This is a genomic window from Arthrobacter sp. 01T419, assembly GCF_056398865.1.
The window spans coordinates 284674-342148 of sequence record NZ_JBFTQF010000002.1 but is presented as its reverse complement, the minus strand read 5'-3'; the positions used below and the strand labels follow the sequence as shown (position 1 = coordinate 342148).

The following is a 57475-nucleotide window of genomic DNA, read 5'->3' as shown; positions in this document are numbered from 1 at the left end:
CGAAGGTTTCTTTCCTAGAGGAGGCGCACGTGGAGAATTTTCCCTGGATCATCATCATGCTGGTCCCGTCGCTGGGATTCTTTCTCTTTTTGATCTACGCAAACATTCGCCTTTCCCGCAGGCGAAGGGCTCGCGGACTGCCGCCCGCCCGACCCATCCCGCCCCGTTTCAGCAACGGCCGCAGAAAAAACATCACCTATATCGTCGTCGATGAGAACAAGCAGCGCGACAACTCCGAAAGCGCTCCGTAGGCCGGCGTGAGCGGCACGCGATACGGGACGCCTGCATTCCGCGCCGTGGCCCGCGCGCGGACATCCCTAGCCGGCGGACTTCGGTGTCGGGGAGGACTGTTGATTTCGTGCCCGGTGGAGGCGATACTCACGCGCGGTGATCCAGACGATGAAAATGTCGAAGGCCGTCAGGAGGACAAGGCCCCAAGAGAAGGCCACGGCGATCCGGTAGCCCTGGTAAAGGATGAAGACCAGCAGGAACGCGATCATCCACGGGTAGGCCCAGAGCTTGTCCTTGAGGACGGCCCAGACCAGGACGATTTTCACCAAGCCGTGGAGCAGTAGGTAGATGGCGCCGAACAAGGACGCCGACACCGAGAGGTTCGAGGTCATGTGCACCAGGGTGTTCGCCACAAAGTCGTTCGGGTCTTGGGCGAGTTCGTGCTGGGTGAGGAACCGGACCAAGTCTCCGATTTGCCGGGGCGTCACCAACAAGAGGAGTATCCCGCCGACCAGCTCAAGAACACCATCCAGCCCCTTCAATATGAGGCTGACACGAAATGTCCTGTCGAGCAGGGTTGTTCGGGGTGGATTCGTACCCATTTCACTTCCCTTCGGCTATCGCCGGCTAAGAGGTTCCCTCCGATAGGCTCGGCGGATGAGTGAAAATACCCCGCGGCTTGCGGGCTATCTGGACAAGCAACTGCCCGGACTTTATCAGGCCCTTTCCGGCTACGCGGAGCAGGTCASCGCCGAGGCGGACCGGACCGGGATTCCGCGTCGCACCCTGGAGTTGGTGAATTACCGGGCCTCGCAGATCAACGGCTGCGCCTTCTGCCTGGACCTGCACCACCGCCGTGCTATCGGCTATGGCGAGACCGAGCAGCGGCTTGCCTTGCTGTCCGTGTACGGCGAAGTAGCTCTCTTCAGCGAGGCCGAAAAGGTGGCGCTTGAACTGGCCGAACAGATCACGCGCATGAGCACGGCCCGTCCCACGGCCGAGTTGTTTTCCCGCGCACGTCAGGTCTATACGGAGGAGCAGATCAGCGTGCTGTGCATGGCGTGCATCGGCATCAACGCCTTCAATCGCCTGTCTATCCTGAGCGAGCACCCGGTGCGCAAAGCCCGGAGCTAGGACCCCTGCATGGAAAGGCGGGCGTAGCGGAGAATCCTCAGGATGGCAGGTGCTAGCTCGTCTTCCATCCGCAGGTACGCGTCAGCGCCTTGTTTGTAAGGGTCGGCGACGTCGTTGTCCGAGGCTTCTGCCGCCAGGACGAGGTGGCGCACGGACGATGCCCTTGCAGGCAGTTCTCGCCATTGTTGGGTGTAGTCGGAGCCCGACGGCGATGCGTCGCCGCGTTCCTCGAGGGCCGTCACCATCCGTGCGAATTCCCGGATAGTGAAGGTCCGCTTCAGCAGGGAGGCATCCAGCTGCAGAACCTCCCCCCGGTGGTGTGATGCCATGGTGAGCACCAGGTCCGATTCCCTGAGGATTTTCGAGGTGAGCTGCCGAGCGGCGAAGTCATCGGGTGTGCCGCCGTACGTGCGGATGATGTCGGCTGACAGCGGTTGGATGGGGCTGCCCACCATGGCCCTGGTGCCGGCGCTGCGGACCTCGAAGCCTCCGGGGAGAACCTGATCCAGGCCCGCTTGAAGCAACCGTTCGGCGACGGGGGAGCGGCAAATGTTGCCTGTGCAAACGGTCAGGATCCGAACGGGGTGGGGCGATTCCAACGGTATAGCTCTTTCGCTTAGGGGGCGCGTGATGCCTGTGTCCTTCAAGTTAACACGGCGGGACTCAGGGTTCGCGCAAGGTGGGGCGGCGCAGCAGAACTCGTCTAAACAGTGCCGCCAGCAGGAGCCCGACCCCGACTCCCATGGTGTTCATGAGGATGTCCTGCCAGCTTGAAAACCTATGCGGCAGAAACAGCAGCTGGCCAAGCTCCACACCCCCTGACACTGCCGTGCCGAGCGCCAAGAGCTGCCACCATCGCTTGCGCGGAAGCGTGAGAGCCAGAAGCAGACCTGCCGGCGCAAAAAGGAGTACGTTTGCGAAGGCCTCGACGAATCCGTAGTTCAACCACTCCGGAACACCACGCCGGTGAAGGAAATCCAGGAGCGCTGCGAGGTCGCTAGCCACGGGTTTGTCTACGGGAGAAGGCCAGAAAGCGATGAACGACAGAATGACCAAATAGAGCAAAAGGATCCATCGGTGCTGTCCGAGAGGGGCAACAGATTTCAAAGAAGTGCGCAGTTTCACGAGTGTCGCATCAAAGCGAATGCCGCCACGCCGAAGGAAACCACGGCCAGAAGAAGTAGGAATATGATCGGCCATGCCCGGATCGGGATGGCTGGAATTCGCGGAATCTCTGGCAATTCCACCCTGAGGCTCAGCCTCTTGCGTCGCCGCCAATGTCTCCCCATGGTCATAAATTACCGTACGCGCAAACAAGGAGGGGCTGCTCCCGGATCACCGGAAACAACCCCTCCTTTAGTTTGGTGTTTAGGCTGCGGTTTCGCTCTTTGCGCGGCGGCGTGCCACCACTACGGAGACGGTGCCTGCTGCCAGTGCGCCAGCGCCAACCAGGCCCCACAGGATCAGGCTGGAGTCAACGCCGGTGTTGGCCAGTGGCGCGCCGGTGTTGGCCAGTCCTGTCCCGCCGGTGTTGGCCAGGCCGGTGCCGGTTGCAACGACTGTTGCCGTGACTGTGTGGCCGGATTTTGCGCCAACGGCGGTTAGCACATAGGTGCCAGCTGAATTCAGCTGGACGGTGACGGAGAAAGCGCCCGCGCTGTTTGCAACAGCGCTCAGGCTAAGCGGTGCCAGCGGAAGCGCGCCGGCAACAGCCATGGTCACAGACCCTGTGCCAGGAGCTGCTGCGCCCTGGGCCGTGCTGGTTAGGGTGACCGTGATGTTGATGGTTTCGCCGGGCGTGAAGCCGGTACCTGAGAATTCAACGGTTCCGCCGACGCCAACAGTTGCGCTGGAAACGGTGCCCTGCTGGGCCGGTGCCGGGTAATCAACGGCCATTGCTGGAGCTGACGCGGCAAGTGCGATGCTGCCCGCAAGTGCGAGCACTGCAAGTGATTTCTTCAATTTTGTCCCCCTGAGACCTTGGTACGTTCTTGAGACCTGATACGTAATTCAGTGTGATGATGTGATTTCATCCACCACGAACACGTGAGCTGAAATCTGAGACCTACCCAAGACAGAAGCTACCATCCTAAGGGTGCTTACTGCAAAGTAAATCCAAAGTCGTTACAAAGGATTAACGCGCCGTCTACTCGGCGGCTACACAGCTTTCGGACTGGGTGGGGAGAACCACCTTGTCCACGGACTGAATAGTTGGAGTCACTACGATTTCCGGCTGGCTGTGCTGGACTATTTTTCCGAAGGTGAATTCAACCGTGCTGCTCTGGCCTGGTGCCAGACGCACGGTGAGGGTCCCGACAGGTCTGTCGTCATGCTGCTGTGCGCCGAAGGGGACTTTGTTCCCATCTTGGGTGGCTGTTTCGATCTGGGCCTGAGCCGGCCCGTAGGCGATCACGTTACTTTGGGCCGTGCCGCCTGGTACTCCGAAGGTTCCGCCGCCCGTGACGTAAGCCGGCAAGGAAGTGGCCGCATCTGCGGGGGCAGTGTTGGTGCTAGTGATCCGCACTTTGACCGTTCCGTAGCCACCCACGGGGCACTGGGTAACCAACTGGACCGTGCGCTTCACGTAGTAGTCCATTTTGGCGCCTGTGCCGTCGTTGAAGTAGGCGCCGAATTGGGCTGCCGGCACGCTCGGACCGGAGATTGAACCGCTGAGCGGATATTTGCTGAGAACGGATTGTTCGCTGCTGTCTGCGGACCATAGGAGAATCCTGTGTTCGCCTACGCCCTTCCCCACGCCTGTCAGAAGGCTTTTCGCCTCTCCTTTGCCCGAGGAGAGGGCGCCGAAGATTTCCTTGGCCACCGTCGCAAAGTAGGAGTCCTGCGCCGCTGGCTGCTTGATTTGGGCATAGACATCGGAGAGCAAGGTTTTCACCACGTTATTACCGGTGAGCTGGTTCGGCAGTTTGCCTGCTGTTAGTGCTAGCACTTGCGGGTCTTGAAGACTGACCGGTCCTGTGGCGTCTAGGATGTAGCCAAGGGCCACGGGATCGATCGAGATGGCACCATCAAGCCGTTCGCCTTTTTTTCGTTCCCACATCTTCAACGCTGTGGTGGCGGCGGTGGGGAAGTCTGGCGTGAAGTTGACGTCCTGCATGAACATCCCCAGACGGGAGCTGTAAATGCGTTGCTGCTCGTCGTCTACGGATATTGGCGGATTGAACACCCCAAGGTCCGTGGCGCTCGTCTCAGCGGAAAGACTTACTTTGCCTTTGTCCGTCGTTAGCACTGCTAGGGCGCCGGGAATGCCACCGGTAGCACGGGCCTCGGCGTTGTTTTGGACGAGGAGCAGATAGTGCCGTGGCTTGTCAGAGCCCAACATTGCCGGGGCCAGGCCCGCGACGTCGGAGGCTGTATCCAGTTCATCCACGGCGGAGCCAAGCTGTTGCCTTGCCTGCGCGAGAGGTCGGGCGATCTGGGGGAGCAGATTGTCGGCATTGATCTCGTTCAGGCGCTCGAACGAGACACGCACGGCGCGCGCGGCCGATGCGACGGCAGGCGCGGCTCCGCGGATTGGCTCCAAGTCCGTGCCGCTTGCGCTCGGCATCAGCTTGTCCCAATTCAGGGAATCATAGACCTTCACCAAAGGTGCAACGCCCAGATTTGCGACGTCGTCTGCCGAGCGCGCGACTTCGGTTGTCGCAGAGAAATTTGCGCCCAGCCATGGAGTCGCTGAGGCCAAGGACCATAGCGGATCGGAGGCGGCGTCCCGTGCCGAGGCAGTATGACGTCGAAGGTCCTCGACAATAGCGGCTGCGTCGGTGGGCTGATTCTGAAGAATGCTCACTTTGAGTTTGGGAATCATCTGGGTGGATGATTCAAGCTCGGTCTTGATGGTGGAGGCCTTCCCGGCCAGCCATAGGACTGCGCCTCCGGTAATCAACACAAAGGCCGCGAGGCAGATTCCTGCTGTCAACAGTCGCCGACGGCGCTTACGCGCTGCTGTATTCTGTGTTGTCCGGCGATGATCAGGTTCATCCGAGATGGTTTCGGAATGTCGGGTATCGGTCACGGTTAAGGCCTTCCCAGTCCGCGATAGTGCCAGCCGGCGGCACGCCATTTGGCAGCGTCCAGGACGTTTCGTCCGTCCAGGATCCGGAGTCCGGCGACCCCGCTGCTTACTTCGAAGGGGTCTAGCTCTCTGTATTGCTGCCATTCGGTCAGCAGCAGCAGTGTATCGGCTCCGGCCATCGCCGTATCGAGATCCGGTTCGTACTGCAGTTCAGGGAACCGTTTGGCGGCATTCTCCAGGGCCTTCGGGTCAGTGACTGTCACTACTGCTCCTTGGAGCTGAAGCTGTGCGGCGATGCTGAGGGCTGGCGAGTCGCGGACGTCGTCGCTTTCGGGTTTGAAGGCCGCACCGAGCACCGTGATGCGGTGTCCCAGAAGGCTTCCTCCGCAAAGTTCGCGAGTAAGCTCCACAACGCGTGTGCGGCGGCGCATGTTGATGGAATCCACTTCCCGCAAGAATGTTAAGGCTTGGTCGGCTCCGAGTTCGCCAGCCCTCGCCATGAAGGCCCGGATGTCTTTGGGGAGGCATCCTCCACCAAAACCAATTCCGGCATTGAGGAATTTGCGCCCGATTCTGTCATCCAGTCCGATTGCGTCGGCCAACCGGGTGACATCCGCTCCTGCTGCCTCGCAGACTTCCGCCATGGCGTTGATGAAGGAGATCTTGGTGGCTAGAAAAGAGTTGGCCGCCGCTTTGACGAGCTCGGCTGTCGGGTGGTCGGTCACCAGACGAGGGACGCCCGAGGTAAGCGGATCCGCGTAGACCTCGTCAAGAACGGAAACGGCAGCGTGATCTTCGGAACCGTCCGCGACGCCGTAGACCAAGCGGTCCGGAGAAAGAGTGTCCTTGACGGCGTGGCCTTCGCGTAGGAACTCGGGGTTCCACACCAGGTGTGCACCGGGTTCATGTTCGGTCAGAACGGCGGCCAGACGAGCGGCAGTTCCGACCGGGACGGTGGACTTTCCGACCACTACATCGCCTGGTGCCAAGTAGGGGAGGAGCGCGTCTATGGCAGCATCTACGTGGCTGAGGTCGGCACCATTTTCCCCATTCTTCTGGGGCGTGCCCACACATATGAAATGGACGCTGCTTCCCGCCGCTTCGGCCATATCGAGGGTGAAGGAGAGCCGGCCTGTTTCCCGGACCTCCCCGAGGAGTTCGTCCAAACCGGGCTCAAAGAACGGGGCGCGGGCTGCCGAAAGAGCACTGACTTTCCGTTCGTCCACGTCGATGCCAACCACTGCATGGCCAAGCTTGGCCATGCAGGCAGCGTGTACGGCACCGAGGTAACCGCAGCCGATCACTGAAATGCGCATTATTTTGCCTTCCCCCAGAGGGTCGTTCCTGCGTCAGAGGTGGTTAGTACGCGCCGTGGCCGCGGAGCACAGCCCGAGCGGTGCGTAAGAGGATGATGAGGTCCCCGGCTAGGGACCAGTTTTCCACGTAGTAGAGGTCTAACCGGATGGAGTCCTGCCAGGAGAGATTAGATCTTCCACTGACCTGCCAAAGTCCGGTCACTCCCGGCTTGACCAGAAGGCGTCGACGCACATCTTGTTCGTAGTCATCCACCTCGCTCGGCAGGGGCGGACGCGGGCCAACCAGACTCATGGATCCGGACAGGACATTGAAGAGTTGCGGAAGCTCGTCGAGGCTGTACCTGCGAAGGAAGCCTCCAGTGCGCGTGATGCGTGGATCGTTCCTGATTTTGAAGAGTAGCCCGTTCCCTTCATTCCGGTGAGCGAGCTCAGCGAGCCTCGCCTCTGCGTCGGCCACCATGGTGCGGAATTTGAACATCTTGAAGCGCGCGCCCTCAAACCCCACGCGTTCCTGCCGGAAGAGGATGGGGCCGGAACTGTCGAGCTTTACGAGCACTGCGACGGCCGCCAACAGAGGCGAAAACAGCACTACCAAACTGGCGGAGACCAGCACGTCGAAGAGACGTTTGGCGACCCGTTGCCCGGCCTCAAGCGTGGGTGTGGTGACGTGAATAAGAGGCAAACCGGCGACTTGCTGCGTGTGGATGCGTGGTCCGGCGACGTCGGTGAGAGCCGGGGCCAAAATGAGCCCTACATTCCGGTCGGCCAATTCCCAGCCGAGCTGGCGGAGGGTTCTCGGATGCAGTTGAACCCCTGCGGTGATAGCCACGGCGTCAGCTTCGCATCGCTCGATCGCATCAAGGATTGCCTGCGTTTGCGGTTCATGGCCAAGTAGCGGCAATCCTGCGCCAGCAAGTTCCTGAGAGGGTGATGAGTCGCCGGGTGTATATGCAGCAACTGGCAGGTAGCCGGCGTGCTTCTCGCGCACCAGTGTCGCCGCTAGGTGGACGATTCCACTGGGACCGCCAAGAAGCATGAGCCGGGACATGCGTCGCCCTTTTTGGCGGTGGACGCTCAGGTGTTGCCGGAGGAGCCAACGAGCCAAGAGCAGGCCGACAAGGCCGGCCGGAAGCGCGATTCCGACATAGCCCCTGGCTGTTTCCATACGAAACACGTAGGAGAAGATTGCCACAAATCCGAACAACCAAAGGGACGCAGCAGCGACGCGTTTGTACTCGTCGGGCCCGGAACCGAGGATCCGGCTTTGGCGGGTGCTCCAAGCTTCAAGCATGAGCCACCACGTGACGGACAGAAAAGTCGATAGCCAAACGTAGCTGGCATCTTGTCCAGAAACGGCAGTGCCTGAGTCGAGCCCGAACCGGATGATGTAGGCACCAGTGACCGCCCAGACAATCACCAAGGCATCAACTATTCGAAGAGTGCGCGAGGTGCGCGTCCTCCAGTTTGCCTCCTGACGCAAAGTGCCCCCTATTCCAGCGCGCCGCTCTGACTTCTCAGTTACGGATTGCAGCCCGATTTGTTCTGTACCACTCCACCGTGTCCTTGATTCCATCTTCCAGGCCGATGGAAGCAGACCATCCGGCATTGGAGAGCTTGGAAACGTCCAGCAGTTTTCTTGGCGTGCCATCCGGCTTGGAAGTATCCCATTCGATCGCACCGGAGAATCCGACGGAACTCGCCACAATCTCCGCCAATTCCTTGATGGTTACATCCATCCCCGCACCGACGTTCACCTGTTCTGGGCCGTCGTAGTTCTCCAAAAGATGAAGGCAAGCCGCAGCCATGTCGTCAACGTGCAGGAATTCCCGACGGGGCGAACCGGTGCCCCAGTTGGTGACTACAGGAGTACCAGATTTGACCGCTTCGTCGTAGCGACGAATCAGTGCCGGCAACACGTGTGAACCTTCCGGCGAGAAATTGTCGCCTGGCCCGTAGAGATTAGTGGGCATGGCCGATATCCACGGGAGCCCGTACTGCCGCCGGACAGCCTGGATCTGAATGATGCCGGCTATTTTCGCAATAGCGTATGCATCATTGGTGGGTTCTAAGTGGCCGGTGAGAAGTGAGTCCTCGCGAATCGGCTGTTTTGCAAACTTTGGATAGATGCAGGACGATCCAAGGAAGAGAAGTCGTTCGACGCCGTGCTCGCGAGCGGCGTCGAGAACGTTCACCTGGATCCGCAGATTGTCGCTAAGGAAGTCTACGGGGTGGGTGTTATTCGCGAGAATACCGCCCACCTTCGCCGCAGCCAGTACGACGTAGCGCGGCTTGGTCTGGGCAAAGAACTCGAAGGCTGCCTCCCGATTCTTGAGGTCCAGTTCAGAGGAAGTCTTGCCCGCGAGTTGGGTGAAGCCTTCGTCTTCAAGCTTGCGCCAAATAGCGGAGCCCACCAAGCCACGGTGCCCCGCCACGTAGAAGGTCGAGTTGCGGTCCAGTTTGCCCGGGGTGAAAAAGACGGACTCTGACATCAGTTCTTCCAACTATCGAGATCGACATCATCGATCCAGTTGTTGCCGGCGTGCTTCGATGCCTCGATGTCGGCGTCTACCATGATTCGTGCAAGCTCCGGGGTGTGGACGGTAGCCTTCCAGCCGAGCTTCTCTTGGGCCTTCGAAGCATCACCGACTAGAGCGTCCACTTCGGTTGGACGAAGGTAGCGTTCGTCGAAGCGCACGTGGTCTTCCCAGTTCAGGCCCGCGTGCTCAAAGGAGATTTGGAGGAAGTCGCGGACCGTGTAGTTGCCACCTGTAGCCAGAACAAAGTCGTCCGGCTCGTCGACCTGCAGCATGCGCCACATGCCCTCCACGTACTCGGCCGCGTAGCCCCAGTCGCGTATGGCGTCGAGGTTGCCCATATAGAGAGAATCCTGTTTGCCGGCCTTGATAGCGGCCACGGCCCGAGTAATCTTGCGCGTTACGAAAGTCTCTCCGCGGCGGGGCGATTCGTGGTTAAACAGGATGCCGTTGACGGCAAACATGCCATAGGCCTCACGGTAATTCTTCGTCACCCAGTAGCTGTAGACCTTAGCCGCGCCGTACGGGGACCGAGGGTAAAACGGGGTCTCTTCATTCTGCGGAGGAGGCGTGGCACCGAACATTTCTGAGGAAGACGCCTGGTAGAACTTGGTTTCAATGCCAGACATGCGGACTGCTTCGAGCAGACGGATGGAGCCGATGCCGGTGGTGTCCCCAGTGTGTTCGGGTTCGTCGAAGGACACACGAACGTGTGACTGCGCTGCGAGGTTGTAGACCTCGTCCGGTCGGATTTGGGCAAGCAGCGTCACAAGACGTGCTCCGTCGCTGAGATCTCCATAATGGAGGAAGAGCTTCGCTTTGGCCTCGTGGGGGTCCACATACAAATGGTCGATCCGTGCCGTATTGAAAGTTGACGCCCTACGGATGAGGCCGTGGACTTCGTAGCCTTTGCTGAGAAGCAGCTCAGCCAGATAGGACCCATCTTGTCCAGTGATCCCGGTGATAAGTGCGCGTTTTGCCATTGCTACCCCCATAGTTATGTCAAGTTATTGGAACGACGCCTGCCGACGATGACCTGAGTTTGCTGGATAAGCCATACTCATCCTAGTTAGAGGACGTTTGGTTCGTTCAACGGACTTTACCGTGTCGGCGAGATTGGGCGTCCGTAGGTCTCGCGGGTACCATTGCCCTAGAAACGGGGGGAGACACCAGCCAATACAGTCTGCGCAGGGGGAAATAGCCACAAGGACGACCGCGAATTTCGCCGAATTTCGCCGATTTTCGTCGCGGGTTGGGGTCCGAATGAACGAAGGATATCGGGGGATATGACGCCAGTCTCGTCAGTTTGGTCTTCGGTCTGGCCAACCAGTTCACAACCGTTCGGCCCACTGTCTCTTGTAGCTGCCCCTAGGCTCGAGGCAGCTCATGGCCTTTGCACACTTGCCAACCAGCTGACCGGGCGGTCCATCCTGCATGTGCATCTCGTCAACGCCTACACGATCGCACTCGCCGCGCGAGACGAACAATATGCTGAGCTCCTGTCGAACTGTAGTTTGAATCTTCCGGACGGCAAGCCGATTGCTGTCCTCTCCAGATTGAGAGGCGCGAGGCCCAGGCTGCACCAAGTCAGAGGCCCTCAACTCTTTCTCGATGTCTTCGATCTAGGGCGTCAATACGGAATACGACATTTCTTGCTCGGTTCCTCGCCGGAAGTGCTGAAACGGCTCCAAACCAACCTTGAAGCTACGTATCCCGGCAGCGACATAGTAGGAGTTGAGAGCCCGCCCTACAGGCCTCTTACTCGGTCAGAGTTGGACATGCAGGACCGTCGGATCAGGGAAACAGCCCCAGACATAGTGTGGGTCGGACTCGGAACACCAAAACAGGACTGGGAGGCGCAGCGGCTTGCAGTATCGATCGGAACTTTAACGATCGCAGTTGGTGCGGCTTTTGACTTCGCAGCAGGGACAGTCAAAGAGGCGCCTAGGTGGGTCCGGGCGATTGGTCTCGAATGGTTCTTCCGTTTGTGTAGCCAACCTCGGCGTCTCTGGCGGCGCTATTTTGTCGGAAATTCCATTTTCCTTGCGGTAGCAATGAAGGATATTCGGAACAGGGGTTGGAATCAACGCAAATGACTAAACATTTATCCAAACCGAGGCGAAAATTGCCCCGACTCAGCGAAGTTGAGAATGAGCCAGACGTCAACTAGTCATCCACGCCAACCAAGTTTTGCCCCTGACCTCGGTGAACGTGTTGTTAAATTCGCGCGATCGAATTTAGCAAAGGCAACCGCTTTGGTCGGCGTCCTAACGCTTGCTTGCTTAGTTATCTCGGGAGGGATATCGCTCAGTCTAGCTGCCGCTTCGTCGGTTGGTTTGGTTGGAATTCTTATATTGGCCACGGTTCGCAATCCGACCAAAATATTGTTCATCTTATTTGTAAATGCTTGCCTGCTAGTCGTGCCTAAGCGGGATATTGGAGGTGTCGACGTTTCCGCGCTGCTCTCTCTCGTTGCAGCGGGACTTTTAACCCTCAGCTTAGCCTCAGACAAACAAAAGCTTGATTCCGCAGAGGATTCTCTCTTAGAGAATAGGCGCTTCGACCCGGTGCAGTATGTCCTGATTGGTTTTGGCGTTTTGTCAATCATCTCAACGTCAATCAATTCGCAAAGCCTCGTTTCCGTAATTCCCTGGCTCAGCGGCATCAGCTTTGCTTTGCTCATTGGATATGTACCTAATTCACAACTTCCGTCTGTTTCCAGCGCTCGTCGAACCATCTTGGTTGCTGGAGCGGTCGCAACAGTTTATGATCTTTATCTGCTCGCAACTGGTAAAGCGTTGAATGTGGGAACATTTAACGCTGGGCGATTTTTGGGCTCCTTAGGCGACTACGAATTGTTGGCCGAATTTTACGGAGTCGTAATCTTGCTCGCCCTAACCGGCATATTTTTTGATAAAAATAGAGTCTGGCGACTTGCTTCGGGCGTTCTCATAGTGCCGAGTTTCTTCATAATTTTGGCGACTCAGTCAAGAGGCCCAATCATACTCCTGTGTGGCGTGATACCCGTCCTCATTCTAATTTCGATATTTTGGTTGCGTGAGTCTATCGGAAAGATTCTGATTCTGACAGGGTGCGTGGCTCTGGGTCTCGGAGCTTTCATCGGAACACTTTCTGCCACTCCTCTATTTGAACGACTCACGACAATTCAACTTAGCGAAGGAATCGATACGGCAATAAATCGGGCGGCGGTGTGGGACTACTTTACGCAGTTGCCGAAGTTTATTGATCTTGGGATCGTTGGCAATGGGTTCGATTATCCCTATGAGGAGATTGGAACTTATCCCCATAGTCTGTATCTATGGCTTCTTTGGTCCGGAGGTCCGGCTCTTCTTATTTGTTTTGTCCTGTTAGTTTTGTTACTGGTAGGAAAGTTGATCCGGGGGATCGTTCTTCGACATTCTGCTTCGCTAAGTGTCGCCGCGGTGGTTGGGTACATTCTTGTTGATGAGGTCAAGATCGAGGCTGCGCGCACGTCTCCTACGGTTGGTTTCGTGTGGGTCTTCTTGTCGCTTGCCATACTTGCTGGCCGGGAGCGGAGGAAATTGTGAAAAAGCCAAGAGATATATCCATGATTCGTGCACTAGGACACTACGGCAAGCTCCTGAAGACTTTTAGACTTGGCGGGTTCGTTTCAATTCTTGTGTTGGCCCTGAGTGGAGTTGCGGAGGCGCTCGGTTTGGCTAGCATCCTTCCATTGCTTAATCATAGTGACTCGACTTTAAGTTCCACTCTTCCGGTATTAGCGATGCTGACTTTGTTTCTTGTGATGTCAACAATGCTGAAATATTTTGGTGATGCCCTTATCAGCAGAATTACGACCTCAGTCGAAGCGAAGGCAAGACGACAGCTTATGGAAAGGCTCGTTGCCGGACCATGGCTTCAGGTGGGCAAGATGGGTCAGGGAGAGATTACGGCGGCGGTTATGTCAGAAGCAACGCAGCTTTCGAACGGGGTTTATGCCCTTCTTTCCGGCATCGGAACTGCAGTGGTTGTCGGTATTCTCTTTGCCGCATCTGCCGTGTTAACTCCGGGCTTGCTTGTCCTTGCGTTGTTGTTCATTCTTGTTTCGGCGCTGATCTTCCGCCAGAGGCTGAAGCACGTTAGACAGAACGAGAGCCAGCTATCCAGCACGACAACGGAAATCGCGGAAGATGTCTCCTCGTCTCTGGCGGATATTAAATTCCTACGAGAGTCCGGTAGCGACCACCAATGGTTGGTGCGGTCGCAAGAGAGTGCGGATCTCCTGGGACGGCTAAGGCGGCGACAAATCATGCTGCCGTCGGCAACACGAACCATGGTTGACTCGGTTGCCGCTCTGTTCTTGGCTCTAGTTGTTGGTCTCGCGCTGCTAATACTGGGAGACTTAACCTTGGGTTTGGTATTTGTAGCGCTTTTCTACCGAATAATCCCGAGGGTGCAAGCTGTTCAGAATCAGCTGAACACGGCTCTCGGACAAGTCGTTTGGATCGAGAAGTGGGATTCCCGGATTAGTAACTTGGCGGAATCGTATATTGGTTCTCCAGAAGTGCCAGTCTCTGCGGTAGAGAGTCCTGGGTCCACGGCTGATGGCCCGCCGGCCTTCGAGCTTCGCGAAGTGTCGCACTTTTTCCCCGGCAGAGAAGTTGCTGTGCTCGACGGGATTGATCTTGAAATTGGTTCTGGTGACCGCGTTGCGATTCTGGGTCCGAGTGGCTCGGGAAAGACGACGCTACTGGACATACTTTTGGGATTGTTTCCACCCACCGTGGGCAAGGTTCGGGTTAACGGCCAGAACTTGGGATGCAACGGCTGGAGGGAATTCCGCCGGGATATCGGCGTTGTTCCCCAGGACGTGCCTATACGACGCGGCACTCTGGCCGAGAACATCTACTGGGATCGCCCTGCGGATTCTTTGCTCCTTGAAGAGGTGCTTCGTATGACTCAACTTGAAGAATTCGTTGGGCAGCTGCCGTCAGGAACTGATTCGTTTATCGACTCAAAGTCGATTGGCCTGTCGGGAGGCCAACGACAGAGGGTGGGTTTAGCGCGCGCCTTGTATAGGCAGCCCTCACTTCTTGTCTTGGACGAGGCCACCAGTGCCCTAGACCTCGGCACGGAAAGAGCAATCCTCGAGGCCGTCAATGGCGTGCCTTGGCCAATGACGGTAATCGTTGTTACGCACCGCCATGCCGTTCTTGATTTCGTGGATCGAAGAATAGATCTAGTCAACGGCAAAATAAGACCCTCACACCACGACATGGAGTTAGGCTCATGATAGACGCGCTAGTTATTTGCACCCGCAATCGACCCCGGGATTTGAAGCGTTGTCTCGACTCGGTATTGGAACAACTGACAATGCCGAAGCGCCTTCTTATCGTGGACAGCAGTGATGAGCGGGACTCAGCAGAACTCAGTGAGGCTTATAAAATAGACCGTGGCCTGCCATTTCTCGAATATGTTCATACATCACCTGGACTGACACTGCAGCGAAATGCCGCGCTGGGTAGGCTGAGAGAAGAATTCGACGTGGTCCACTTCATTGATGATGACGTGGAGCTAGAGCCCGGTTACATTCAGGAGCTCATGAATGCTTTTGAGACGGATTCGTCTTTGGTAGGCGCCGGCGGTTTGATTCTGGGAGGTAACCGGAAGAAGGCAAGACTCTTCGCCCGGATTGGAGGACGGGACAGCCTAGTACCAGGCACGGTTCTGTCCACCGGCTTTAATATTGGGGCACATGAGACTCCATTTGATGTCGACGTTGATTGGCTTCCGGGGTGTTCCATGTCCTTCCGTCTCGCGATGATACATGGGCTCGCGTTTGATGAACGAAGAGTCGGGTATGCGATTGGCGAGGATGCAGACTTCGGATTGCGCGCTAGTTCGCGCGGGGCACTTAGGCACGTTCACCTAGCGAGGCTTCATCATCATCAGTCGCCCGTAAACCGCCACAAGCGGCCGTTGCTAGTGCGGATGGCTATAGCTCACCGCTGGACTTTGGCCGAGGACAATCTAGGAAGAGTCCGCCGGTCGATGGTTGTTTACGGCACGGTGATGGAGTCCTTCACGTACCTTCTCCGTTTTGCGGTTTCTCGGCTGCAGGATCGGCTGGCATGGGATTGCTTCGTGGCCTGTGTTGGTGGTCTGTCGGATATTGCTAGGAGGCGTGTCTAGTTGAAAATTGATGATGGTGTTTGTGCATACCTGACGGGTGGTTTGGGCAACCAGTTATTTGTTCTAGCAGCAGCTTGGGAGCAGGCCGAGCGTCTCGGGTGTCCGCTTTACATAGATGCGTCGAAGTACACGAAGGGAGATCCGAGGTCATTCGAGCTAGGTGCCTTGAATCTGCCGGGATCGGTTATCGCCAGTGAGTCGCCGTGGCTGGACTTAGGAAGTCGTGCTCGCAGATTCGGACTGGCGAAGCGCACAAGAAAACTTCACGTTTATCGAGAAACCTCATTTGGCTATTCTTCGGATATCAACAAGATCGTTCCCGGAACAACGATTTTTGGATACTTTCAGTCACCCCGATACTTTGAAGGTATTGCGGATCGTGTGGCGGATCTCATCATGAGCTGCGCTGCGACTGCCGAGGAGCAACGAATCATTCACGACTTGACGAGCAGAGGTTGGGCCACAATCCACGTTCGCCGTGGGGATTATTTAAGCGCCCACACGCAAGCTGTTCACGGCGTTACTTCAAGCCACTATTTCGAACGTGGTCTCGGCGTAATCAGGAGGATATCGTCGATTGATCAAGCAATAGTCTTTTCGGATGAGCCAGACGTTGCTCAGAATGAACTCGGTTACCTCGCAAATGTGGAATTCTTTACGGAGAACTCTGCCCTAACTTCCCTAAATACGATCCGAGCGATGTCGCTGGGCAGTGGAATGGTCATGAGCAATTCGTCGTTCAGCTGGTGGGCCGCTTGGCTCATGGCGAGACGAGGGCAGCACACAATAATCTCCCCGAGACCTTGGATGGCGAACGGGGAGAGCGCTGCGGATCTTCTCTGCGCTGATTGGTTGACCCTAGATGCCAGAGGAGCCACGAACCGTGCCTAAATTCGTGGAGTCTGAGGAGAATGGGCCTCGGCAAGTCTGTGTCATAGCTGTTTGCACGTTTAGGCGCCCATTATTATTGGCGGCCCTCATCGAGAAATTGAATACCCAGAATTTCCCGAAACACGAAGTCGACATCCGTATCCTCATAGTCGACAATGACATCGATCGATCGGCGGAAGCTGTCTTCAACGACGGCAGAAATGCGTTCGACAATGCACGAATTGACTATATGGCAGTGCAGCCGCAAGGGTTGGTGGTCGCTCGAAATGCTGCCCTGGACTATGCCAAGTCTCTGGACGCGGTAGTAGTGTTCATCGATGACGATGAGAGTCCTTCGGATGGTTGGCTTGGAGCACACTGGAGGATGCATCTTAATTTCCCCGATGATGTCATTGCCGGGCCGGTTGTGCCGAGATTCGAGACGGAACCGCCTTCCTGGTGTCAGGATGGTTCCTATTGGATGAGACCTACATTCGAGGACGCGAGCTTATTGCCTAAGCCAACTGGAGACGGAAATATTCTCTTTCCGAGATCTCTAGTCCGGAGTTGGCGCTATTCGCCAAAATACAACACATCTGGGGGTCAAGACACGCATCTATTACGAGGCTGGATTGAAGCGGGCAATAGGTTGCGTTGGAACGCTCGGGCCGTAGTTACAGAAATAGTGCCACCTGGGCGCCTTACATTTAGATATGCCCTCGACCGCGCCTATTTCAGTTCCTTGACTTATGTGTGGGTGGATCGGGAATTCGGCTCAAGCGCCGCGTGGACATTAGTTAGAATTGGGCGTCGGATTGCTCTAGGGACACTTGATTACGCAATTGCATTTGTAAGACATGACCCATGGTTGTGGCATCGGGCGCGTCTACATTTTTCGTCCGCTCGAGGAACGTTTCACGGCTTGAAGCTGTCTTCTTTCGACAGATACTCGGACTATCAGATCGATGCATCGTCGAAGACCTCAATCTAGGTTGACCTATTCCAGTCATCGTGCGTGAAGCGGCGCGACAACATGCACCGGAGGTCCGCCCGCGATAACCCGGTGCTTCACGGTTCGTGGTGAATGTTCTGCCGTGATGCATGTTCATGCCGCTGTTCTGGCGGCATTGCGCAACAGGATACGCGTTTTGTAGTTGTCCGGGTTGGTGGATCCCCGCTCTGTTCGTTTGATGTGTTTGATGGCTGTGTTGTTTGCTTCTACTTTCGCCGTGGTCGCACCGGTGACGATGAGGACTTCGACTTCTTTCCACCACCCGCAGATCGTGCGCCAGAGCCGATTCGTTTCCGGCTGCGCGGCTCGTTCGACCAGTCCCTGTAGGCGGTCTTTCGCCGCGGCCGCGTCGGCAATCGACCAGGTGGCAAGCAGCGCCCGAAGCTGTTCTTTGACCAGCCACGCTGCGTGCAGCTTCCCGGTGGCTTCGTCGTTAGCGAACACGGTGCTGAGCCTGTTCCGTGCCCGGTCCGAGAGTGTATCGCCGCCATGCAGGAGCAGCCGCCGATTAGCGCCCCTCCATGAACACGGAGTGCCATCAAGGCTCGAAGCTCCTGACTCTTGATGAGTGCATAGAGAACATCCATCACAGCAGGGTTACGAGCCCTTCAGCTTTCAAGACACGGAATCCGTTTCATCATGAACCACGGAGAGCCGATTAACCCTGCAGCCCTCGGAGGCGCGGCGTGGGTGCGGTTTGGCAAATCGGCGCCGGCTCTTGGATCCAGGCGATCGGTTCTCGAAGGGTAGAGCTACTCACTCACCATCTTCGCGACCAAGCCGATCGCAGATCAGACACTACTTAGATACGAAGGGCTTGTTGAATCCCTTCCAAGAACCGCGCGGCCATTTCATCGGTCGTAAATTTCCTAGTGTTGCCTCTGCATGCCTGCTGCATCGCCCGTAATTTCTCGCGGTCGTTGAGTAGCTGTACTAACTCCTTTGCGTACATGCTCACTGAATCACCGGAAACAATGCATGTCTTGCCGTCTTCTAGGTACTCGAACTCCGGTCCGTGAAAAGGCCACGTAGTCGTAAGAATTGGGCGACCGGTTGCAAAACTATCGACCGCCACTAACCCTACTCGTCCGGGCATACAAATTACCTCGGATGCCGCTATCGCGAGGGCCTTTTCATGTCCAAAAAGTGGCCCCAAGTACCTAATCCAAGGCTCAGTTTCCTCGAGTCGCTGTACATACTCTCTAAGCGGCCCGTTACCCACAACAATTAGTCGAAAATCCTCCTCCGACTCGAAAGCAAGTCGGCAGGCCTCGAATAAAAAAGGGAGCCGCTTGAACTCGTCAAGCCCTCCAATAAATATCGCGGTGTGTTGAGCGAGTCCGCGCTCTCTGCGAAAATCTTCGATTTGGGTGGGCGATATGGCGGATGTGCTATTTACGAGTTCCGATGTATCTGTTGAGTTCTGCACGACGGTCGTCTGAGCGACAGGGTAGCCTGTGGAAACGACCGAATTGCGTGATCCTTCAGTGTAAGCAAAGAACCAGTCTGCAGCGTTGGTCAGCTTGGTCATCGTGAGTCTTCTGAGCCGGGATGGTCTGGTTACGAAATCCCGTCCATGCCCCCAGAGCGCAATTTTCCTACGTTTCCTGGGACGCAGAAGAAGCCAGTAGGCATCTAAGTTGCGACGCGCTTGTTCGAGAATGACGAGGTTTGCCGAATCGATCAGAGGTTGCACTTTGCGGAAAACAATGCGAAAATTTCCGACGCCTATTTCCTTTTGAGCAATTGGAACGATAAATTCAGCCTGCGCACCGTCCTGGCGAAGGTGTTGTTCTTCGTTTGCAACGCCCGCCGCAACCTGGATGTTAATTCCGCTTTCCAGGCCTAACTGAATTAATCTAAGGAAGAAAGGAACTCGATACTGTGGCACGTATTCTTGAAGTATTACTACTCGCATGTTTGTCATGCCGCCTCTTCGCCGTTCAATTGCTGGTCTCTCCGGTCAGATCACTATTAGATTTTGGCCGTCGTTAGCGAGATCAGCGAGAATCGAAACGACTCGCGGGAAATATATTGGAGGACTGCTCAGCAGGCTCTAAGATTGTTCTGCTGAACTCGTCGTTACGTCTTTGATCGTGCCCTCGGGAAATCGCCGGTTTGGACTTCGTCGCAGCCTTTGCGGGGGCTAGTTGCGCGGCTCCGTATGAATAGGAGTAGGAGTAGGCATCCGGCCCCCTAGCGGGAACGCGGTTCAGCACGACGCCCAGGAGCTTTGATCCGACCATTTTCAAGGCGCTCAAGGACTTTTCAAGATCGCGTCTCTTTAGTTTCTGTGTTCCGATCACAACAATCACGCCGCCAACATGCTGAGAGAGCACGGCTGCGTCAGTTACCGGCAAAAGCGGTGGTGCATCAACGACGATGGTATCGAACGCATGCTCGAGCCTAAGGATAAGGTGTTTCATCTCCTCAGAGCCCAAAAGCTCGCTCGGATTAGGTGGGATTTGGCCCGAAGCCAGAACAAAAAGATTGTCCTCCCCCCACGGTTGCAGCAAATCGTTGACGTCTGAGGATCCAATTAGAGCGGTGGTTAGCCCTAGACTGCCGTCCAGCCCCAAGTACTGATGAACCATTGGTAACCGAAGATCAGCATCAATGAGACATACCGTTTGCCCCGCCTGAGCTAGTGCGATGGCGAGGTTGGTGGCGGTCGTACTCTTTCCCTCGCCGGGCACCGACGAGGTCACGAGCACAGTTTTTGCCTGACCTGTTACATTGGCGAACTGGAGGTTGGTTCGAAGCTGGCGAAAGGACTCGGCACGGGGACTCTGAGCCGGTGCTTGCGTTAGAAGCGGTTTTCGCGTCGCCGACTGATTAAAGGAAATACCTCCTAAGACAGGAGCGTCTGTAATCAGTCGCAAGTCGGCTTCGCTCCGGACTCTGCTGTCCAAAGTGCCTCGCAACATCGCGACGGCGAGGCCAGCCCCGATGCCAAAAACAATCCCGAGGAGCAGATTTATTGAGGTCTTAGGTGCGGAGGGTTGTGCGGGGACAGTTGCCGGCGTAATTATCGAGAGGCTTACTGGCGAGCCACCGCCAGTCTTCGGACGTTCAAGCCTGTCTACCGCATTTATTAGGCTGTTTGCGACAGCTTGAGCGATTGCGGCCGCTTGAGCAGGAGAGCTATCGTTCACCGATATGTTTATCAAGACCGTGTTTAGATCAGTGCTGGCCCGAACGTTCGGTGCCATTGCCCCTGCGGTAGTACTGAGGCCGAGTGACGCAATGACTGGATCGAGAACGACCGGCGTGGTCACCGTCTTTACGTAGGACTGGACCCTTGCTTGGCTGAAGGTGTTGCCTTGCTGCATCTCCTGTACAGAACCGGAGTTCTGAATCGCCACGAATAATTGTGTCTCAGACGTGTACGTGGGTTTCGACAGCATTGACGCTGCCCCCGCAACTAGGAGGCCAGCGAGGGTCGCGGCGACGACGATGATCCAACTGCGGCGCAAGATGCGCATGTAATCGTGTAGGTCCAAGCCGGGGTCCCCCTGTGTCGGATGGCTGGCACGCCACCGGAACGGCGATATCGTTGCGGTCCGCTTAAGTGTACCTGCCCTCTTCGGACGGTAATCCGACCTGGTCGCTATTGCGAGCGTGGCGGTGCATGGTCGGTTGGAACGCGCCAATCGATCCTCGTTCGGGTGATTCGCTCATGAGTGTCAAAGTACGCGGACGAGGTGGCACTATTAAACCGACGGTTTGGTGATGAACATGTATGTCAACGGTACAGGTGCTGCGGAGCGTTAATCGCATCCACAACAAGGTCAAAGGCTGAGGCCGGCCCGTTCGTTCGCGGTCGGCTTTGGATGCGGAATAACGGCCGCCATGATTCGATTTATCCATCCGAACCTTCCGGCGCCGGGATTCGGCGAGTTTTGAAGTGACCTGACTGGCAACATCAGCAACGACCAAGGAGTGGAAATTGAGAGTTGCGATTGTTCACAGCTTCTATTCATCTAGAAGTCCAAGTGGTGAAAACATTGCCGTGGTGCAACAAGCCGAGGCCCTCCGACGGGCTGGATATACAGTTGAGGTTTTCGCGCAGCGGACAGACGAGCGGGAGTTGAGCAACCTCTACCCTCTGAAGGCGGCTTGGCACGTTGCGTCAGGTAAAGGCCCCAGACCAAGCCTGGATGAATTTGCGCCGGATATTGTTCACATTCACAATCTCTTTCCCAACTATGGAAAGGCTTGGATAAGAGACTCCACCGTGCCCGTTGTTGTATCTCTTCACAATTATCGGCCGCTTTGTAGCGCAGGGATTTTCTTCCGGAAGGGCCAGACCTGCACGGAATGCGTGGACAAAAGATCAAGTCTTCCGGCAGTGCTTCACGGATGCTACCGGGGTCGGCTGCAATCTGTTCCGGTAGCCATTGGTCAGCGCTTTGAGAAGGACCGGCTCCTAACTGGCGCGGATTCGGTTATTAGTCTTAGCACTCAAATGCGCTCATTCTATGAACGGGCTGGTGTGCCGACTGAGAAGGTTCACGTCCTTCCAAATTTCCTGCCATCGGACCTCGATTTAGGGGCGGGCGTTGGTGGCGACTACTGGTTGTATGCGGGCCGCCTGTCTGAAGAGAAGGGCATTTTGCCTCTTGTTTCGGAGTGGCCAGAGGGCCACCGACTCCTGGTTGTAGGGTCGGGGGAGCTGGAGCGCGAACTAACTGAGCTGAATCGCAAGAACGTCGCGCTGGTTGGGCCCACGAATCGGGCAGGCCTGTTGGAATTGATGCGCGGGGCTATTGGACTTGTATTTCCTTCGAAATGTTATGAAGGATTTCCCATGGTTTACGTCGAAGCTTTATCTTCGGGTACTCCAGTCCTGACGTGGGAGCCATCCGTTGTGGCCTCCCTGGTCCGGGAAGAAGGAACCGGAATGATCGGCAATGATCGAGACTTAGAAACGACGCTTGGTATCGCCGCCGAGGAGTTCCCTAGCCTGCGGAACCGTTGCCGGCGCGCGTTTGATACTTCGTATACGGAGGATACCTGGATCGAACAGTTGGGACGAATCTACGCTGCGGCCGGAACAAAAGCCGGCTGACGGCCGAGACTTCGGCCTTCGCAGTCCCAGGAATTGTTGCGTGGCGCCTGTGGTGACGTCAGGTGGGTCCACGCGAGTGCCCTGAGCAACCTGGGGAGTCCGCCTCCATGTGGATCCGCATTGCTGAAGTCAGGACCGTTGGCGGTGATGGCCGGTCAATCTGTCCGGGTACTGGGAATCCGCGCGTATTCGGTAGCGATCCTTGCACCTGATCTCCTACCGCGTATCCAGATCCTCAAACACCAGGAACGTCTGAGTGTCCTGCACGCCCGGCATTGACTGCAACCGGTCGAAGATGACCCTACGCAGATGAATGTTGTCGGTGGCGCGGACCAGCAGGATGACGTCGAAATCGCCGCCCACCAAGGCAATATGCTGCACCTCTGGAATGAGCCGAAGCTCTTCCCGAAGCTCGCGCCAGGAGTGCTGCTGAACCTTGAGCGTCACGTAGGCCGATGACTTCAAGCCGGCCTTGATGGGGTCCACCAGCGCTGTGAACTTCGTAAGCACGCCTTCGCCCGTCAGACGGGAAATTCTCGAGTACGCGTGCGCCCTGCTGATATGGACGTTCTCCGCCACCTGGGTGACCGACATCCTTCCGTCCCGCGTCAGCTCGGCAATGATGTCCCTGTCCACTTGGTCCAGGGGTACCTCCACTTGATCCGCTTCGGCCTCGGCCATCGCATCTCCAATTCGTCCACAGCGTGGGCCAGTTATCCAGCTCACATTTGCAATTTGTCTTTCAGGTTAGACGTTTCCGGCAAGCTTTTCCATGATTCTGCCCAGAGCTGGATACGAAACTTCGCTAGGGAACATACTGGTGACAAATAGTGGATACAGAAGGACGGACCAATGACGATCTCCGCAGACCACGAGGCCCAGGGTCTGGCTGACGCTCGGCCGGACGACCTGGAAGCAAACGACCAAGCTTCCGAAGTGCGGCGCAAGTTCGGAATCAGCGTGGAAGACTACATGCTGCCGGCCCGCCATCAGATCCAAATGGTGGACCCTTCGGGCACGCTCAAGCCCGAAGCTGAGCAGGGCACTGAACCCGGCCACGAATATCCCATCCCCGGCGACTCCGAACTTATGGCAGCGTACGAACAGCTCGTCGTCGGGCGCCGCGTCAATGACCAGAACTCCGCCCTCGTCCGGCAGGGCCGCATGGCCGTCTACCCGTCCAGCCACGGCCAGGAGGCGTGCCAGGTGGCCGCTGCCCTGTGCCTTCGCGAAGGCGACTGGCTGTTCCCCACCTACCGTGACGCCGTCGCCGTCATGTCCCGGGGAGTTGACCCCGTGGAGACTATGACGATCTTCCGCGGTGACTGGCACGGCGGTTACGACCCCACCAAACACAAGGTTGGCATCCAGTGCACTCCGCTGACCACCCAGCTGCTGCACGCCGTCGGGGTTGCCCATGCCGCCAAGCTGCGCGGCGAGGATACCGTTGTGCTGGCGATGTGCGGTGACGGTGCCACCAGCGAAGGGGACTTCCATGAGGCACTCAACTTCGCAGCCGTCTTCCACCTTCCCGTGATTTTCTTTGTCCAGAACAACAAGTACGCCATCTCAGTGCCCCTGAGCCACCAGTCCGTGGCGCCCTCGCTGGCGCACAAGGCCGTGGGGTATGGCATGGCCGGTGAGCGTGTTGACGGCAATGACCTCGTCGCGCTACTCGCGGTGCTGGACCGCGCTGTGAAATTGGCACGCGAAGGTTCCGGCCCGCTCCTGATCGAGGCCCACACCTACCGCATGCAGGCCCACACGAACGCTGACGACGCCACCCGCTACCGGGAGGACAGTGAAGTGGCCGAATGGACTGCCAAGGATCCCATCAGCCGCATGACCTCGTATCTCACCGGCCGTGGACTGCTCGACGACGACGGTTCCAGTCGGATTGCGGCCAAGGCCGAGGAAGTTGCCGCGCAGCTTCGCGAAGGCCTGGGGGAGGACGTCCCGGTAGACCCGCAGAACCTCTTCCGCTACGTCTTCTCCACCCCCACTCCGCAGCTGAAGGAGCAGTCAGCCATGCTCGCCGATGAACTCGCCCGTGAAGCATCCAGCCAGGAGGCAGGCAAATGAGCCCCGCCGTCACCACATCCTCCGAGGCCACCGAGCGCGCGGCAACAGGCGACGTCAGCTCCGCCACCGCCAGCGCGGCAGCCAGCGCAGCAGCAGTCGCCGAAGCCTCCGGCCCCCAGACCATCACTATGGCCAAGGCACTCAACACCGCGATGGCGGACGCCATGGAAGCTGACTCGTCCGTTCTGGTGTTCGGCGAAGACGTTGGCCGCTTGGGCGGCGTCTTCCGCATCACCGATGGCCTCATGGCCACCTTCGGTGAGCAGCGGTGCTTCGACACCCCGCTTGCCGAGTCCGGCATTGTAGGCATGGCCGTGGGTATGGCCATGAACGGAATGCGTCCGGTGATCGAGATGCAGTTCGACGCCTTCGCCTACCCGGCCTTCGAACAGATCGTCAGCCACGTGGCCAAGATGCACAATCGCACCAAAGGCGCCGTCAAGCTGCCCATGGTCATCCGTGTCCCCTACGCCGGCGGGATCGGCGGCGTGGAGCACCACTGCGACTCTTCCGAGTCTTACTACGCCCATACGGCAGGCTTGAAGGTATACACCCCGGCCACCGTGGCCGACGGCTACCGCATGCTCCGCGAGGCCATCGATTCCGACGATCCCGTGATGTTCATGGAGCCCAAGAAGCTCTACTGGTCCAAAGACCAAGTGGACCTGGGCGCCCTGCGCGCCGAGCACGCCTCGAACGCTGCGACAGGATCCAGCAGCGAGGGGCGCGCCGCCGTCGCGCGTCCCGGAACTGACGCGACGCTCATCGCCTACGGCCCCTCGGTCCCGACGGCGCTAGCCGCCGCGGCTGCAGCCGCTGAAGAAGGCCGCTCCCTTGAAGTGATCGATGTCCGCTCGATTGTGCCCTTCGACGACGAAACCGTGTGCGCCTCCGTGCGCAAGACCGGCCGAGCGGTTGTCATCGCTGAGGCTCACGGCTTTGCCTCCGTGTCCTCCGAAATTGTGGCCCGCGTGCAGGAACGCTGCTTCCACTACTTGGCCGCGCCCATCCGTCGGGTCACCGGCTTCGACGTCCCGTACCCGGCTCCTAAGCTGGAGCACTACTACTTGCCAAGCGTCGACCGCATCCTCGACGCCGTTGACGACCTTCAATGGGAGAACTGACCATGAGCTCAGAAATGCAGGTGTTCCTGCTTCCGGACCTGGGGGAGGGCCTTACCGAGGCCGAACTCGTCAACTGGCTCGTGGCCGTGGGCGACGAGATCCGCGTGGACCAGCCGATCGCCGAAGTTGAGACTGCGAAGTCCATGGTTGAAGTGCCCTCGCCGTACGCGGGCATCGTCGCCGTGCTCCACGGCGAAGCCGGTCAAACGCTCGACGTCGGGAAGCCGCTGATCTCTGTGGCTCCCGTTGGTGCTTCGGTTGCGGCTGAGCCCGAGGCTTCGTCAGCTTCGGCGGACGATGCCGCTGCGGCTCCGCCTGCCGCCTCGCGTGCTCTTTCTGCCGCTCCTTCCGCAGCTGCCGAGGCGTACCGGACCGAGGAAAAGGCAGGATCCGGGAACGTGCTCATTGGCTATGGCACATCCGGGGGCGGCGAGGCTCGGCGTAGCCGGCCGCGGAAGGCTTCCGCTTCTGCTGTTGCCGTAGCGTCGGCGCCTGACTTTGGTGAGCTCTCGCTGTCCCGGACCCGGATCCCTGGGAAGCTGTCTGCCGTGATTTCCCCGTTGGTGCGCAAGATGGCTCGGGACCATGGGGTTTCGCTGGACGCCGTGCCTGGTTCGGGGGAGAGCGGGCTTATCCTGCGACGGGATGTTGAGGCTGCCATTGGTGGTGCCGTGCGCGAGACCGTGCCTGTGGAGGTGCCTGCCGTGGCAGAGACTGCCACCGGTGTCCAGGATGCGCGAACCGGCCTATCCATCGCCTCCCGTACTCCGGTCCGCGGAGTCCGCAAAGCTGTTGCTGCGAACATGACTCGCAGCCGGTCCGAGATCCCTGAGGCAACTGTCTGGGTGGACGTTGACGCAACTGCGCTGTTGGAGATGCGTGCAGAACTCAAGAAGCGGGATCCGCATGGCGCTCCTGGACTGCTTGCGTTCATCGCCCGTTTTGTCACAGCTGGGCTAAAAAGATTCCCGGAACTCAACACTCGGATCGTCACCACCGAGGACACTGCGGGCGGGGAGATGCAAGAGATCATCGCTTTCGATGGCGTCAATCTTGGCTTTGCTGCCCAGACAGACCGTGGACTCGTGGTTCCCTCAGTCCGCAACGCCCATCTGTTGAGCGCTCGCGAACTGGACGCGGAGATCCGCCGGCTCACCGCCGTCGCGCGTGACGGCAAGGCAACTCCAACTGAATTGGCCAGCGGTACCTTCACGCTGAACAACTACGGAGTATTCGGCGTTGACGGTTCAGCAGCGATCATCAACTATCCCGAGGTAGCGATGCTTGGCGTGGGCCGCATTATCGACAAGCCTTGGGTAGTGGACGGACAGCTGGCCGTCCGCAAGGTCACCGAGCTGACACTCGCGTTCGATCACAGGGTGTGCGATGGCGAGACCGCTGCCGGGTTCCTGCGGTATGTCGCGGACGCGATCGAGAACCCCGGGACGGTGCTCGCGGACTTGTAGGCCGAAATTTCCGCAGCAACGATCAGTAGTCGATCGGTGTTGGCGTTTGGGTGATTCAAATAGCAGTGGGGCCTCGCATTATGCGGGGCCCCACTTGTCGATGTTCGATTAGTGCCCGAGTTTCCCGGGCCAGCCAATATTTCTAGCCTGCTCCTGTTCGGGCTGCTGAGCGCAGCCCCCGGATTCGCTGGCCACCCTTTTGCAAACATGTAGGCGATCAAGCCGATAAGGGGAGCGAAGACGATGACAATTGCCCACGCGAGGCGGGTCAACCCGGTCAACTCCTTGTCGGTGAGAGCCAGTACAAGCACTACGATCTGAGCGATGATCAAGACCATGACCGGCAGAGCCGCAACGAGCATCAGCCCGATCGATGGCTGAAGATCAGCGGCCTTGTCTGGCCCAACTACGAATTCCTGGCCCGCATGCCACTGAGGGTGGCTGCATATCCACTCAATTTCGCGGCGATCACCACTCAATTCAAGCAAACGGCCACCTATCGGTCTTCTTCGGCCATAGCTTCGTCGTGGGGGATGCACCCCGTCCCCCCGGATGGCACGCCCGAAATGTCAGCCCCCCTGAAATACCGGGCGTGAGACTTTGCCTTTCGGCCCGGCTAAGTCTGTGGCCGGCCAAGCCGTCTTGGCCGGCCACACCATGCGCCAGGGGGACAGGCAGTCGAACTCTGCTAAGGCAAAGCGGGAGGAAGCTTTAGATTCCGACTGAAATCCGGAAACGGAGAAGGGTGGGCGGCTCTGCCAGAGCCGCCCACCCTTCAAACAGTTTCCTCCATTCGTCCCTTAGCTGATTTTCACAGCTGGGAGAGGATCGGGAACGGATGTTCCAACAGACAGTGACGTGAGCAGAACTGCAATGTTCATTACCAATGCGGCCAGGCTGACTAAGAGTGCTATGCGGTACCCGCGCTGACCGGTGCCGCGCTGACCGGCAAGAGCCCATACCAGCGCAATCACGGACAGCGCAGCCCCCAGAAGCGGTTGCAGGACTGCCAAGAGCCCGCCAATGACCCCGACAATTACGCACAGGCGGGACAACAGGACACCGCTTTCGGTACCGTTCACGTTCGTGATCATTTTGAAACTCCTGTCCTAATAGATTCCGCATCCCTGGTCGACACCGTAGGATCCGCTGGTGTAGCCAAGAACCCGAAGGCACGGCAGTTGCTCTTGGACGTTCCAGCCCCCGGCTCCGTAGACAAACTTGTGCTGCGTCCACGACCGTCCCTGGTTAGAAACGATTCCCGCGCCACCGCCAGTGCGCCCAGGGTGACTCCATCCAATCCAATAAGTCTCTGCGAAGGAACTGTCTTCCCACGCACTGGAGATGTAGCTCCCTGAGGAGCAATATCCCCCATTGAGCTGCAGTCTCCAAAGATGTGCACCCCAAAGATTTGTTCCATAGCGGTAGCCTGTCCCGACCCAGCAACCCACTGCGGAAACCTGGTACGTACTCGTTGGCGTCATCCCTTTTGCCGCAGATAGTTTCGCTGCGTCGTCAAGCGGTGTAAAAGAGGTCTCCGTCACCGTGCGGTCGACCGTGGCATAGGCCTTGAAAATTGCGCGGCCATCGTCCGATAGCCCAGCAAGATATCGCGCTGGATCAGCGGACCCAAGAAGGTCCTCCGAAATCTGCAACGCTGTCTGCTCATTGATGGTGGACTGGACGACGCGACTGGTATCGACATTTACGAGCTGATCTTCCAGCTCCCGGGGTGCCGTGTCAGTTTGCGCGATACTCGCGTAGGCCGGTGCGGCCATAATGAGGCCTGCCATCAAAGAGAGACATACAAGGGCAGGGGCAAAAATATGTAGTCTTCGCAATTGAAGCTCCTATTCATATTTTGCCCCCCCGAGCGCGACTGACGTCGTGCGCCACAGCCTACGACGTTTTCGCCATTGCCGGAAGGGATTTGCGTGCCCTGCGCCGCTCACACCCCCAACACCGCATCCTGGGCTCTGTCCGCAGCGTGAACGTGTCTTACGAACGGGTCCGGCGCCGCAACGGCCACCCACTCAACGAACTGGCCGCGGTATCGCTGACAGGCACTAGGAGCAGGCGGGCAGCAAGTCGATGAGCCCGAGCGCTGTGCCAATGAAACCGTTGGCAGCATCTACCGGGATGCTCTTCCCGCTGAGCGCGCTGACTTGATTGACAAATCTGCGGAGTTCCAATTCAGCTTTAGCGTTGTGGTTTGACGACGTTCCACTGATGTATTCTGCGGCCTTTTCGAGCGTCTTCTGCAGCGAAGTCACGACTCCCTTGTCTAGCTGGAGTGCAGCCATGTCGTCATTGATTGCAGCGATGTAACTCAGTGGATGGTAAGGGCTGAGCTGGAAGTAGGGAAAATCCGAGTACAGGGAGACGTCCCGGTGGGTGGATGGGTTGAACAGCAAAATGCTGGTCTGCGCCTGCTCCGCCGCGCGGAAAACGCTAGGACTGGAGGGCAGGCTGGTGTCGGAGAACATGGTGCGGTCGGCGTTGACCAGGACGAACTGGGCCTGGCTGAGATCCAGACCGAACAGCTTCTTGCCAGTGACGGCCGGCGCCCCAGCCGTCACGGTATAGGAGTCTTCCACGAACGTTGTGCCGTCATCATTGAACACAGTGATCCCCGAACCCGGTCCCGACATGCCGGTGCATTGATCGCCGACTTCGACAATTAACCGGTCGAGCGGTCCGTACGAGGCATCGTGGTCCATGTTCCAAACGGCCCCGACCCGGGGGCCAGGTCCGGATTGAACTGATAAATTGGGTATCTGCTTAGCTGAAGTAAGCTTGCCGCATGGCGGATTTGGTACCGCAAAGCCACGTGCGGGCGTGGACTACCCCAAGACGTTTGGGCAGTTCCAGGACTGGTTCAGCACCGATGGCGCCTGTCTGGAATACTTGGCCAAGCTGCGATGACCGGACGGTTTTGTCTGCCCGAGATGCGGAGCGGCGACTACTGGCGCACGGGTGCCGGGATCTGGATGTGCCGGGGATGTTCGCGTCGGACGTCTGCGGCGCTTCGCCGACCTCGGCTACAAGCACGAACACTTCACCCAGCTCGGATCCGACATCCCCGCACACGTCAAGTGCACGAACAGTGATCCCGCTCCACTGAAGAGCCTGGTGAGTTCCGCATTTGCGGAGTGACTTCAAGCAGATGCTCAGTTCCTGGGTACACGATCGGTCCCGTTGTCGCGCCAAGCACCGGGTAGTACTTGGCAGCCTCGGTCAGAAACTCCTCAGTCGGCGGTGACTTAGTTCCAGCGGTGTCCCCCGTGATGGGTGTCGGCGTTGTCGTGATGGGTGTCGGCGTTGTCGTGATGGGTGTCGTCGTTGGCGTCATGCGTGGTGGGTGCGGCGATGGGCGTGACTGTGATCGGTCCGGCCCCCTGACTTACACCGGATTCGTTTCCAGCTAGGACTCGATAGGTTTGTGGTGCTCCGTTGACGAGTCCTGTGGCTTGCCACGTGAGCGCAGTTTGGCCGGGTGCGGAAGGGAGCACGGCAAGCAAAGCTGTGCCTGCACCGTTTTCGACGATGTAGTAGTTCGCCGAGTGGTTGCTGGGTGCTGTCCAATTCAAGGTGACTTGTCCGTCTCCGGGCAATGCTCGTAAGTTCAACGGTGCTCCTGGGATTGCTTGTGGAGTGGCGGTCACCTGGAGCGTGCCGGTCGCGAGTCCGGACAAGCCGCTGGCTGTTCGTGTCCGGAGTTTGATGTCTCGGGGACCGGCGCTCGTGAAGGTTGTCGACACTATGGGGCTGGTTGTTGTCTGGTCGTAGCTTCCTGACGGGGTGCCCGTTCCGAAGTTCCAGTCATAGGCGACAACCGGGTCATCAGGGTTGGAGGAGGTGCCTGCTGCGCTCAGCTTGACGGGTGAACCAACAGTGGCTGAGATTGGGAGCGTTAGCCCTGCAACCGGAGCATTTCCCGCTTGAACGATAACCGATTTCAAGCTCGTGATGAAGTCGCTCGTCGTGGCCGCTTGCGTGACGGTGCCGCCCGTTGCCTGGGACAGGGCTGTCATAAATGAGACGGCGGCGGGGTCTCCTCTGAGCGGGACGCTGTAGACCTGTGCCGGATCGACCGCGAACGCCTTGGCCGTGACACTGGCGAGGGTATTTCCGGTGACCGGCTCTGGATCCTTGCCGGGTGCGTCCCCGATAACGATCACGGCTTTCTTGACACCAGCCCTCCAAGGCAGGTTAAGGGCAGTCATTACACCGGAGTACATGCTTTCCGGTGTGTCACCTCCCCCCGCGGCGATGATGCTGTTGACGCCAGTGGTGAAGCTTGTCAGGTCAGTTGTGAACGGCACGTCGAGTCTGGATTGATAGGCGCTGCCATTGGCCGGATCGTCTTTGTAGTCAACCAATGCCAGGCGGTAGCTCGACGTTGTGGTGGAGATCGTGTTGGCGAGCTGGACAACGCTGTTCTGGACGCCTGCAATTTCCCCGCCCATTGATCCGGTCGAGTCAATAACAAATACCAAGTCGATGGGCGTGGAACTGGTTGGTTTAGGCGTCGTCAGGTTCATCGCGAAGGCTAGCCGGTCGGCAGCTATCAGGGTGTCTTTGGCATCTTTGTAACTGAGATGCGTCGCCGCCGGGTTTCCGGTAACCGTAATTTCCCCATAGATCTGACTCAAGCTCCTGGCGTACGTCGTAACGTTCGCAATTGAACTAACCAGAGAATTTGCATTGCACACAGGATCGAATCCGTGACAGTAGGAGAACACGGGAGCACCAATGATGTCGCGCCATACCTTCGGCAAGCCGAAGGACGTACTGAATACGTAGGGAAATTTATCGAGGCTGGTACTGAATGTCCCTCGAGGCCCAAAAATTCCGTCATGGTAGGGATCAAAGAAGCCAATATCTGAGCCCGTGTCGGCTGCATTGAATTTCGGGTCGCCGAAGAGCGCCACTGCCGTGACCATAGCTTTCAGGTCGGGAGATATGCTTTCGAGGGCGTTTCCGACCGCCTCCGCTCCCTGAGAGTACCCAGACAGAATGAAGTGGGTGCCGGGGCAAGTCGCGTGGACCGCAGTCATCACGTCGATCGTGTCTTTGGAGCCCGCTCCGACTGAAGAATCGTAAGAGTTGAAGGCGACGTGCCCGAGCTTGGCAAGGACGTTGGCACTACTTGCTGGGTCGGGGGGGTTCATTGGGACCGCAGGATAGACGACTCCGTGGACGGACATGCTCGACCCACTTGCTATGACCTTGGCAAGGAGGTTCTGATAAACATCGAAGACCTCGTCGCCCATTCCGTAATGACCGCTGGCGTAACTAGGGACCGGGTTCTCTCCCGAGCCACGAGCACCTATGAACTCGTATGTGGGGCAGGGAATCGCTGCTTCGGCCGTTTGCGCCGGGATTGGAGCAAACGTAAGTGCAATGGTTGAAAGGGCCGATAAAACCAGAGTAATTGTCCTCGGGTGCCCGGTCATCATATTTTCCCTGTCGTTGAAATCTTGGCCCAACTATGACGTGGTCTGCCCCCAACCGCTCCGGCGAACGGCGTGAAGTAGATCAGGGGTTGAACGCAAAGAGCGTACCTACGCGGGCTGATCAGGGCATGAGTGGAAATTACTCGTCTAATTTTCTGGGGCGAGCGTTCGCTGTGTGTGACTACCTGTGCTGTTACTGCAAGGAAGGGAGCTACCTGCAAGCGCGATCGGCCCGACGGTCCCTGGCGGTCTGACGCCGAACGAGCATGGGAAGACTCCTTTCAGCCTGTCTTGTGTAGCCGCCCGCCGGGTGCACGCTAGGAAATGACCGCGGCAAACCAGGTGCGCAGCGGAACGCGGATCCGGTCAAAAATGGTTCCGGCTGTCATCGATGTCAGCCGTGAGCATCCCTGGCACATCAGAGCCCAGCACCCGTACGCCAGTACTCGCGGACGCCGCATTTGGGCAGAGAAATCCATCCGGCCAGCACAGTTTTGCTAGGTATTCCCACAGGCGTCGTCGGTATTGAGCCAGTCCTGAAATTGTCCCCAAAGGTATTGGGATGGTCCATTCCTGCGCACGGCATCCGCGGCAGGAATCGGTCATACGCCGGTCTACTTCAGCTAAGCAGATACCCAATACTGATAAACGAAGCGGACCGGAGTGTCAGGAGAAAGTACTCGTTGTTGCCGGCGTCGGGTGCCAGCCAGAGGTGGCAAGCTGATTCACATCGGAACTTTGAACACCGCCCACGTACCCCCTACTGCAGCTTGAACAAATTGTGCGTCGCTGGTCCTTCCAGCAGCTTTCCCGCGGCCGAGTAGCGCGAGCCGTGCAGGGGGCAGTCCCAGGACTTCTCGGCGTCGTTCCAGTGCAAGATGCCGCCCAGGTGCGCGCATTCCGCGGACACCCTGCACACCACGCCGTCTACCGTGCAGACCGCCGCAGGTTTCCCGTGGAAAAGCCCTGTGACGCCCGCGCCCTCGGCGGGGCTGGTTTCTTCCGTGATGGGTGGCTTCTCCTTCAGGGCAGCCTTGTCCCCGAAATTCTGCCGTTGTGTCTCGAGATTGAACGATATTGCCGACGCTGCCCCGCGGGGACCCGTGGTCCGGCGGTGGATGGTCCGTGCCCACGGGAGTTGCCCGCTTCCCGTGATGTCCGAAACCACGTCGAGCGCCGCCGCGACACCATTGGTCATGCCCCACTTGTTGTAGCCGGTGCCGAACAGGATCTTGCCCCGGCCGCGCGGGAACCTGCCAAAGAACGGCATGAGATTGGTGGCCTGGTAGTCCTGGGCCGACCACGTGTGCGTCACCTCAGCGCCCGGGTAGTGACGCTCGGCCCAGGCGAGCATCTCGTCCACATGGGCCTGCATTGACGGCGCCCGGCCGCCCGCGTGCCCGAACCCGCCCACCAAAAGCAAGCTCCCGCCGTCGGGCACTGGATAGTCCCGCAGAGAGCGGGTGGGTGGCTCGGCCGAAAGATACATTCCCGGCGGCGGGCTCATGCCGTCCGGAAGCCGAAGGGCAGCGGCATAGGAGCGATTCGGCCGCAGCTTGGCGAAGTAAAGACCACGGTTCAAGATGGGTGTCCCGGTGGCAAGAACTACGTTGCGAGCGGTGACCTCGCCCTTCCGGGTGACCACTGTCAGCGGATCGCCGTTGCGGACGTTCATGACCCGCACGCCCTCCACGATGCTCCCGCCGGCAGCCCGAACATCCTTAGATAGCGCGTCCAGCACGTCCATGGGGTTGAACTGGGCCTGCTTCGCGAGCCGCAGGGCGTCGTCGACGTCGAACGGCAGCCCCGTCTCCCGGGTGGACTTGACGTTGAGTCCGGCAGCCCGGGCCACGAAGGCTTCCGCGCGGAGCCGATCCGCGCCGGCCGGGGTGGTGGCGAACGTGTACGCATCCCGATACTGGAACGGCACACCCCGCCCCTCAAAGTACTCAAGCAGCCACTTCTGCCCCGCCCTGTTCGCGTCAACATAGGCACGGACCACGTCCACGGGATACTGGTTACGCAGCGCAGACAGGGTGGTGCCCTGCAGCAAGCTCAACTTGGCCGTGGTGTTTCCGGTATTGACCGCGCCGATATGTCGGGCTTCGAGAACCAGCACGTTGCTCCCGGTCCGCGCCAGCATGAGCGCTGTCACGAGGCCCGTGATTCCGGCTCCGACCACCACGGCGTCGTAACTGTTCCCGGGCGTGAATTCATCGGGGCTGGTAGCGACTGCGGAGTCCGTGTCCGGCCCGCGCGCGTGTAGCCACAGAGAAGTCATGACGGTCCCACTTCCCTTCAACCGGGGCACGGCCCACACCGGAGTTAGCGCGGCGGCGGCCCGGTAGTGCCAGCGAAGCAGAAGGCCACGAGAGAAGCAAGGGGTGCGCGCCGACGTCGCGGGTTGCCTGTGCCGAGTTCACGCAAAAGGGCCCTGACAGACAGGTCTGTCTTGTGGGTGTGAGAGTAGGATTGCTATCGCGATGAGTACCCCAGATGCCTCGGATGCACCCGGTTCGTCCTCCATGCCAGCCGGACAAACGACCACCCGTGATGACGCGGTGGATCGCATCTTGGACGCCGCCTACGAACTGTTCTCGCGGCGCGGGATCCGCGCTGTCGGGGTCGATCAGCTCATCGAGCGTTCAGGAGTAGCCAAGGCGACCTTCTACCGACACTTTCCGTCCAAGGACGAGCTGGTTCTTGCCTTCCTCGCGCTTCGCGACCAGATCTGGACCGTGGACTTGATCATCTCCGACGCCCGGAGCCGGGGAAACACCGCCGAGGAGCAGTTGCTCGCCATCTTCGACGTGTTCGGTGACTGGTTCCAGCGGGAGGATTTTGAGGCGTGTTCGTTCATCAACGTCCTGCTTGAAATGGGGCGTGAACATCCGCTGGGGAAAGCCAGCATCGGCTACCTCGCCAGGATCAGGGGACACATCCAGGAGTTGGCAGAGGAAGCCGGATTGCAGCGCACCGAGGAATTCGCACGCTCCTGGCACATCCTGATGAAAGGCTCCATCATCGCGGCCACAGAAGGAGACGTCCTGGCGTCCAAGCGCGCCCAGCAGATGGCCGCTTGGCTGATAGACCAACATCGAGGCCCGGACCGCCGCGTAACTTCCTGAGGCGCCTCTCTTCTGAAGCGCCAGGTCTGTCAGGTCAGGTTCAACCAGGTCCGCAGGGTCCTGCCGTGACCGCCGGGGGAGGCGAGATGCCTGGCACGCCCACCCCATTTGGCCCATTCGCGGGGCTGGACCGAGGGCCGCCCAAGGCGAAAACCCTGTCCGACGGTCACTCCCAAGCCTTTAAGAGTGGCAAGTTCGGCCTCGGTTTCGATGCGTTGGGCGGTCAGGACCGCACCGATCTTCCGCGCGAACCCGACCTCCGCCTCCACGAGTTCCTGCCGGAGGGGATCCCGGTTGAGAGCTGCAGTCAGATTCCAATCCAGCTTGATCATCTCCGGCTTGAGCCGAAGAATATGGCTGGCCCCGGGGAAGAAGGAACCGGTGTTTTCGATGGACAGGCGCATGCCGGCGCTGCGCAGCGGCGCCACCGCCGCGTCGAGCGAATCGGCCTGGTCCGGGGGAAACTTCCCGGAGACTTCAAGGATCACTCGTGCGGGCGCCACCGGAGTTTGCTCGAAAAGCACGGGAAGGCGCGGATCCAGGCAGACCGCCTCGGAAAGCTTCAACGCCACGAAAAGGTGGGGCGGCAGATCCAGCGCGGCCTTGAGCCCGGACTCCAATGCCGCGAATTCAAGATCCGTTCGGAGTCCCTTGTCCTCGGCTTCCGCGAACCAGTATTCGGCAGGGTCCCCGCTGTCGCTGACGAAGCGGGCCAAAGCCTCGGCGCCGACGACGATGCCAGTGGTGAGGTCGAAAACGGGCTGGAAGGCGGTCATCAGCATCCGGTCCCTGAGGACCGCCTCGAGCCGTGGGCTGCTGGGGCGCTGGCTGCTTGGGGCGCCTTGCGGGGTCGGGTTGTCTTGCGGGGCCGGGTCGTCTTGCGGGGCCGGGTCGTCTTGCGGGGCCGGGTCGTCTTGCGGGGCCGGGTCAGGCTGGCCTGCCTGTTCCGACCTGAGCGAAGTCAAGTGCGCCAACAGCGCCTCTTCCGGACGCCCAGGGTGGGCAGCAATGTGCTGGCGAAGTTGCTCGCGCACCGCATCCGTTGCCTGCGAAGAGTCCGACAAGACCTCATCGATGATTTCCAGGACCTGGCGGCGCAGCCCACGCAACTGCTTGACGGGCGGCTCCACAGTCTCCGGACTGGCCCGCATCCCGGCGTTGTTCAAAGACGGTTTCCGCTTCGACATGAAATTATTCCTTTGCGTTTAGCTCCGGCTGAGCCCGGGACCTGCAAACAAAAGGAATAATACAGCTAAACAAACCGGACGGCCCGGATTGAAACGAAATCTTCATTGGGATGTAACGTGCGGTGCGCACGGGAAGCAGTTACGCCCTTCCGTGTTCTGTCCCGGAATTTTCCGCGCCTGACAGAAGCGCGTAATATCCCGGAACCCACTGCGGAAGACCGTTGGCGTTCATCGGGACCACTTCGATGTTAACCGGGCCGTCCGCAATCAACTGCCAGTCCGAGTCCGAAAATACGCCATGCCGTTCCCTTGCACCGAAATGCCCGGGCCGGGGAAGGTTCTCCAAGGCGCGCCGCAGCTGCAGGGGCATGCTTTGCCGGGTGGCGCCGAGCTCGGTCAGGTAACCGAGGCTATTTCCGCGGAAGTTGGTTTCGGCCAGTAACACCCGGCCTCTGTTCCCGATGAGCTTTCGCAGGTTGGCAGCCATGGCGGCCTGCTTGCCGGGTTTCAGGACGTGGAAGACTCCGCGGACAAAGACATTGGCCGGCCCCAGCCGCTCCAACAGGAGCTCTCCGGCACCTGCCGCCGAAGCATCCAGAACCATGAAGTCGGCATTTTGGATGCCTGCTGCTTCCTTGCCCGCCATCTCGATCGCCCCCTTGGATACGTCGATCCCGAGAACTCGTGGAAACAGGCCGGCAAGCCAGCGGGTGTGCGTTCCGTTGCCACACCCGACGTCAACTACCGGGAGAGCTGGATCGAAGTGAGCTGCAATTGCGTCGGAGTACTGCGCACGCTCGGCCGAAGAGTCGGAGTCCCAAAGCACGTCTCCGGAACGGCCGGTAGTGCGGATTCCGCGCCAGTATCCTTCCCACGCGGCGTCCGGGTTTCGCGGTGCCCGGGAAGCGAGGCGGACTACTGTGGGGACAAGCAGCATCTGGTCCCAAAGCTTCGACATGCGCTAACTCTACAGATGCCGCGCGGGCTGGCGGAGTTGATACGGTATTTCCGCGGCCGGTACCGGATACCCGTAAAAGTAGCCTTGCCCGTAAAGGCAACCCATGGCCCGCAGCTGGGCCGCCTGCTCGGCGGTTTCGATGCCTTCCACGGTCGCGTTGAGCCCCGCAGCGAAAATCAGCTGCAGAATGGCCGAAACGAAGTTTTGCTGCCGGGGGTCCGATTCCATGTCCTTGATGAGGGACTGATCGACCTTCACTGTGTCTGCCGGAAGCGACCGAAGGTAGCTGATGGACGAATAGCCGGTACCGAAGTCGTCAATTTGCAGCCCGACGCCGAGCTCCCGGAGCCTGCTCAGGACTTGTTCCTGTCCGGTTCCCCGGGACATCAATACGGTCTCGGTGATCTCCAGGACCAGACGCCGCGGATCCACGTCATACCTGGCCAGTGTGTCGCTGATGTCCTCCAGCAAGTCGGTTCGAAGTAGTTCGGCGGCAGAGAGATTGATGTGCAGACAAAAGTCTGTCAGGTCCGGGTCGGTTTGGTTCCAGCGCCCCATTTGGGCGAGACCTTCATGCAGCACCCACCGTCCCAGCTCAAAGATCAAGCCGGTTTCTTCCGCGATGCCAATGAAGCTGCCCGGCATAATGGTTCCGCGGACGGGGTGATGCCATCGGAGGAGTGCTTCGATGCCGATGACGCGGCCGGAAGCCAATTCGACCACCGGCTGATACAGCAGCGCCAGTTCCCCTCCGGCAACGGCGGTGCGTAGTTCGGCGGTTATTCGCGACCGTTCCTGGACTGCGTCTAGCATCTCCGGGTGGAAGAGCTGGACATTGTTGCGGCCCCGCGCCTTTGCCTGGTACATGGCTATGTCGGCATCGCGCATCAGCGCCTCCGCCCGGTACCCCGGCTTGCCGACGCAAACGCCGATGCTCGCCATCGCCCAAACCGTTTCTATCCCGATAAACATGCTGTCCTGCAGATACTCCGATGCGCGGTACGCAATTCGAATGATCTCCTCTTCCGTGGCCGCGGTAATGAGGATGGCAAACTCATCCCCGCCCAGGCGGGCCACAGTATCCTGTGGCCTGACGGCTGAGCGGAGACGTTTGGCAACCTCCACCAGCACGGCGTCACCGGCGCTATGGCCCAGGATGTCATTGACGGCCTTGAATGAGTCCAGGTCCAGGAGCAACACGGCCGGGGCTCTTCCGCCGTCCGTGCAGGACAGGATCGCTTCCTGGATCCGCTCGGTAAGCAGCGTCCTGTTTGCAAGTCCGGTGAGGGCATCTGTCTTGGCCATCTGTTCCAGCTCAACCTGCGTTCGCCGCAGCATCGCCGTGCGTGCGGCCACCCGCTGTTCGAGCTCCGAATGAATGTGGCCCAGTTCTTCTGCGAGCAGGTTGACTCCCGTGATGACAGCATCAATGTCATCCCGATGCTCCGAAGGTTCAATGCGTGCGTCCAGATCGCCGGCAGCCAATCGGACAACCCCGTCAACCAACTGCTGCAGGCGCGGGTCCTCAACGCTCTCGCTCGAGGTCACGTAATCCCTGCCGGCAGCGGCAGGAAGCACATCCGCGGCTCACACACCCGAATTAAGCCAGTCCAGGGCCTCGCTGCGCGATGTAAAAAAACGAGTCGGGCAAGGCGGGATGTGCACTCCGAGGAAGAAGTTCGCCAGGACCCGGTCTACAGGCGACGTACCCAACAAAGCGATGCGCGAAGCGCCGCAGGGAATAGACCATATACTCCTGGCCTCTCGGCTGACGGAAGCGACTGTGGCCATGTCTACAAGCATTGGATGCTGCTCCTGCTGGCATAGCTCGTTGACTTTCGCCATGGCCGCCCGGGCATCTTCAACTTGAATGTCGACCCCGGGACGCCAACGCAGATGGAGAAGTCCGTCGACGCCTAAAGCGACACTGGCCTTTCCACCGTCCGCGGTATCCGGCACCACGATCACGTCCTCCCCCGAGCAGGCCGCCGAACCTTTCGGCAACTCCCCAAAAAGTACTCCGCGTTCCCAACTTCTCTTGCCTAGTTAACAAGTAGCAATCGCCAACTCCGACAGCGTAGCTTTCCCGAGCATTGGTCCTCAAGCCCCTCCTACGCATTGCATTTCGAACGGACCGGGCCTCAACTGCGCCTTTCGTCCCGTTCCTCCCAGCTCTCCGTGGGTAGAATCGAGGCCTGAACACTGCCGGAACGCATCTGAAGACGGAGAAACAATGTCAGCATGGCTCGAAGTCGGCCCGGACAACTACGTGCTGGAGACCGAGGGGTGCCTGCTCAACACGGGCCTCGTGATAGGTACGGAACGAGCCATGGTGATCGACACCGGATGCGGCCCCCGTCAAGGCCGGCAGATCCTCGCCGCTGTTCGCGAAAAGACCCAGCTGCCGCTGGTGGTGGTGAACACCCACGCCCACTACGACCACTACTTCGGTAACGCCGTTTTTGCCGACGACGGCGTCACCGAGTTTTGGGGGCACGTCAACTGTGCAGCCACGATCGACGACGACGGCGACCACCAGCGCCGCTTCGTCGCCGCCACCGAACCCGAGATGGCCGCGGGCAAGGGCGACGCAGTCGAGATCGTCATCCCTAATGCGATCGTCAAGGACCAACCGGTCCTGGTTGACCTCGGCGGACTGACCGCCACCCTGTTCTACCTGGGCCGCGGCCACACTGACGGCGACCTCCTGGTGGGAACGCCCAGCACGCTCTTTGCGGGTGACCTTGTGGAACAAGGCGCACATCCTTCGTTCGAGGACTCCTACCCGGAGGACTGGGCAGACGCCCTTCGGCACATCTCGGCCCTTCGCCACCGCTACGAATTCCTGATCCCCGGCCACGGCAAGCCCTGCAGCGACCAGTTCGTCAAGACCATGGCGGACACCATGTCCACAGCGGTACGGCAAGCGAGGCAGTCGATCCGGGACACGCCGTCGGACGCCACCAAAGCGATCCCGGTGCTTCCCTACGGGCCCGAACAATCACGCTGGTTCATCAAGAGGCTCCAGGAAACGCAAGCGCACCACTAAGAAGGTCGCCCCACCAACTCGCAGCGCGAAAGCTCGCCCGAACAGGCAGCAGCTGCCCTCAAAAGTCGATTTTGGGGGCATCTGCTGCCAGTTCGCGCCCAGCGTGGGCGTCAACCCAAATATCCGGTTCATAGTCGCCGGCGGCAGACTCTGGTCGATCTGTGCTGAGCTTTCCTATGGCCGCATCCGTCCGTGCAATACCCAATCCAGCACCTAATTCCCCCTGATCGAACACTCAATATTCAACTTATTGGCACCTAGAGACCGTCAGAGCAGATATTTTTCGTGTACTGCTTTGAAGCAGCCCTGAAGACAAAGGATGGAAACTACACGAATATTGGGGGAAACATGAAGCCAAATAGAACGATTTCATCACTGGCCGCTGGAATTGCGGGTCGGGCTCTCTTGCTCGGACAGTCCGGACCAGCATCGGCTTCGACCGCCGGACAAGACTCCGACACTCTGGCGGTCATCGCCGCTGCCTCGCCTAACCTCAAGTCGCTTGGGCAATATCGTGACGGTTCAGATTCGGTTAAAGTTCTCCAGACCGCCGTTAGCGTCCGGAGCCGTTCGTGGCCGCGACGTGTACCGTGACGCCCAGTTCCTGGATGTTTTCCTGAGTGTCCTGCGCCAACTCGTCGTCAGTGACAACGGCGTCAAGCTGCTCGATCGGCGTCACACGGAACTTGGCGAAGGTGCCGAACTTAGTGCTGTCAGCGAGCAGGAAGCAGCGCGACGCCGAGTCGAGCGCGGCCAGTTTCATTTCCACCTTGTCCATTGACGGCGTAGTGACGCCGCGGGACAGGCTCCATGCGCCCGTGCTCATGAAGAACAGATCGATGTTGATGTGCTTGATGGCGTCGGCTGCCATGCGGCCTGAGCTTGAGGCGCTGGAAGCATCCACCACGCCGCCGGTGTGGATAGTCTCAACGTTCGGGTACGCGAACAACGACGTGACCACGTAGAAATCGTTGGTGACCACCGTGATGTTCTTCCGGGCGCCAAGGTAGGGGACCACCGACTGGCAGGTGGTGCCGGCGTCGAGGAACAAGACCATATCGTCCTCGACGAACTGGGACGCGAGCTCCGCGATTGCCTGCTTGCGCGGCAACTCCAGTTGCGCACGGGATTCCCTTTCACGCGGCGGTTCCTGGCTGGTCCTCTCGGCCAGACGCACCCCGCCCTGGACCGACAACACGTGCCCGGCATCCTCGAGGGCTGTGATGTCGCGCCGGATGGTCATGTGGGAAACGTTCATGGATTCCGTGAGGCTGCGGATGCTCAGCACCCCCTCGCGGCGAAGCAAGCGGAGGATCTCCTGGTGGCGCTGCTCCGGGATCAGGGGAGGTGATGACGCGCTCAAGGCTGCTCCTTCGTTGGTTGACAACCCCATCTTAACAAGTTTTCACAGACTGTTCCGATTTGTGAATATTTGGGGTAATCTCTTAAATGATGTTAAACAAATTCGAAGTACTAGAGACCATCGTCCGCACCGGCGCCTTGCTGATTGCCCGCCTGGACAGTGCCGACGAGGCCTATCGCGTATCGGAAGCTGCCATCGAAGGCGGCATCCGTGCAGTGGAGGTCCCGTTGACCGTTCCCGGCGCCCTGGGAGTCATCGAGCGGCTTGCCGACAAATACGGGGACCAGGGCATCGTGATCGGTGCCGGGACCGTGCTCGACGCAGAGGCCGCCTTCGCGGCCATCTCGGCTGGCGCGCGGTTGCTGGTCAGCCCGCAGTTCAACCCCAAAATGATCGCCGTCGGGAACCGCTACCAAGCTGTCACCGCCAGCGGGGCCTTCACCCCGACGGAGGTCGTCAACACCCTGGAAGCCGGAGCCGACATCATCAAGCTGTTCCCCGCTGAACTGGGCGGGCCTTCATACGTCAAGACCATCCTCGCGCCGTTGCCGCAGGCACCCATCATGCCTTCCGGCGGAGTTACCCCCGCGAATGTCGGCGCATGGTTCGGCGCCGGTGTGACCGCCGTCGGCGTGGGAAGTTTTGTGACAAAGGCGGCCCAGAACGACGGCGACTACGGACTCGTTGCCCGCGCTGCGCAGACCTTCCTGGCAGCAATCGACGAAGCCCGGCGCTAGCCGAAACGCGGCGCAAGCCGAAACCCGGCGCAGCCGGAGTCCGGCACCGGCCGGCAAACAAACCCGGCAGGAGCCGGCGAAAGCACAACCCGACAAAGACTGTCGGTCAGAACACAAAGGAGTGAGCTGCATGAGCCAAGCATCAGCAGATATTGACGCCACGGATACCAAGCCCCTGAGGCGCGTGAGAATCAGGTGGTACCTGGTAGCTCTGCTGGTTATCGGCGGGATCGTGAACTACCTGGACCGAAACAACCTCAGCATCGCGAATACCACCATTGCCAAGGAATTCGGCCTCAACGCGCTCCAGATGGGGCTGCTGCTCTCGGCATTCTCGTGGCCGTACGCGATCGCAAACTTGCCGGCCGGCTATCTCGTGGACAAATACGGTCCCAAGCGGATGTTCGCCTGGGCAGCCGGACTCTGGTCCATCATCTCGATGCTGTCCGCCCTCGCCAACTCCTTCGGCTTCCTGTACGCCGCCCGCGTGGCACTGGGCATTTCCGAATCCCCGTTCTTCACCTCCGGGCTGAAGGTCGCCGACCGCTGGTTCAACAAGACCGAGCGCGCCCTGCCGGTCTCGATCGTCAACACAGGCTCGCAGATCGCCAACGCCATCGCCCCGCCCCTGCTGACCTTCCTGTTGCTGACCATGACCTGGCGCGGCATGTTCATTGTCATCGGCGCACTCGGCGTGATCATCGCCCTCGTGTGGCTCCGCGTCTACCGCGACCCCACACTGAAGGAACAGTTCCTCATCAAGGGTGCCGAGTTCGAAGAGCAGTCCAAGCCCAAGGAAAAGCAAGCCGGTTGGGGCGAACTCCTCAAGCAGAAGAACACCTGGTTCATGGTTCTGGGCGCGTTCGGCATCTTCTACACGGTCTGGGTGTACCTCACCTGGCTGCCGAGCTACCTGCAGACCGCCCGTGGCTTCAGCCTCAGCCAGAGCGGATGGCTCGCGGCCCTTCCATTCCTCTGCGGCATCATCGGTGTGCTGACCGGCGGCGTGATCTCCGGCAAAGCGATCCGTCGCGGCATCCCCACCGTCACCGCCCGCAAGCTCCCGATCGTCGGAGGCGCACTGCTTGCAGCTGCGGCCGTCCTGCCCGTTGCCTACGTCGACAACAGTGCCCTGGCCATCGTCCTGCTTTCAGTCGGCTATTTCGCCGCCCAGGTGCCGATCGGTGTGCTCTGGACCTTGGCCGCGGACATCGCAGAACCCACGCAGGTTGCATCCTTGGGCGCCATCCAGAACTTCGGCGGCTTCCTGGGCGCAGCGCTGGCCCCGATCGTCACGGGCTTCATCCTCACAGAGACCGGTGGCAACTACACCCTCGTCTTCTTGATCGGCGGAGTCCTGTTGGTAGTGGGTGCGCTCTCCTACGGCTTCTTCGTCAAGGACCGTCGGGCCGCAGTTACGGCGTAGCTTTTGCAGCTGTGGCGGGGACGGCAGTAATGCCTACCCGCCACAGCAGCCTTTTGAAAGAATTTGATACAGAGTTCAATGCAGAACAGACAGTTGAAGGCAACCATGCCGCAGGTATTTTTCGTGATCGGGCCGGCAGGCTCCGGCAAGTCCAGCGTCAGTAAGCTCCTCGCCGAACACTACGGTGCCGTCTATATCGACAAGGACACCGCCACCAAGCGATTCACGGAGCTGCTCCTGACGCTCAACGGCTCCGATCCGAACGAGCGCGACAACAACGAGTTCTACCAGCAGGCCATCCTGCCGCTGGAATACGCGTCCATTTTGGACCTCACCCGTGACAACCTCAACATTGGCCGCTCCGTGGTCCTGGATGCACCTTTTGGCAAGTTCTTCGCCGATCCGGACTACCTCATCAACGCCCGTCGGGAGCACCATTGGCCCGAGGCCGAGCTGATCGTGGTGCATGTTCGAACCGATGGTCACGCTGTCAGGGAGCGTCTTGTTGCCCGCGGCTACGAGCGCGACGAGTGGAAGCTTAACAACTGGGAGCAATTCTGGGTGGCATCCCAGGCCAACGCCTGCGAATGGAAAGCGGCCCGCCACGTCGACTTCGACAACAGTGGCGGAGCGATCGACGTCGAGCGCCTCGACCGAGCTGTCGCCGTAGGCGCTGTTCCGCCGTCTGACGCCCCGGCCTGAAAGCGTTCCACGAGCACTTTCAGGTTTCGCGGCACGCCTGCCATGACGGGTTTGGGACTGTCTCCGCCTAGAATTGCTGGTTGAAGCAATGCAAACGAGAGCCGCGGCGCACAACGCTGCGAGTCCTAGGGGACAAGACCATGCCGGATTCTGTGGATAACGAAGCGAGCGCCGCCGCATCAAGCGAAGGGCAGCCGGAACTTCGCCGACGCCGCGATCGCCGTCGTGCAGAGGGCGACGACGACGCCTGGACAGGAACTATGCCGATCATCACGCCTAACGATTCCGAGGCACCCTCAGCACCCGCGGCCCCGCTTCAGAGCAGATCCTGGGCTGAAGCAGCCGCCGCCGCCGACGCGTCCATCGAAGCGGAACCCGTCCGTCAAGACTCCGCTAGTGAAGACTCCAGCCGTGAAGAACCCGGCGTTGAGGGCCCGACGGCGGCAGCACCGGCGTCGGGGGCTCCTGCGCTAACCGCAGGCCGGGCCGGACGTGCCGCGGCCGCAAACGCTCCGATCTCGGACTTCATCTCGTCGCCCGGTTCCTTCGTGAAGGAGCAGAAGCCGCGCCCCATCGGTGGCTTCCGCGGCATGCTCTACAAACTGACCGGCGGCGCCTGGAACCTTGGGCCGAGCGCCAAACAGCGCGAGGAAGACGAGTTGGCGCGGCGCATTTCCCGCCAACTCCAAGGCAGCTACAACACCGCCGTCCTGAGTCTTAAAGGCGGGATCGGGAAGACCTCCACCACGGTAGGCGTTGGCCTTACCCTCGCGGAATTCCGCGGCGACCCGCCCTGCGCCATCGACGCAAACCCCGATTCCGGCGACCTCGTGGAGCGCGCTCTGGGCGAAGGCATCTACCAGAAGGCCACTCCGCGCACCATCACGGACCTCCTTAAGAACGTCGAGAACGTCGATTCGCTCACGGCGCTCGCCCGATACATGCACCACGCGGGTCGATTGCACCTGATTGCCGGCGAACAGGACCCGGAAGTCTCGGATTCACTGACCGCCGAAGAGTACCTGCGGATCCGCCAGTTGATTTCCGGCTATTACTCCGTTGCCCTGACCGACTGCGGCACCGGCGTCACACACAACGCGATGAGCGGCATCCTGCAATCGGCCGACAACCTGATCATCGCCGCCGGTTACGCCGTCAGCGGTGCCAAGCGTGCCCGCAGCACCCTCCAATGGCTTGCGAGCCACGGCTACGAGGAGCTTGCCCGCAACGCGATCGTGGTCATCACGGACAAGGATGAAGTCTCTTCCCGCGTGGACAAAGACGCCATCGAGGAACACCTCTCCGGAATCTGCCGCCAGTTGATTGCGGTTCCGCACGACAGGGGAGTGGCCGACGGCGACCTGGTCACCCTGGACGTTCTGCGCCCCGAGACCCGCCGTGCCTACAAAGAGATCGCGGCCGCGATCGTGGACGGGTACGTGTAGCGTTTTCGCGGCGGTTTCTTCCTATCGCTACGCGAATTTCGTGCGCGCTGGACGGAAAGCGGGTCGCAGATCAGGATGTGCGTCGCTGCGGGTAGTTACTACTTGTTACCTCCGTGGAGCGTTGACCCGTCCACTCTAGTTTTGTGACCAAGATCTCCTGGGTACTTAGCTAGTCCCTTGAGCGGCGCGGTCAACACTCTATTTACTACCTGGATTGTCCCCGAGTCCGGCCGGTTGCTACCCGACTGCTACGTGGATTGCAAATTGTCGCTTCTGCCCGGATTTTCCTAAAGTTGGCGGTGGACGTCTTCCGCTTCGCGGGGCGTCCTCGCCATGACCGGGAACTGGGCCCGGGCATGGTGCACCTCATCCTTGACCTTTGTGACACTTTGCTGCGCCCGTTTCTGAACCCGTGGCCGGCACCCAGGAGCCTCATTGTGATTCCAAAAAGCCTTGCTTTCGCGTTCGCTGCATTACTTCTCCTCGGACTGACCGGTGCCTCAGCCGCCACCACGGGCCCCGCACCCAGTGCCGGCCCTTCCGCCGGACCAGCGCCCGACGCCGGCCCCGCACCCATCGCGAACGCCGCCCCCGCCGCCGAGGTGGCCCCGGTCCCCGCTCCGGCCGCCGCTGTCCCCGCTCCCGCGGCTGCTTCAGCACCTCCCGCCGTTCCGCAGCCTTCCGCCGCCCCCGCGCCCGCCGTCGTCGTGCCCCAAGATGCTCCGAACGGCTCGGTGAAGGTGCTCGACACCACGGCGGCCATCACCGACCCCGCTTGGTTCCGTCAGGCCTACGCCGAGGGCTTCCGCCTTTACGTGATGCACTCAACCGTCTGGGGCACGTGCACTGCCTGGCAACAGACCCAGGCCCAATTGAAGATGGCGCTCGACGCCGGCCTCAAGATCGCGGTCTACACGCGTGACGCGTCGTGCTGGGAGGGCGGGATCAAAGCCGCAGGCCCGTACATATCGCAGCTGCAGTTCTTCGCCTTGGACGTCGAGCCCGGCGGAGCCCCGGTAACGCGGGCCATGGTGGACGGCGTGCGGAGCCTAGGCGTGCGGCCCGTGATCTACAGCGGAAGCGGCATGTGGCCCGGGTTGATGAACAACAGCACGGCGTTCTCGGACGTACCCCTGTGGGATACCGACACGAGCAACATCAACTACGCCAGCTGGACCGCGAACTATCTGGCTCCGGCCCCGGTGCAGTACGGCGGCTGGAACACTGCCGGGACGATGCGCGTGGGGATCCAGCAGAAGTTCGAGCACACCCTGAATGGCATCAACGTAGACCTGAACTCCTTCAGCGCGAGCTTCCTGAAGTAGTCGCTGCGGTTCTGCCCCTGCGCTGCGGTTGGTGGCCTGCGCTGCGCTATATTCCTGACGCAGCGGGAATTCCGGGGTCGTAGGGAGAATGCGGTGTCAGACGGCATGGGGCGCGTCGGGATTATTTCCCTGGAGTTGTCCACATGGAGGAATTCGGTGCTGCCGCGGGCCGAAGTCAACGTGGCAGTTTCTTATGCATGACCCATTTGCCCCGTTTGATCCTCAGCAGAGATCACCTTTTTCACGGCACGACCCTCAAGGAACTCGCCCGGAGGGCCAAGGCGGGCACCCTGCATCGTTTGCGCCAAGGGGTGTACGTTGACGGCGCTGCGTGGGCCGCACTGAAACCGTGGGAACAATATCGTGTCCGGGTCAGCGCTGCGGCCGAAACCTCCAGCGCGCGGACCATATTCGCCAGGCACTCGGCAGCGTCTGTGTGGGGGATCCCCACCATAGGCGTGCATCATCCGGTGCAAGCCGTCACCCTGAAGAACGACGGCGGCCGCTCGCGTGCCGGGATATCACGCCACTACGCGGACCCCGCTAGCCTCACGGTGCATCGCCGCGAGGGACTCTTGGTGACGGGCAGGGTGCGCACGGTACTGGATTTGGCCGCGTTCACCCCGTTCGTCGAATCCATCGCTCCCTTGGACCACGTGCTCAAAGCGGACAGGAAACGGGGACTGCCCGCCATTTCTAAGGAGACGCTCCTGGCCGGAGTGGATGGAATCTACACGGCAGCGGCCATCCGGAGGATCCAAGCGGCGATCGATTTCGCGGATCCCTTGTCCGGATCGGCGGGCGAGTCCTACAGCCGCGCTTTGATGCATGCCGCTGGATTCGAGGCTCCCGTTCTTCAACGCGAATTCCGCGACGCAGCAGGCCGCGTGGGTTATGCGGACTTCTACTGGAAGGGTAGGCGGTTGGTAGGGGAGTTCGACGGCATCGATAAGTACCTGAAGCCGGAATTCCTGAAAGGGCGGACGCCCGCTCAAGCCGTCATCGAGGAGAAGCTCCGTGAAGACCGGATCCGTGCCACGGGGTGCGGCGTCGTCCGTTGGGTATGGGCTGAACTCACGGATCCCCGCGTGTTCGAACGGAAGCTGGCAGCGGCAGGCGTGCCCCGGCGTCGTCCGCGGTCTGCGTCATGACGCGCGCCGCGCTGCGCTGTTCGTCATGCGCTGCGCCGAATTCCCCGCGACGCGCCAAAATCCCCGCGCAGCCGGAATTCCAGGTGCGGAAGGTAATTCGCGCGTCGCACCTGCGTTGGCGCGCGGCGCGTCGCACCTGCGTTGGCGCGCGGCGCGTCGCACCTGCGTTGGCGCGCGGAAGTCCAGGGCGGGTGCGCCGTCGCCCTAGGATGAAAGGGATGACAACAACCCGCACCGTCCAGCCCTTTAGCCTCCGCAGCATTGCCTTGCCCGCCTTTGGGCCCGCTCTGCTGTTCTGTATTGGTGAAGGCGCGGTGCTTCCGGTGGTCGTATTGTCCGCCCGGGACCTTGGCGCTACCGTGGCCGTTTCCGCGTTGGTGGCCACGTTGATCGGGCTGGGATCGTGGCTCTTCAACCTGCCGGCGTCGCTTATCACCATCAAGTTCGGCGAACGATGGGCCATCGTGAGCGCGGGCGCTGCCGGAGCCCTGGCCTTGCTGGCCGCGGGGTTCGCGCCCCTCCTTGCGCACAATGGCATCTGGCTTCTCGCCGCGGCGATGACCGTGGTCGGGATGTCCACCAGCGTCTTCAACCTGGCCCGCCAGAAGTACCTCACCGAGGCCGTCCCGGTCGTTTTCCGGGCGCGCGCCCTCTCCACGCTGGGCGGCGTCACCCGGATCGGCGTGTTCATCGGTCCCTTCGTCGGCGCGGCCGTGATGCAATTCGCAGGCATCAGCGGTGCGTACTGGGTTGGCGTCGTGGGCATGACGGCCGCGGCGGTGCTGTCCCTCACCATCCCCGATCTGGTGGTGCCGGACGACGCCGACGGCGGACCCAAGGGACCCGAGCCCACCCTTCGGGGTGTTGCGGTTTCCCACGCGGGCGTGTTCCTGACGATTGGCACAGGGATCCTCCTGCTCAGCGCGCTCCGGGCTTCACGCCAAGTGGTCATCCCTCTGTGGGCGGACCACCTAGGACTGGACGCAACGCACGCTTCACTCATCTATGGCCTCTCCGGCGCGATCGACATGCTCGTGTTCTACCCGGCCGGCAAACTCATGGACCGTAAAGGGCGCATGTGGGTCGCTGTCCCGTCCACCCTCATCATGGGCACGGCGTTGTTCCTCATGCCCTTATCGGCCGAGTTTGTGGGATTGCTGCTGGCCTCGCTCCTGATCGGCTTCGGCAACGGCATCAGCTCGGGACTCATCATGACCCTCGGCGCCGACTTTTCGCCGGACAAGGGCCGCGGCCAATTCCTTGGCCTGTGGAGGTTCATTTCCGACGCAGGTTCCACCGGCGGCCCGGTCCTGCTCTCGGCCCTCACAGCCGCGGTATCCCTCGCCGCGGGGGTCTGGGCCACCGGAGTTCTGGGCGTAGCCGCCGCGGTCGTGTTCGCCGTCGCGCTCCCCAAACTCAAGCACCGCAGGAACTACTAAGCCCGACGACGGCGGGACGGTCCGCCGTCGGGCGCTGCCTGATGGTGGGCGGCAGAGTCAGCCCGTAACGGCCACATGGGGCGGGTCCGGCACCGCCTGCCGCCCTCTCCCAGACTCCGGTCAGGCGCTTCGGGTACGGTGAATTGGATGTTCTCAGTCATCTCGCCTCCGCATCGTGTCACCACTGCGAATCCGACCCCTGGGAAACTTGCCCCGGACAGCGCCCGACCACACCATTCCGGGGTGGAGAATCGCCGGCTGGATAGCAATTCACAGCAGCCCCGCCCTGACCTCGGGACCTTGACCGCGTTGCGTTTCGTCGCGGCGCTTTGGGTGGTGCTCTTCCACCTTCAGGCCATGCGGCAGACTTTCCTGTCCCCTGTCTATGAGCTGTTCGGCCCGGTCATGGCCAATGGCGACCTGGGCGTGGACGTGTTTTTTGTACTCAGCGGTTTCATCATCACCTACACCTACCTGGACCGGCTCGGCCCGCGGTTCCGCTGGCGTGCGGCCAGGGACTTTGTCTGGGCCCGATTCGCCCGGATGTGGCCGGCGTTCGCACTGGTGGTGGGCGTCCTGGGCCTGTGGTTCGCGTACGGAACCGAAGAGCAATCCGTGGCGACCTGGTCGCTCCAGACCCAGGCTCCGGATCTGTCGCCGTGGGGGCTGGCCAAACAGTTGCTGATGATTCATCTCTGGTTCCAACCGGGTACCGACGGCGCCAGCTGGTTCGGGCCGGGTTGGACAGTCAGCGCCGAATGGCTGGCCTATCTGACGTTTCCATTGCTGGCACTCGTCCTGTTTCGGCTGCGCGGGCTGCATCCGCTGGCCGCACTTGCCGCCTCAGTCCTGGTCCTCCTGCCGACGGCCGCGTGGGGTCAGAACCTGCCAATCGCCGGCAGTGAGCATCAGCCTTATGAGTGGCTGCTGCGGATCGCCTGTTGCTTCATCGCCGGCGCCTTCGCTTGCATCGCCGTCCGGAACGCGGACCGAATGAACTTCAATCCCGCGCTGGCGGGCCCAGGTGCGGTACTGGCCGGGGCCGCCGTCGTCATCTTCCTGGCCGCGGCCGGAAAACCGGGCCCGGGGCGGCTGGCCGTGCTGGCCTTCCCGCTGCTGATCGCCCTGCTGGGGCTGACCCGCGGCTGGCTCCGCTCGGCGCTGTCCGCGCGCTGGCTGCAGTATGGCGGGCGCAGCTCCTACAGCCTGTACCTGGTGCACATGTTCTTCATCTACCTCTTCTACTGGCTGAACTGGCCGCATGGGGCTGGTCCGCTGGCGACGAACCTGCTCGCAGCGGGGTGCCTGGCCGGCGTTGCCCTGGCCACTCACGTTCTGTTCAAGTATGTCGAGGAGCCGGCCAGGCAAAGGTTGCGCGCTCTGGTACCGCAGCCGCGTTGAGAGCTTAGCCGAGAGAACCAAGGAACGCGGTCGCATCCTCCGCCACCCGGTCCGGACACTCCCACAAGACCAAGTGCCCCACACCTGGATAAACCTTCAAAATGGCGTCCCGTATTCGGGCCGCCAAGACTTCCTGGTGCCTCCGAGGCAGCACCGAGTCGTGTGCGCCCCACAAGATCAAGGTGGGCGCGAGAATTGTTCCGCGCTCGGTGGGCGGCGTCGCCGTGCACAAACCATCGAGAATGCGCTTCCACGCGTGCGCCGGCATGCTGATCCCGTCGTGTACCCGGTCCTCGATGAACCACGTGGGAACCGAATGCAACAGGGGGAACCAGGACAGGGAATTCCGTACCCAGTCCTCGTCGATGGGGTCCTCAAGGCGGTTGACGTCATTGGCGAAAGCGGGCCGAGCCCGAAGGCTCAGGGGAGAACCCACCAGCACAAGCGCCGCGACGCGATCAGGGTACTGGATGGCCAGCTGCTGGGCCACATAGCCGCCACTAGAGGAGCCAAGGACGAATGCCCTGCCCACATTGAGGGCGTTCAAAATGGCCGCGGCGTCCTCGGCCTGTCCTACCAGCGAATAGCCATCCTCTGGTTTGTCCGCATCGCCCTGTCCGCGGAGGTCGGGGGCGTAAACCCTGAAGTCGGTCATCCGGGGTACAAGACGATCAAAGCTTCGACGGGATTCACCCCATGCATGCAACAGCAACAGGGGCTTCGCGCCGGCGTCGCCGCGGACGAGACACGGCACCGTGATGCCCGTGCTGAGCCTGAGATTCAGGACTTCGGCATCCATAGCCTCAGGGTACGCCTGGCGTACCTGCGAGGCTGCTGCCAGAGACGAGTGGTCAATACTCGTTCCATCCGAGGCCCGGTTAGGTAGAACTTCTGGTGTAACTAGCTACCGTCGTTTTCTTAGCCTTACAGTCAGGCGCGCCTGGCCGGGTCAAGGAGGAAGGAGTGCCCGTGACGCTGCCCGCAATCGACAAGCGCGATCTGTCGACACACGAGCAAAGAAGCCCGGCCCGCGCTTCCGTATCGAAGTCTGCTGCCAGGCTCGCCGTCGGCCTCGCCATCGTTGCACTGTTCGCGGTCGTACGGGTGCTGGCCCCGCCCGCGTCAGCGACCTTCGGACTTCCCGACGCCGCTCGCGACTTCGCCACGTTGTCGATCAGCGTGGTTGTCGAATCGTTGCCCTTCGTCTTCCTCGGGATTGTCCTCTCGATCGCGGTCCAAGTGTGGCTCCCGGAGGGCATGCTGCTCCGCCGTCTGCCACGGAGCCCAGTGCTGCGGCGGCTGGTGCTCTCACTTCTGGGGATGCTACTGCCGGTCTGCGAGTGCGGGAATGTTCCGCTGGCCCGGGGATTGGTGGTCAAGGGTCTCACAGTTGCGGAGTCGATGACGTTCCTGTTCGCGGCTCCCATCCTTAACCCGGTAACCATCGTCACCACCGCGCAGGCCTTCGGCTGGGACAACGGCATCCTGGCCGCACGCATTCTTAGCGGCTTCTTCATCGCAAACCTTGTCGGTTGGATCTACAGCCGCCATCCGAGGCCCCAGGACCTCCTGACCGCCCGTTTCCAGGAGACCTGTACCCTGGCAGACCGCCACAGCGGCTCAGCCGGGAGGGTGAGGCGCAGCGTGCGGATGTTCTCGCAGGAGACGCGCGCCATGATGCCGGCCTTGTTTATCGGCGCGGGCATGGCTGGACTGATCCAGGTTGCAGTTTCCCGCGAAGTTCTGGTCACACTGGGCGGCAACCCCGTCTGGTCCGTCCTGGCGTTGATGCTGCTGGCGTTCGTCGTCGCGATCTGCTCAAACGTGGATGCCTTCTTTATCCTGTCTTTCGGCGCAACCTTCATGCCGGGAGGCATTGTTGCCTTCCTCGTTTTCGGGCCAATGATCGACGTGAAAATGCTTGCCCTGATGCGCACCACGTTTACGGCGAAGACCCTTCTCCAGCTCAGCCTGCTGGTAGCACTTTGCGCGGCCGTGCTCGGCTTGGCGGTGAACTATGGTCATTAGGCGGCTCGTGGGCCACTGGCAGGGAGTGGTTCTTAGCCTGATCGGCCTCATTGCCACGATCTGGCTGGGACTGACAGGCCAGCTCGCCCTGTACATCCATCCACGCTATTTCGTGTTCACGATCGTCATGGCCGTGATCGCGGCTGTGCTCGCCCTCGCGGCCTTCGCTCTTGACCCCGCCACGCCCGCCACCCCCAACGAGCACGACCACGAGCGCGAGCATGACCACGCCGGGGAGCGCGGATCCCGGTGGGGCTGGCTGTGGCCGCTCGGAAGCGTGCTAACGGTCATCGCCGCCGTCGTCGCCCTGCTGATCCTGCCGCCGTCGACCCTTACGACGGCGACAGTCGCCCAACGGGACCTCAACGGTTCGGCGTCTGCCCTGACGCTGAAAGCGCCCGCCCTGCCAAGCCACGGCGATTACTCCGCGTTCACGGTGAGGGACTGGGCATCGCTGCTTCGGTCCGGTGCCGGGCAGGACTTTTTTGCCGACAAGACTGCCACCGTGACCGGGTTCATCACCCCGGACAAGACCGATCCCAATGTCTTCTTCGTGGCCCGCTTTGTGGTCACCTGTTGTGCCGTCGATGCCCAGCCGATTGGCATTCCGGTGTATCACCCCGGCTGGCAGAACGAGTACAAAACCGACAGTTGGGTCACCATCTCCAGCGGTTTTCGCGCCAACCCCAACCCGGGCAGTCGCGAGGCAATCGTGCTCATACCGGATTCCATCACCCCCGCCACCCAGCCGGCGCAGCCCTATGTCTACTAAGCGCAGCCCTGCGCCTGTCAAACTCGGCCCGGTGTCCACCAAGCGGGCCGCGGCCGCTGCAGCCGCAGCTGCGCTCCTGGCCGGCCGCCGCTTCGCTCGGCGCCTCTACGGCACCATGACGATCCTCGCCGTGCTTGCCGGCGCTCTGACGGCCGCGAATCTGGCGAAGCTCCCGCACGCCAACGCCACCTCGATGTTGCCCCGTTCCTCCGCCTCCGCAGATTTCGCGCTCTACACCCTGCAACGGGACACGGGCAAGGACGACGCAGGGGTGAAGAAGCCGGACACTATCCGCGGCACAAGTCTCTCCGGCAGTGGCGAGTCCACCGCCATTGTCAGTGCTCCCCGCATTCAGGAATACGCAGCCCTTCCCTCCGCCCTCGCCGTCGTCACGATCAACGACGACAACACCAGCTCACTGGAGATCGTTTCCCTCGCCGGCGGCCCGCCAACGCTGGTTCCTTTGCCGAGCCGGGGAACGGTGGCGAACCTTCATGCGGCAGGGTCCAAACACCTCATTGGCTTCACTTTCACCGGGACGTCAACCACAGACCAGTTCTGGAAAACACTCTTCGTGTACGACGTCGTCCAGCCATCCTCAGGTCCGCGAGCCGTCCAGGGGATAAACGGTGCGGTGTCGGCTGCGGACTGGCGATTCGTCCCTGATACGGCGACATTAGTGGCGCAAACCGATGACCGGTCCATGTTTCTCATTGACGCGCAGGGAACGGGCAAAGTATCGCCGTTGGGTACGCATGCCGGGATCCTTGGGTTCGTCCCCGGCACCAACGAACTCGCCGTAGCCGATCCGGGGCTAAGAAAGGGCATAGACCCGCTTCGATACTCAACCATCAACCTCACCACCGGCACACCCGCACCACTGACCCTCGCCGCCACTTTCGCGCCCGATCCTTCCAACCCGGTCACCAACTCCGCGGGCCAGCCTTTGGTCCTGGACGGTTCCGGACAATACGCGCAGGTCGTGAGGAAGTACGACGCCGGGAAAGAGACTTCCGCCATCGTCCTCACCGACAAGAACGGCCCGCGGCAGTTCTACCAGCCTGCCGCCGAATGGTCCCGTCTCCTGGACATGTGCGTCTCCCCGGCCCGTGACTACCTCGCCGTCGAAACGGCACCCCCGCAATACGCTGGAGACCAATACCCGGTTCTTCCGGAACCTTCCCCCATGCGGACAGACCTCGTGGATCTGAAAACCGGCATGGTCCTGAAAAGCGTTCCCGGGTTTCTCCCCAGCTGGTGCGGTTGAACCCTCATGGCGCGGCGGGCCGGTCATACTGCGGGCCGCGAGGGTGACGGGCCGCTAGGGCGACGGCCGGGACTGAGGCRCCGGCCGCCGTCGGGCACTCAGGGTGCTTGCCGCCGTCGGGCACTCAGTCCGAAAAGCCAGGTGGCGGCGACCGTTGCCAGATAACCCGTGATGACGATCAGCGAGGCCCCGGCCCAGAAGTAGTTGGTGGTGCTGCTTTCCTGGCCGAAACCAGGAGCGATCTTGATCAGCGAGTACACCGCAACAGCCGCCGCAGCGACGCCCGCCAGGGCCGATAACAACAGCCATAAGCGCGAGGACGCCCAATGGTCACCGCGATCGTCCTGGACATTCCAGCTGTTTCCGGTACGCAGCACCAGCCAGCCGGCCGGAAGCATGACCGCTCCCACCAAGAGGAACGCCGCTACGACGTCGGCGGGCCGGTGCCACTGGTTGATCAGGGTGGACACCCCGGCCGCCGCCGCGAACGTCCCGCCCAGGAACCCGGCTATGGGGCGCCAACGCGGCGACACCACCAGGAACACGGCAGCCGCCGCGGAGGCCGCCAGCGTGGTGTGGCCGGACGGCAGCGAATTCAGCTCGATGGTCTGGACGCCGCGGAACGGCCTGTCCGGGAACCAATCCTTCAAGACCTGCGTGGCCAGGTTTGCCGCCACACAAGCGGCCAGTGCGATGCCCGCAGCCTTCCAGCGCCGGCGCGCTACGGTGACGAAAAGAACGACGACGGCGGCGATCGCCACCGAAATGACCGGCAACCAATCGAGGAACTTGGTGGTTGCCCGCTCGGCCGGTCCGTTGAGGGTCACGGCCTCCACCAGGGCGGATTCGTCGATGTACTGTCCCGTTGTGGTGCGGACAAAGAAATAGTAGGTCGCGGCGAATCCGGCCACGCATGCCAAAGTTGCCAGCACAAAAAGGAAGCCCGTTCCGGTGCCTGCCCAACGCTTGGTTGCGGTCCTCTGTGTGGCCGGCAGCCGGCCTGTGCTAGGAAAACTCATTATCTTCAGGGTGCCATATCTGGCTGGGAGGATCACTTCTGCCCGGCGAGAAGTTCCGCATAGAGCTCCAGGTGTTCGGCAACCATCCTTTCGGCGCCGAAGTAGGTTTCCGCGGCTCGGCGGCATTCGCTGCGGTCAAGCGCGGTTGCAGCAATGAGGGCGGATGCGAGTTCCGGGGGATTGGAGCCGAGGTAGCCAGTGACGCCCTCGGAAACGATCTCCGGGGCGGATCCTCGGAATGTTGCCACTACTGGCGTGCCGGTAGCGAGGGCCTCGATCATGGCCATCCCGAAGGGTTCATCCCATTGGATCGGATTCAGCAACGCCACGGAGCCGCCCAGGAGGACAAACTTGTCGGCGGCGTTCAGCTCGCCGAGGTATTCGACGTCGGGCCCCAACAATGGCGCGATGACCGCGGAGTAATACTCGTGCTCCTCCGCGCTGTACATCTTGGCCGCAATTCGTAGCGGAATCCGGGCCATCCGGGCGGTCTCTATTGCTTCGGGCAAGCCCTTGCCAGGATGCATCCGGCCAAGGAAGCTGGCGTAGCCGCCGTCGCCGGTTCCGAACGGGAC

Annotated in this window: 51 protein-coding genes (1 of these 51 cut by a window edge); 25 read left to right on the top strand and 26 right to left on the bottom strand. The window is 60.3% G+C overall.

The annotated features are described in order from the left end of the window. Positions 1–29: 29 nt before the first annotated feature. A complete protein-coding gene (locus AC1DLO_RS05245; protein WP_476889508.1) occupies positions 30–251 on the top strand; it encodes a hypothetical protein in 222 nt (73 codons plus the stop codon). Between the two features lie 66 nt (positions 252–317). Here AC1DLO_RS05245 and AC1DLO_RS05240 read toward each other — a convergent pair whose 3' ends face one another. Continuing rightward, on the bottom strand, positions 318–833 hold the full coding sequence (locus AC1DLO_RS05240) for a DUF2127 domain-containing protein (RefSeq protein WP_476889507.1): 516 nt from the start codon (positions 831–833) through the stop codon (positions 318–320). A gap of 55 nt (positions 834–888) precedes the next feature. On the opposite strand from AC1DLO_RS05240, the gene AC1DLO_RS05235 reads away from it, so the two are divergent. Then, entirely contained in the window at positions 889–1365 is a 477-nt protein-coding gene (locus tag AC1DLO_RS05235; RefSeq protein WP_476914417.1) for a carboxymuconolactone decarboxylase family protein, read from the top strand. Here the strand turns inward: AC1DLO_RS05235 and AC1DLO_RS05230 are convergent. The 8 genes from AC1DLO_RS05230 to gmd form a co-directional block, all read right to left on the bottom strand. Continuing rightward, the gene (locus tag AC1DLO_RS05230) at positions 1362–1964 is read right to left on the bottom strand and encodes an arsenate reductase/protein-tyrosine-phosphatase family protein (protein WP_476889505.1); all 603 of its coding nucleotides are present in this window, start codon (positions 1962–1964) and stop codon (positions 1362–1364) included. The genes AC1DLO_RS05235 and AC1DLO_RS05230 overlap by 4 nt on opposite strands. 64 nt (positions 1965–2028) lie before the next feature. Next, the gene (locus tag AC1DLO_RS05225) at positions 2029–2421 is read right to left on the bottom strand and encodes a VanZ family protein (protein WP_476889618.1); all 393 of its coding nucleotides are present in this window, start codon (positions 2419–2421) and stop codon (positions 2029–2031) included. Positions 2422–2733: 312 nt separating this feature from the next. Then, a complete protein-coding gene (locus tag AC1DLO_RS05220; protein WP_476889504.1) occupies positions 2734–3327 on the bottom strand; it encodes an LPXTG cell wall anchor domain-containing protein in 594 nt (197 codons plus the stop codon). 184 nt (positions 3328–3511) lie between these two features. Next, a complete protein-coding gene (locus AC1DLO_RS05215; RefSeq protein WP_476889503.1) occupies positions 3512–5395 on the bottom strand; it encodes a DUF4012 domain-containing protein in 1884 nt (627 codons plus the stop codon). Positions 5396–5397: 2 nt separating this feature from the next. Continuing rightward, entirely contained in the window at positions 5398–6711 is a 1314-nt protein-coding gene (locus AC1DLO_RS05210; protein ID WP_476889502.1) for a UDP-glucose dehydrogenase family protein, read from the bottom strand. 43 nt (positions 6712–6754) lie between these two features. Continuing rightward, positions 6755–8131, bottom strand: a complete 1377-nt coding sequence (locus tag AC1DLO_RS05205) for a sugar transferase (RefSeq protein ID WP_476889501.1) — start codon at positions 8129–8131, stop codon at positions 6755–6757. Positions 8132–8225: 94 nt separating this feature from the next. Beyond that, entirely contained in the window at positions 8226–9200 is a 975-nt protein-coding gene (locus AC1DLO_RS05200) for a GDP-L-fucose synthase family protein (RefSeq protein ID WP_476889500.1), read from the bottom strand. After that, the gene (gmd, locus tag AC1DLO_RS05195) at positions 9200–10228 is read right to left on the bottom strand and encodes a GDP-mannose 4,6-dehydratase (protein ID WP_476889499.1); all 1029 of its coding nucleotides are present in this window, start codon (positions 10226–10228) and stop codon (positions 9200–9202) included. Before gmd ends, AC1DLO_RS05200 begins: the two co-directional genes overlap by 1 nt. 303 nt (positions 10229–10531) lie before the next feature. On the opposite strand from gmd, the gene AC1DLO_RS05190 reads away from it, so the two are divergent. The 6 genes from AC1DLO_RS05190 to AC1DLO_RS05165 are packed head-to-tail and all read left to right on the top strand — an operon-like array spanning position 10532 to position 17280. Next, entirely contained in the window at positions 10532–11341 is an 810-nt protein-coding gene (locus AC1DLO_RS05190) for a WecB/TagA/CpsF family glycosyltransferase (protein WP_476889498.1), read from the top strand. A 54-nt stretch (positions 11342–11395) separates the two neighbouring features. Beyond that, positions 11396–12814, top strand: coding sequence for an O-antigen ligase family protein (locus AC1DLO_RS05185; RefSeq protein WP_476889497.1), 1419 nt, complete (start codon positions 11396–11398; stop codon positions 12812–12814). 20 nt (positions 12815–12834) lie between these two features. After that, positions 12835–14520 carry an ATP-binding cassette domain-containing protein gene (locus tag AC1DLO_RS05180; protein ID WP_476889496.1) on the top strand — a complete coding sequence of 562 codons (1686 nt, stop codon included), beginning with the start codon at positions 12835–12837 and terminating at the stop codon, positions 14518–14520. After that, positions 14517–15419, top strand: coding sequence for a glycosyltransferase family 2 protein (locus tag AC1DLO_RS05175; RefSeq protein ID WP_476889495.1), 903 nt, complete (start codon positions 14517–14519; stop codon positions 15417–15419). Before AC1DLO_RS05180 ends, AC1DLO_RS05175 begins: the two co-directional genes overlap by 4 nt. Continuing rightward, positions 15420–16310 (top strand): alpha-1,2-fucosyltransferase, encoded by an 891-nt coding sequence (locus AC1DLO_RS05170; RefSeq protein ID WP_476889494.1) that lies wholly within the window; start codon positions 15420–15422, stop codon positions 16308–16310. Next, positions 16282–17280, top strand: a complete 999-nt coding sequence (locus AC1DLO_RS05165; protein WP_476889493.1) for a glycosyltransferase — start codon at positions 16282–16284, stop codon at positions 17278–17280. Before AC1DLO_RS05170 ends, AC1DLO_RS05165 begins: the two co-directional genes overlap by 29 nt. Positions 17281–17394: 114 nt before the next feature. Here the strand turns inward: AC1DLO_RS05165 and AC1DLO_RS05160 are convergent, their stop codons facing one another. From AC1DLO_RS05160 to AC1DLO_RS05150, 3 genes are all read right to left on the bottom strand, one after another. After that, positions 17395–17802 (bottom strand): transposase, encoded by a 408-nt coding sequence (locus tag AC1DLO_RS05160; protein WP_476889617.1) that lies wholly within the window; start codon positions 17800–17802, stop codon positions 17395–17397. 301 nt (positions 17803–18103) lie between these two features. Further along, on the bottom strand, positions 18104–19228 hold the full coding sequence (locus tag AC1DLO_RS05155; protein ID WP_476889492.1) for a glycosyltransferase family 4 protein: 1125 nt from the start codon (positions 19226–19228) through the stop codon (positions 18104–18106). Between the two features lie 73 nt (positions 19229–19301). Continuing rightward, positions 19302–20786, bottom strand: coding sequence for a tyrosine-protein kinase domain-containing protein (locus AC1DLO_RS05150; RefSeq protein ID WP_476889491.1), 1485 nt, complete (start codon positions 20784–20786; stop codon positions 19302–19304). A 464-nt stretch (positions 20787–21250) separates the two neighbouring features. Here AC1DLO_RS05150 and AC1DLO_RS05145 point away from each other — a divergent pair, with 464 nt between their 5' ends. Then, the gene (locus tag AC1DLO_RS05145; protein WP_476889490.1) at positions 21251–22372 is read left to right on the top strand and encodes a glycosyltransferase family 4 protein; all 1122 of its coding nucleotides are present in this window, start codon (positions 21251–21253) and stop codon (positions 22370–22372) included. A gap of 216 nt (positions 22373–22588) precedes the next feature. On the opposite strand, the gene AC1DLO_RS05140 is transcribed toward AC1DLO_RS05145, so the two are convergent. Beyond that, positions 22589–23053, bottom strand: coding sequence for an Lrp/AsnC family transcriptional regulator (locus tag AC1DLO_RS05140; RefSeq protein WP_476889489.1), 465 nt, complete (start codon positions 23051–23053; stop codon positions 22589–22591). A gap of 171 nt (positions 23054–23224) precedes the next feature. On the opposite strand from AC1DLO_RS05140, the gene pdhA reads away from it, so the two are divergent. The 3 genes from pdhA to AC1DLO_RS05125 are packed head-to-tail and all read left to right on the top strand — an operon-like array spanning position 23225 to position 27044. Then, positions 23225–24454 carry a pyruvate dehydrogenase (acetyl-transferring) E1 component subunit alpha gene (pdhA, locus tag AC1DLO_RS05135; RefSeq protein WP_476889488.1) on the top strand — a complete coding sequence of 410 codons (1230 nt, stop codon included), beginning with the start codon at positions 23225–23227 and terminating at the stop codon, positions 24452–24454. Then, positions 24451–25578 (top strand): alpha-ketoacid dehydrogenase subunit beta, encoded by a 1128-nt coding sequence (locus tag AC1DLO_RS05130; protein WP_476889487.1) that lies wholly within the window; start codon positions 24451–24453, stop codon positions 25576–25578. Before pdhA ends, AC1DLO_RS05130 begins: the two co-directional genes overlap by 4 nt. Positions 25579–25580: 2 nt before the next feature. Next, positions 25581–27044, top strand: coding sequence for a dihydrolipoamide acetyltransferase family protein (locus tag AC1DLO_RS05125; protein ID WP_476889486.1), 1464 nt, complete (start codon positions 25581–25583; stop codon positions 27042–27044). On the opposite strand, the gene AC1DLO_RS05120 is transcribed toward AC1DLO_RS05125, so the two are convergent. The 5 genes from AC1DLO_RS05120 to AC1DLO_RS05100 all read right to left on the bottom strand — a co-directional run bounded on the left by AC1DLO_RS05120 (position 26951) and on the right by AC1DLO_RS05100 (position 34784). Further along, positions 26951–27382 carry a PLD nuclease N-terminal domain-containing protein gene (locus tag AC1DLO_RS05120; protein ID WP_476889616.1) on the bottom strand — a complete coding sequence of 144 codons (432 nt, stop codon included), beginning with the start codon at positions 27380–27382 and terminating at the stop codon, positions 26951–26953. The two genes, AC1DLO_RS05125 and AC1DLO_RS05120, sit on opposite strands and share 94 nt — an antisense overlap. 462 nt (positions 27383–27844) lie before the next feature. Beyond that, entirely contained in the window at positions 27845–28138 is a 294-nt protein-coding gene (locus AC1DLO_RS05115) for a hypothetical protein (protein WP_476889485.1), read from the bottom strand. A 972-nt stretch (positions 28139–29110) separates the two neighbouring features. Then, positions 29111–29764, bottom strand: a complete 654-nt coding sequence (locus tag AC1DLO_RS05110; RefSeq protein WP_476914416.1) for a hypothetical protein — start codon at positions 29762–29764, stop codon at positions 29111–29113. Between the two features lie 543 nt (positions 29765–30307). After that, complete coding sequence (locus AC1DLO_RS05105) at positions 30308–32503, bottom strand: cutinase family protein (protein ID WP_476889483.1); 2196 nt, start codon at positions 32501–32503, stop codon at positions 30308–30310. A 760-nt stretch (positions 32504–33263) separates the two neighbouring features. Beyond that, positions 33264–34784 (bottom strand): FAD-dependent oxidoreductase, encoded by a 1521-nt coding sequence (locus AC1DLO_RS05100; protein ID WP_476889482.1) that lies wholly within the window; start codon positions 34782–34784, stop codon positions 33264–33266. Positions 34785–35028: 244 nt separating this feature from the next. On the opposite strand from AC1DLO_RS05100, the gene AC1DLO_RS05095 reads away from it, so the two are divergent. Continuing rightward, positions 35029–35631 carry a TetR/AcrR family transcriptional regulator gene (locus tag AC1DLO_RS05095; protein WP_476889615.1) on the top strand — a complete coding sequence of 201 codons (603 nt, stop codon included), beginning with the start codon at positions 35029–35031 and terminating at the stop codon, positions 35629–35631. 29 nt (positions 35632–35660) lie between these two features. On the opposite strand, the gene AC1DLO_RS05090 is transcribed toward AC1DLO_RS05095, so the two are convergent. The 4 genes from AC1DLO_RS05090 to AC1DLO_RS05075 all read right to left on the bottom strand — a co-directional run bounded on the left by AC1DLO_RS05090 (position 35661) and on the right by AC1DLO_RS05075 (position 39735). After that, positions 35661–36818, bottom strand: coding sequence for an EAL domain-containing protein (locus tag AC1DLO_RS05090; protein WP_476889481.1), 1158 nt, complete (start codon positions 36816–36818; stop codon positions 35661–35663). A 139-nt stretch (positions 36819–36957) separates the two neighbouring features. Beyond that, positions 36958–37776: a class I SAM-dependent methyltransferase gene (locus AC1DLO_RS05085; RefSeq protein WP_476889480.1), complete on the bottom strand. Its 819-nt coding sequence runs from the start codon at positions 37774–37776 to the stop codon at positions 36958–36960. A gap of 9 nt (positions 37777–37785) precedes the next feature. Further along, complete coding sequence (locus tag AC1DLO_RS05080) at positions 37786–39324, bottom strand: putative bifunctional diguanylate cyclase/phosphodiesterase (RefSeq protein WP_476889479.1); 1539 nt, start codon at positions 39322–39324, stop codon at positions 37786–37788. Between the two features lie 39 nt (positions 39325–39363). Then, positions 39364–39735, bottom strand: coding sequence for a DUF7793 family protein (locus tag AC1DLO_RS05075; protein WP_476889614.1), 372 nt, complete (start codon positions 39733–39735; stop codon positions 39364–39366). A 274-nt stretch (positions 39736–40009) separates the two neighbouring features. Between AC1DLO_RS05075 and AC1DLO_RS05070 the strand changes: the two genes are divergently transcribed. Next, positions 40010–40825 carry an MBL fold metallo-hydrolase gene (locus AC1DLO_RS05070; RefSeq protein ID WP_476889478.1) on the top strand — a complete coding sequence of 272 codons (816 nt, stop codon included), beginning with the start codon at positions 40010–40012 and terminating at the stop codon, positions 40823–40825. Positions 40826–41378: 553 nt separating this feature from the next. On the opposite strand, the gene AC1DLO_RS05065 is transcribed toward AC1DLO_RS05070, so the two are convergent. Then, entirely contained in the window at positions 41379–42188 is an 810-nt protein-coding gene (locus AC1DLO_RS05065) for a DeoR/GlpR family DNA-binding transcription regulator (protein WP_476889477.1), read from the bottom strand. An 86-nt stretch (positions 42189–42274) separates the two neighbouring features. On the opposite strand from AC1DLO_RS05065, the gene AC1DLO_RS05060 reads away from it, so the two are divergent. The 8 genes from AC1DLO_RS05060 (at position 42275) to AC1DLO_RS05025 (ending at position 51814) form a co-directional block, all read left to right on the top strand. Continuing rightward, positions 42275–42925: a bifunctional 4-hydroxy-2-oxoglutarate aldolase/2-dehydro-3-deoxy-phosphogluconate aldolase gene (locus tag AC1DLO_RS05060; RefSeq protein ID WP_476889476.1), complete on the top strand. Its 651-nt coding sequence runs from the start codon at positions 42275–42277 to the stop codon at positions 42923–42925. 130 nt (positions 42926–43055) lie between these two features. Continuing rightward, positions 43056–44351, top strand: coding sequence for an MFS transporter (locus AC1DLO_RS05055; RefSeq protein ID WP_476889475.1), 1296 nt, complete (start codon positions 43056–43058; stop codon positions 44349–44351). Between the two features lie 78 nt (positions 44352–44429). Then, positions 44430–45053 (top strand): P-loop nucleotide/nucleoside kinase family protein, encoded by a 624-nt coding sequence (locus AC1DLO_RS05050; RefSeq protein ID WP_476889474.1) that lies wholly within the window; start codon positions 44430–44432, stop codon positions 45051–45053. Between the two features lie 140 nt (positions 45054–45193). Next, entirely contained in the window at positions 45194–46498 is a 1305-nt protein-coding gene (locus tag AC1DLO_RS05045; RefSeq protein WP_476889473.1) for a MinD/ParA family ATP-binding protein, read from the top strand. A 437-nt stretch (positions 46499–46935) separates the two neighbouring features. Next, positions 46936–47823, top strand: a complete 888-nt coding sequence (locus tag AC1DLO_RS05040) for a glycoside hydrolase family 25 domain-containing protein (protein WP_476889472.1) — start codon at positions 46936–46938, stop codon at positions 47821–47823. Between the two features lie 197 nt (positions 47824–48020). Beyond that, positions 48021–48974 (top strand): hypothetical protein, encoded by a 954-nt coding sequence (locus AC1DLO_RS05035; protein WP_476889471.1) that lies wholly within the window; start codon positions 48021–48023, stop codon positions 48972–48974. 218 nt (positions 48975–49192) lie between these two features. After that, a complete protein-coding gene (locus AC1DLO_RS05030) occupies positions 49193–50413 on the top strand; it encodes an MFS transporter (protein WP_476914415.1) in 1221 nt (406 codons plus the stop codon). A 309-nt stretch (positions 50414–50722) separates the two neighbouring features. Next, positions 50723–51814: an acyltransferase family protein gene (locus AC1DLO_RS05025; protein WP_476889469.1), complete on the top strand. Its 1092-nt coding sequence runs from the start codon at positions 50723–50725 to the stop codon at positions 51812–51814. A 4-nt stretch (positions 51815–51818) separates the two neighbouring features. Here the strand turns inward: AC1DLO_RS05025 and AC1DLO_RS05020 are convergent, their stop codons facing one another. Then, complete coding sequence (locus AC1DLO_RS05020; protein WP_476889468.1) at positions 51819–52613, bottom strand: alpha/beta fold hydrolase; 795 nt, start codon at positions 52611–52613, stop codon at positions 51819–51821. A gap of 176 nt (positions 52614–52789) precedes the next feature. Between AC1DLO_RS05020 and AC1DLO_RS05015 the strand changes: the two genes are divergently transcribed. From AC1DLO_RS05015 to AC1DLO_RS05005, 3 genes are read left to right on the top strand one after another with little or no spacing between them, the layout of a single operon-like run. Then, entirely contained in the window at positions 52790–53842 is a 1053-nt protein-coding gene (locus tag AC1DLO_RS05015) for a permease (RefSeq protein WP_476889613.1), read from the top strand. Beyond that, complete coding sequence (locus tag AC1DLO_RS05010) at positions 53832–54614, top strand: TIGR03943 family putative permease subunit (RefSeq protein ID WP_476889467.1); 783 nt, start codon at positions 53832–53834, stop codon at positions 54612–54614. Before AC1DLO_RS05015 ends, AC1DLO_RS05010 begins: the two co-directional genes overlap by 11 nt. 31 nt (positions 54615–54645) lie before the next feature. Next, positions 54646–55881 carry a hypothetical protein gene (locus tag AC1DLO_RS05005; protein WP_476889466.1) on the top strand — a complete coding sequence of 412 codons (1236 nt, stop codon included), beginning with the start codon at positions 54646–54648 and terminating at the stop codon, positions 55879–55881. A 98-nt stretch (positions 55882–55979) separates the two neighbouring features. Here the strand turns inward: AC1DLO_RS05005 and AC1DLO_RS05000 are convergent, their stop codons facing one another. Together AC1DLO_RS05000 and AC1DLO_RS04995 are read right to left on the bottom strand one after the other, a co-directional pair. Then, entirely contained in the window at positions 55980–56900 is a 921-nt protein-coding gene (locus AC1DLO_RS05000) for a phosphatase PAP2 family protein (RefSeq protein ID WP_476889465.1), read from the bottom strand. 32 nt (positions 56901–56932) lie between these two features. Then, positions 56933–57475 carry the 3' portion of a glycosyltransferase family 4 protein gene (locus tag AC1DLO_RS04995; protein ID WP_476889464.1) on the bottom strand. Its footprint extends 480 nt past the window's final position, so the window shows 543 of its 1023 coding nt (coding positions 481–1023); its start codon lies beyond the right edge, outside the window; its stop codon occupies positions 56933–56935.

Excerpts from the sequence above, each read along its gene's own strand:
- AC1DLO_RS05240 (WP_476889507.1), bottom strand. The coding sequence starts at position 833 with ATGGGTACGAATCCACCCCGAACAACCCTGCTCGACAGGACATTTCGT.
- AC1DLO_RS05210 (WP_476889502.1), bottom strand. The coding sequence starts at position 6,711 with ATGCGCATTTCAGTGATCGGCTGCGGTTACCTCGGTGCCGTACACGCT.
- AC1DLO_RS05200 (WP_476889500.1), bottom strand. The coding sequence starts at position 9,200 with ATGTCAGAGTCCGTCTTTTTCACCCCGGGCAAACTGGACCGCAACTCG.
- gmd (WP_476889499.1), bottom strand. The coding sequence starts at position 10,228 with ATGGCAAAACGCGCACTTATCACCGGGATCACTGGACAAGATGGGTCC.
- AC1DLO_RS05190 (WP_476889498.1), top strand. The coding sequence starts at position 10,532 with ATGACGCCAGTCTCGTCAGTTTGGTCTTCGGTCTGGCCAACCAGTTCA.
- AC1DLO_RS05185 (WP_476889497.1), top strand. The coding sequence starts at position 11,396 with ATGAGCCAGACGTCAACTAGTCATCCACGCCAACCAAGTTTTGCCCCT.
- AC1DLO_RS05180 (WP_476889496.1), top strand. The coding sequence starts at position 12,835 with ATGATTCGTGCACTAGGACACTACGGCAAGCTCCTGAAGACTTTTAGA.
- AC1DLO_RS05175 (WP_476889495.1), top strand. The coding sequence starts at position 14,517 with ATGATAGACGCGCTAGTTATTTGCACCCGCAATCGACCCCGGGATTTG.
- AC1DLO_RS05165 (WP_476889493.1), top strand. The coding sequence starts at position 16,282 with ATGCCAGAGGAGCCACGAACCGTGCCTAAATTCGTGGAGTCTGAGGAG.
- AC1DLO_RS05155 (WP_476889492.1), bottom strand. The coding sequence starts at position 19,228 with ATGACAAACATGCGAGTAGTAATACTTCAAGAATACGTGCCACAGTAT.
- AC1DLO_RS05150 (WP_476889491.1), bottom strand. The coding sequence starts at position 20,786 with ATGCGCATCTTGCGCCGCAGTTGGATCATCGTCGTCGCCGCGACCCTC.
- AC1DLO_RS05140 (WP_476889489.1), bottom strand. The coding sequence starts at position 23,053 with ATGGCCGAGGCCGAAGCGGATCAAGTGGAGGTACCCCTGGACCAAGTG.
- pdhA (WP_476889488.1), top strand. The coding sequence starts at position 23,225 with ATGACGATCTCCGCAGACCACGAGGCCCAGGGTCTGGCTGACGCTCGG.
- AC1DLO_RS05130 (WP_476889487.1), top strand. The coding sequence starts at position 24,451 with ATGAGCCCCGCCGTCACCACATCCTCCGAGGCCACCGAGCGCGCGGCA.
- AC1DLO_RS05125 (WP_476889486.1), top strand. The coding sequence starts at position 25,581 with ATGAGCTCAGAAATGCAGGTGTTCCTGCTTCCGGACCTGGGGGAGGGC.
- AC1DLO_RS05120 (WP_476889616.1), bottom strand. The coding sequence starts at position 27,382 with ATGGTCTTGATCATCGCTCAGATCGTAGTGCTTGTACTGGCTCTCACC.
- AC1DLO_RS05115 (WP_476889485.1), bottom strand. The coding sequence starts at position 28,138 with ATGATCACGAACGTGAACGGTACCGAAAGCGGTGTCCTGTTGTCCCGC.
- AC1DLO_RS05110 (WP_476914416.1), bottom strand. The coding sequence starts at position 29,764 with ATGGACCACGATGCCTCGTACGGACCGCTCGACCGGTTAATTGTCGAA.
- AC1DLO_RS05105 (WP_476889483.1), bottom strand. The coding sequence starts at position 32,503 with ATGACCGGGCACCCGAGGACAATTACTCTGGTTTTATCGGCCCTTTCA.
- AC1DLO_RS05100 (WP_476889482.1), bottom strand. The coding sequence starts at position 34,784 with ATGACTTCTCTGTGGCTACACGCGCGCGGGCCGGACACGGACTCCGCA.
- AC1DLO_RS05095 (WP_476889615.1), top strand. The coding sequence starts at position 35,029 with ATGCCAGCCGGACAAACGACCACCCGTGATGACGCGGTGGATCGCATC.
- AC1DLO_RS05090 (WP_476889481.1), bottom strand. The coding sequence starts at position 36,818 with ATGTCGAAGCGGAAACCGTCTTTGAACAACGCCGGGATGCGGGCCAGT.
- AC1DLO_RS05085 (WP_476889480.1), bottom strand. The coding sequence starts at position 37,776 with ATGTCGAAGCTTTGGGACCAGATGCTGCTTGTCCCCACAGTAGTCCGC.
- AC1DLO_RS05070 (WP_476889478.1), top strand. The coding sequence starts at position 40,010 with ATGTCAGCATGGCTCGAAGTCGGCCCGGACAACTACGTGCTGGAGACC.
- AC1DLO_RS05060 (WP_476889476.1), top strand. The coding sequence starts at position 42,275 with ATGATGTTAAACAAATTCGAAGTACTAGAGACCATCGTCCGCACCGGC.
- AC1DLO_RS05055 (WP_476889475.1), top strand. The coding sequence starts at position 43,056 with ATGAGCCAAGCATCAGCAGATATTGACGCCACGGATACCAAGCCCCTG.
- AC1DLO_RS05050 (WP_476889474.1), top strand. The coding sequence starts at position 44,430 with ATGCAGAACAGACAGTTGAAGGCAACCATGCCGCAGGTATTTTTCGTG.
- AC1DLO_RS05045 (WP_476889473.1), top strand. The coding sequence starts at position 45,194 with ATGCCGGATTCTGTGGATAACGAAGCGAGCGCCGCCGCATCAAGCGAA.
- AC1DLO_RS05035 (WP_476889471.1), top strand. The coding sequence starts at position 48,021 with ATGACCCATTTGCCCCGTTTGATCCTCAGCAGAGATCACCTTTTTCAC.
- AC1DLO_RS05030 (WP_476914415.1), top strand. The coding sequence starts at position 49,193 with ATGACAACAACCCGCACCGTCCAGCCCTTTAGCCTCCGCAGCATTGCC.
- AC1DLO_RS05020 (WP_476889468.1), bottom strand. The coding sequence starts at position 52,613 with ATGGATGCCGAAGTCCTGAATCTCAGGCTCAGCACGGGCATCACGGTG.
- AC1DLO_RS05010 (WP_476889467.1), top strand. The coding sequence starts at position 53,832 with ATGGTCATTAGGCGGCTCGTGGGCCACTGGCAGGGAGTGGTTCTTAGC.
- AC1DLO_RS05000 (WP_476889465.1), bottom strand. The coding sequence starts at position 56,900 with ATGAGTTTTCCTAGCACAGGCCGGCTGCCGGCCACACAGAGGACCGCA.